We start from the raw sequence: 54667 nt of genomic DNA, 5'->3' as shown, positions 1-54667 counted from the left end.
GCTGGGCATCGCCCCGCACAGCCTGCGCGCGGTGACCGGCGACGAGCTGAGCGCACTGCTGCCGCTGACCGATGGCCCGATACACATCCATATTGCCGAGCAGGTACGCGAGGTCGAGGCCTGCCTGGCATGGAGTGGCCGGCGACCGGTGCAGTGGCTGTACGAGCATGCGCCGGTCGATGCGCGCTGGTGCCTGGTGCACGCCACCCACATCACCGACGACGAGCGCGCGCAGATGGTCGCCAGCAAGGCCGTGGCCGGGCTGTGCCCGATCACCGAGGCCAACCTGGGCGACGGCCTGTTCCCGATGCAGGCCTTCGCGCGCGAGGGCGGGCGCTTCGGTGTCGGCTCCGATTCCAACGTGCTGATCGATGCCACAGAAGAGCTGCGCCTGCTGGAATACGGCCAGCGGCTGGCCCTGCGGGGTCGCAACGTGTTGGCCCCGGATGCCGGCCGCAGCACCGGGCGCTTCCTGTTCGAGGGTGCGCTGCAGGGCGGTGCCCAGGCGCTCGGTGTGGCCGCCGGCCTGCAGGTGGGTGCCAGCGCAGACATGGTTGAACTGGATGCCGCGCACCCCGCGTTGCAGGCGCGACACGGTGACGCATGGCTTGACAGCTGGGTGTTCGCCGCACGTAATGGCGCGCTGCGATCGGTCTGGCGCCATGGCCGCCAGTGCGTGGCCGAGGGCCGCCACCTGCAGCGCGAGGCCATCACCACCTCCTTCGCCGCTGCCCTGCGTGGCGTGCTGGGCTGATCGCCTCCCACCATCGAGACCCCAGCACGTGAAGGCCAGCAAGTCCGCCACGCTCAACCAGCGCATCCGCAGCGACCTGGAAAGCCGCATCCTCAGCGGAGAGTGGGCGCCGGGCTTCCGTATCCCGTACGAGCACGAACTGATGGAGCAGTACGGTTGCTCGCGGATGACGGTGAACAAGGTGCTGACGGCGCTGGCCGAGAGCGGCATGATCGAGCGCCGCCGCCGGGCGGGCTCCTTCGTGGCTCGGCAGCCACCGCACCTGGAGCAGGTGGCGTTGGAGATCCCCGACATCGCGATGGAGGTCGGATCGCGCGGACATCAGTACGGCTACCGGCTGCTGCAGCGCGAACTGCGCCTGGCCGAGGCAGCCAACGCCGGCGAAGTGGAACTGGCCGGCAGCGAGCAGTTGCTGGCGATGCGCTGCCTGCATCTGGCCGATGGCCGGCCGCTGGCGCTGGAGCATCGCCTGATCAGCCCGGTCGGCGTGCCCGAGGTGCTGGAGGTGGATTTCAGCACCACCGCGCCGGGCAGCTGGCTGCTGCAGAACGTGTCGTGGACGCGCGCCCAGCATCGCATCAGCGCCTGGGGCGCCGATGCGCCCACTGCCAGGCTGCTGGACGTGAAGCCCGGTACCGCCTGCCTGGTGATCGAGCGCCTGACCTGGCGCGGCGAACAGCCGATCACCCGCGTGCGCCAGATGTTCCTGGGTGATGCCTGGGACCTGGTCGCCCGATTCGCACCCGGGGCGCGATAGCGGCGGACATCCCATTCGCCGTGGCGTTGCCGGCTCTGTCGCCTTGCGCTCTGTCGGTGCGTGTGTACGATGTGTATGGTTCCTGCATGAAAAGCAGGGACCTCATCCGGGAGCTGGAAGCGGCGGGCGGGTACTGCAACCGGATCCGCGGATCCCATCATGTATTCGTGCATCCGTACCGGCCTCACATCATCACCGTTCCTCATCCCAAAAAGGATCTGGGAAAAGGGTTGGTGCAGGCACTGCGGAAGCTTGCGGGACTGACGTAGGAGGCCCTCATGCGATATCCAGTCTTGATCGAGGCCGGTGATGAACGCACCGCGTGGAGCGTGATCGTGCCGGACCTGCCTGGCTGCTTCTCGGCTGCCGACACACTCGACGGTGCATTGACGTCTGCCGAAGAGGCGGCACTGGCATGGATCGATGCCGCGCTGGATGCAGGCCGCTCGATTCCACGCCCTTCATCGCCACAGAAGGTGGTAGCCGAGGCCGGAGCTGCAGCAGGATGGATCCTCGCTTACATCTGCATCGATCCATCGTTGCTGGATGACACCATTGAGCGCGTCAACATCAGCTTGCCGCGCCGTATCCTTGCGCGCCTGGATGCGCAGGCCAAGGCGGCCAGCGAGTCGCGCTCCAGTTACATCGCGCACCTGGCGTCACGGGGCTGACGATACGGCGACCGGGCACGCGCCCGGCGCTACACCCGGCAGCCCATCAATACGTCGCGCACTGCCGCCAGCGCACCGGCTCATCCACACCGGGGCGGGCGTTGAGCTGCACGCGCACGTTGCGCAGGGCGGGGTAGCGCAGCACTTCCTGGCACACGCGTGGCCACACCGTTTCCAGTTCACCGGTGCGGTTGATCGCCAGCGTCTGCCGGGTCAGCCAGACAGCACTGGCGATGCCGGATTGCCCCGCCAGCGCGCGCGCCAGTTCTGCCTGGTAGCGGTCCAGCGTGGCAGCGTCCGGGTTGGGATTGCTGCGCGTGTCGTCGCCATTCTGCGGCGCGGCTGCGGCGACCATGGAAGCGGGCGCATTCGCGGCGCTGTCCGGCGCGGCGGGCGTCGGCACAGGACGTGCAGCCGGCGGCGCGACAGGTGCAACGGCAGGTGCTGGGACCGAGTCCGCCTGTTCCGGGCGCAGGCCCTGCAGGCCAAGCCCGACCAGCAGGCCCAGCGTCACTGAAGCCAGTGCGGCGATGGCAATGCGGCGTAGCGCTTCATGGCGGGCGATCGCGCGCACGCGGGTCTCAACATCGGCCGGCAGGTAGGGCTGCAGCAGTGGCCACAGGCGCGGACCATCGATGACTTCCACTGCCTGCTTTTCCGCCGCGCCCAGGCCATCGCGTTCAACCCGGCCTTCGGTGATCAGCATGCCGCCCTTGGCGCCTGCCAGCCGCGCGGCAGCACCCAGTTCGTTCACAGCAGCGGTGCCGATGCGATAGGCCAGGCCGTGCTTGCACGACACCCGCCAGGTGTTCGGTCCATCGCTGAGCAGGAAATCGCTGCTCGGCTCGCGGCTTTCCTCGCTCGGATCCTGCAGTTCACGCAGGCCCCGCTGCTCGCGCAGCATGCGCTTGATCAGGGCGGAAAACTCGCGCCAGTGCATGCCCGCCAAGGCCTGCAGGCCCAGTTGCATTTCGGTACGTCGACGCTTGAACCACCACAGGTAGACGGTGGCCAGGGTGCAGGTAAGCAGGGCCGACAGCAGGGCCAGAATCCAGGGAAGCATGCAGGGCGACGACGGAAGGGGCGAAAACGGAAGCCCACAGTGTAAAGGGCCGACCGGTTGATTGCGTCAGGGTGTTCCCGACAACAACCGTGATGCAGCCCGCAGATCTGCATGCGCCAGACACGAAGAAACCCGCCAATCCTGAAGCCGTGAGGGGAGGGAGCAAACGGCAGCCGAAGCGATTGGCGGGTTCTACGCGATTGTCAACGAAAATTTATTGCGTTGCAACAAAGGCGGTTCAGGGCGTGCTGCCCGGCGACTGGTGGCTGCCCGGCGAGGGGGCATCCACGTCGGTGGAGGCGCGGTGTTCGAGCTTGGCCAGGCGTGCGCTCAGGGCATCGATGCGGGCTTCCAGCGCGGTCACCTGATCGGCGGTCGGCACGTGCAGTCGCTTGAGTACGCCCTGCACCTGGTCATCGAAGGCCTTGTTGACCTTGTCCCAGGTTCCGGATGCCTTCTCGCGGGCTTCGTCCAGCGAGTGCTCGACGTTGTCGCGCCAGCCCGGTTCCTGCTCGCCGCTGCGTTCACGGCGGCGGGCTTCCCAGGCTTCGCCTTCCTTCACCAGGCCATCGAAGAAACGGCCTCCCTCTGCCTGCGCGCGCCCGAGGGCGCCCAGACCGGCCAGCCAGACCTGCTGTGCCGAATCGCTCAGCTTGCGCGAAAAGCGCTCTGCCTGGTCGCCGAAGCCGGCATCGTCGTCGCGGCGATCGTCATTCTCGTAACGGTTCATTGCATTCCCCGTGGGAGTTGGGCCTATCCCCGAGAGTAGCGCGGCGCGCCGTTGCTGGGCCGTGATGGCCGCAGCGCAGGTTCAGCCCAGCTTTTCCTTCAACACGCGCTGGATCTCGCTTTCCACCATGCCCTTCATTGCCGACAGCAGGAAGCCCAGCTTGGCCGTGACCCGCACCGCGCCCGGCTGCAGTTCGATCGCACCGTCCACGCCACTGCCGGAGAAATTCAGCACGTCGGCGGCCCACGACGACTTCAGGCCGAAGCGTTCGCCCAGCTTGGCGGCAACCTGCTCGATCGCTTCACGTGCCTGGGTGTCGGGCAGGGCGTGGGCGTGGCGGACATCGATGGTGGACATGCGGGCTCCTGGCGCAGGGCGGGGATCAATTGAGAGGGCGAGCATTGTGCGCATCGACGGCGCCCACGCCAAGCGCTCATCGCAGGTTCTTCTTCGTGGGCGGCCAACCTGCTAGTCTGCGCCGCGTGCAGAACCTGCTAGTTCACTTCAGTCAACAACAACAGCCCGACCAGCCGCTGCGGCCCGGGGTGCAGCGCATCGTGCGCCAGGCAAACGGCAGCGTGCGCCTCGGTGATGCCGGCAACGGCGCGCTGCTGCTTGCGCAGTTCTGCATGGACGACCGCGGCCTCTGGCTGCAGGTCGGCAACGGTATCCGTGGGATCCATGTGAATGGTCGCCCGGTGCGGCGCATGGCCCTGCTGAGGGCGGGCGACGCGGTCTACGTCGATGGCGTGGAAATGGTCCTGCAGGGCGAGGTCGACACCCTGCTGCAGGCACCGGCGCCGGCAGCCAGCGTCGAAGGCAGCGGTGACGAGCAGCGCCTGCTGCGCGGTGTGGGCGGCCTGCACCACGGCCGCAGCTACCCCCTGTCGCGCACGCGGGTGATCGGCCGTGGCAGCGATGTCGACATCGAGATCGATGAACCCGCCTTCGCCGAACAGCACGCGCGGGTGGAAGTCCATGGCGAGCGGGTACTGCTGCGCGACCTGGGCAGTGCCGATGGCACCCGGGTCAACGGCGTTGCCGTACGCCACTGCTGGCTGCAGGCCGGCGACCAGGTCGTGTTCGACGGCCAGCACCGGTTCGTGCTGGAAGTGCCGCATGACCCGCGCCGGCGACCGCCACTGGCCGATGACGAAGGCAGCGACGAAGCCGAACAGGCACCGGTGGTGCCGGTCGCTCCGCGTCGGGTGCGGCGGTGGCCGTGGCTGCTGGGCAGTGCGTTGCTGCTGGCAGCCGTGCTCAGCCTGCTGCTCTGGTTCGGCGCGCGCTGAATTCGTTCCGCCGGGCATGGCCCGGCGCTACCGGCCCTCGCTCGGGTAGATGCCAACCTTGGTTGGCAGGCTCCATCCGCACCCATGACGCCTGCCGGCGTACGCCAACCAAGGTTGGCGGCTACCGGTGCTACACGCGGCAATGGATACGGATGCAACCAAATTTCCCTTGCGCCACAAGGCCGCAAGGCTGGTGCGGTGCGGCATACTAGGGGTCTTGCCCCACAGGTGTGCCATGACGCGCGCGTTCAACTTCAGTGCCGGCCCTGCAACGTTGCCGGAATCGGTCCTGCGCCAGGCGCAGGCGGAAATGCTGGACTGGCACGGTAGCGGTGCCTCCATCGTGGAAATGAGCCATCGCGGTCCGGAGTTCATGTCCGTGGCCGCCGAGGCCGAGGCCGACCTGCGTCGCCTGCTCGACATTCCCGAGGACTATGCGGTGCTGTTCCTGCCCGGTGGTGCCACCACCCAGCAGGCGTTGATCCCGCTCAACTTCGCCAGCCCCGGCCAGCGTGCCGACTACGTGGTCACCGGCCACTGGGGCAAGACCGCAGTCAAGCAGGCCAGCCCCCACGTGGACGTCAACATCGCCGCCAGCAGCGAGGCCGAAGGGTATCGCCAGCTGCCCGAGCGCGCCGGTTGGCAGCTCTCTCCCGATGCCGCCTACGTGCACATCACTGCCAACGAGACCATCCACGGCGTCGAGTTCCGTGATGTTCCCGAGACCGGCAACGTGCCGCTGGTGGCCGACTTCAGTTCGTCCATCGCCAGCGAGCCGCTGGATGTACGCCGCTACGGTGTCATCTATGCCGGTGCGCAGAAGAACCTGGGCCCGGTCGGCATCGCGGTGATGATCATCCGTCGCGACCTGCTGGAGCGTAGTGGCCAGCCACGCGCGGACATCTTCGATTACCGCTCGCACGTCGCCCGCGATTCCATGCTCAACACCCCGCCCACCTGGAACTGGTACCTGGCCGGTCTGGTGTTCAAGTGGATGCTGGCCGAAGGTGGCGTGGTCGAGTTCGCCAAGCGCAACGCCGCCAAGGCCGCGCTGGTGTACGGCGCCATCGATGCCTCCGGTGGCTTCTATCGCAACGAGGTCGCCCATTCGGCGCGCTCGAGGATGAACATCCCGTTCTTCCTGCCCAACACCGACCTCGATGCCCGTTTCGTCGCCGATGCCAAGGCCGCCGGCCTGCTGGCGCTGAAGGGTCACAAGGTGGTCGGTGGCATCCGCGCCTCGCTTTACAACGCCATGCCGCTGGCCGGGGCGGAGGCGCTGGTCGCCTTCATGGCCGATTTCCAGCAGCGTCACGGCTGAGCAATGAACGGCGCGCATCGTCGGGTGCGCGCCCCGCAACAAGGAATTCCGATGGCAAGCAAACCCAGCAAGAAGGCGTCGAAGAAGGCCGAGCCGGCCAAGGACAGCGCCACTTCCAAGCCCAAGGGCAAGTCGAAGGCAACCGCGGTGCCGACCCTGGCGCCACTGGCACTGGCCGATGTGCGTTCGAAGATCGACCAGATCGACCGTGACATCCAGAGCCTGATTGCCGAGCGCGCACAGTTCGCCCACCAGGTCGGCAAGGCCAAGGGCAAGCTCGCCGCCGCCGTCGATTACTACCGCCCCGAGCGGGAGGCGCAGGTACTGCGCATGGTGGTGGATCGCAACGAAGGCCCGCTCAGCGATGAGCTGCTGGTGCACGTCTACCGCGAAATCATGTCGGCCTGCCTGGCCCAGCAGGAGCCGTTGAAGATCGGCTACCTCGGCCCGGAAGGTACCTTCAGCCAGCAGGCCGTGCTCAAGCACTTCGGCCGCTCGGCGCTGGGCCTGCCGATGGCCAGCATCGAAGAAGTGTTCCAGGAAGTGGAAGCGGGCAACGCCGATTTCGGCGTGGTGCCGGTGGAAAACTCGGGGCAGGGCACCATCCAGATCACCCTGGACATGTTCCTCACCTCCAACCTGAAGATCTGCGGCGAAGTGGAACTGCGCGTACAGCAGTACCTGATGTCGCGCAGCGGCCGCATCGAGGACATCGAGCGCGTTTACGGCCATCCGCAGTCGTTCATGCAGACCTCGGCATGGATGCGCGCCAACCTGCCCAAGGCCGAGAAGATCCCGGTGGCCAGCAACGCCGAAGGCGCGCGCCGTGCGCGCAACGCCGACGATGCAGCGGCCATCGGCGGCGAGAGCGCCGGCCATGTGTACGGCCTGAAGAAGGTCGTCACCAAGCCGATCCAGAACGATGCCGACAACACCACCCGTTTCCTGGTGGTGGGTCGCAACATCTTCCCGACCTCCGGCCATGACCGCACCTCGGTGCTGGTGTTCATCCATGACAAGCCCGGCGCGCTGTTCGATGTGCTCAGCCCGTTCGCGCGCCATGGCATCAGCATGAACCGCATCGAGTCGCGCCCCTCGCACCACGGCAAGTGGGAATACGGCTTCTTCATCGACCTGGCCGGTCACATCGACGACGCGCCGATGCAGGCCGCACTTGCCGAACTGGAAGCGCACTCGGCGCAGATCAAGGTGCTTGGCTCCTATCCGGTAGCCGTGCCCTGATCCCTGCTGCGGCGGCTGCGGCCGCCGCCCCTGATGCACCGCCGGCGAGCCGGCGTTTACGGAACCATTCAACGATGAGCAACGCGCAGCACTGGATCGCCCGCAAGGGCCAGCCCCTGCAGGGCAGCCTGACCATTCCCGGCGACAAGTCGGTCTCGCACCGCTCGGTGATGTTCGCCGCACTGGCCGATGGCACCTCGCATATCGAAGGCTTCCTGGAAGGCGAAGACACCCGCGCCACCGCGCGCATCTTCAGCCAGCTGGGCGTGCGCATCGAAACCCCCAGTGCGTCGCAGCGCGTCGTGCACGGCGTCGGCATCGATGGCCTGCAGGCACCCAGCGCACCGCTCGACTGTGGCAATGCCGGCACCGGCATGCGCCTGCTGGCCGGCCTGCTGGCCGGTCAGGCATTCGACTGCACGCTGGTCGGCGACGAATCGCTGTCCGGCCGTCCGATGCGCCGCGTCACCGGTCCGCTGTCGCAGATGGGCGCGAAGATCGACACCGAGGAAGACGGCACGCCACCGCTGCACGTGCATGGCGGGCAGACGCTGCACGGCATCGACTTTGCCTCGCCGGTGGCCAGTGCGCAGATCAAGTCCGCCGTGCTGCTGGCCGGCCTGTACGCGCACGGCGAAACCAGCGTCACTGAGCCGCACCCGACCCGCGACTACACCGAGCGCATGCTGTCCGCGTTCGGCGTGGACATCGCGTTCTCGCCGGGCAAGGCCCGCCTGCGTGGCGGCCAGCGCCTGCGCGCGACCGATATCGTGGTGCCGGCCGACTTCTCCTCGGCCGCGTTTTTCCTGGTGGCGGCCAGCATCATTCCCGGCTCCAAACTGCGCCTGAAGCAGGTCGGCCTCAATCCGCGCCGCACCGGCCTGCTGCACGCGCTGCGCCTGATGGGCGCGGACATCACCGAACAGAACCCGGCAGAGCAGGGCGGCGAACCGGTGGCCGATCTGCTGGTGCGCTACGCGCCGCTGAAGGGTGCGCGCATTCCCGAGGAGCTGGTGCCGGACATGATCGACGAGTTCCCGGCATTGTTCGTGGCCGCTGCTGCTGCCGAAGGCCAGACCGTGGTGACCGGCGCCGCCGAACTGCGGGTGAAGGAATCCGATCGCCTGGCCGCGATGGCGACCGGCCTGCGCGCGCTGGGCATGCAGGTGGACGAAACCGAAGATGGTGCCACCCTGCACGGCGGCGTATCGCTGGGCAGTGGCACCATTGAAAGCCACGGTGATCATCGCATCGCAATGGCCTTCGCCATTGCCGGCCAGATCAGCCACGGCGAAGTGCGCATCAACGACATCGCCAATGTCGCAACGTCCTTCCCGGATTTCGACGGCCTCGCACGCAGCGCCGGCTTCAACCTGGCCTGAGGTAGTCCCGGCGCCGCCGCGCTCGCCGGGCATGGCCCGGCGCTACCCTTTGGCGCCTGTTCCCGTAGCGCCGGGCCATGCCCGGCGGAAACCCAACGCGCGCGCAAAAAAAAACGGAGGCCGAGGCCTCCGTTTTCATTTCAGGCGTCAACCGGTGATCAACGCTGTACGGTACGGAAATCCACCGGCACGCGTACCACGCTGGCCACCGCGCGGCCCTGGTGCATGGCAGGCTCGAACTTCCAGCCCTGCACCGTGTTCAGCACAGCACGGTCCAGGTCGCGGCTGCGCTCACCACTGCGCGACACGATCGCAGCGTCGGTCACGTTGCCACGCGTATCCACATTCAAGCTGGCAACCACGCTGCCCTGCACGCCACTGCGCAGCGCAGCAGCCGGATAACTGGGCTTGCTGTTGCTGGCCAGCGGACGCGCCTCACGGTTGCGTACGGCCGGGGCTGCCTTGCGCTCGCTCTGCGCGGGCACGGCCTGTCGCGCAGCCGGGGCGGGCGTGGTGGCAACCGGGGTTTCCGTGGCCGGCAGCATGCGCTCGCTTACCGGGGCAGGCGCAACGTCGTCATGGCTGGAGAATCGCAGCCAGACCAGTGCCGCGGCGAACATTGCCACGATCAGGGCCAGCCAAAGCCAAGGGGAGGCGGTGCGCGGCTCGAGCGCGCCGTCCTGCTGCAGTTGCGGCGAATGAAGGTTCTCGTGGGTGGTGGCAGTCATCGCAAACTCCTCACGTCAGTAACGACGCCCAGAGTGTTGCCCGAGGCGGCGTCGCAGCGTGTCAGGATTGCGTCAACGCGACCTGCAGGGTTCAGCTTTTCTGCGGGGAAGCGTTCAGTTACTGCGGCTTGAAGTCGAACGGCACTTCAATGCTGCCGGGTACCGGCTGGCCATTGCTGACTGCCGGGCTGAAGCGCCAGCGACGCACCGCGTCGGTCGCTGCACGGTCCAGCTCGCGGGAACCGCTGCGCTGGACCACCGTCACGTTGTTCGGGTAGCCGGTGGCGTCCACCTCTACCCGCACCACCACGCTGCCCGCCTCGCCGCGTCGCAGGGCGGCGGCGGGGTAGGCCGGTGGCGGCGACTGGCCGGCAATCGGCATCGGCTGCGCGTTGGCGGTTGCCGGTGCCGCAGTGCCCGGGGCGGCCGGAGCGGGTTCAACCGTGGCCGGTGGCGGGGGCGGGGCGGTTTCCACCAGCTTCGGCGCATCTTCTTCGTCCGGCACCGGGGCCGGCTTGGCGTCTGGCATGTCGCTGGAACCGGCCGCTGCGGCCAAGGGTTCGGGCAGCGGTTCCACCTGGGCGGTTTCCTGCGGCGTCTGCGCGGCCGGGTCGGCACGGAAGAATTCCTTGTCGCGTCCGGTCAGCCAGACCAGTACGAACAGCAGGATGCCCACGCCGAAAGCGATGCCGGCGATCTTCAGGGCGTTGCGCGGGATATGCACGGTGAACGACTTGGCAGGCGACGGACGGGGAGCAGACATGGACCAGACCAGTACGGAATGCCTCGATTCTGCCACGGCCGGAATGAACTGGGCGGCAGAATTCCGTATAACAGGCGATAATCCCGTTCCTGTTACCCACCACGACGCCTGCCATGCTTGATCCAGCCCTGCTCCGCCACCAGCCCGCCGACCTCGCCGAACGCCTGCGCACCAGCCGCGGCTTCGAGCTCGACGTGTCTGCCCTGGAGTCACTGGAGGCCGATCGCAAGCGCATCCAGGTGCGTACCCAGGAGCTGCAGAGCCTGCGCAACAGCCGTTCCAAGGCCATCGGCCAGGCCAAGGCCAAGGGCGAGGACGTTTCGGCCATCATGGCCGAGGTTGCCGCATTCGCCGATGAGCTGAAGGCCTCGGAAGTGGCCCTGGACGAGCTGCGCGAGAAGATCGACACGATCTCCATGGGCATCCCGAACATTCCCGCCGATGACGTGCCGGCCGGCGCCGACGAGAGCGAGAACGTCGAGCAGTCGCGCTGGGGTACCCCGCGCCAGTTCGATTTCAAGGTGCTCGACCACGTCGAACTGGGCGCACGCAACAAGTGGCTGGACGGCGAGACCGCCGCCAAGCTGTCCGGTTCGCGCTTCACCGTGCTGCGTGGCCCGATCGCCCGCCTGCATCGCGCCCTGGCCCAGTTCATGCTCGACCTGCACAGCGGCGAGCACGAGTACCAGGAAACCAACGTGCCGGTGATCGTCAACGCCGACAGCCTGTACGGCACCGGCCAGCTGCCCAAGTTCGAAGAGGACATGTTCATCACCCAGCTGGGTGAGCAGAAGCGTTACCTCATCTCGACCTCGGAAATCTCGCTGACCAACATCGCCCGCGACGAGATCCTCGACGCCGAGCGCCTGCCCCTGCGCATGACCGCCCACTCGCTGTGCTTCCGTTCCGAAGCCGGCAGCGGTGGCCGCGATGTGCGCGGCATGATCCGCCAGCATCAGTTCGAGAAGGTCGAGCTGGTTTCGATCTGCCGCCCGGAAGACAGCGACGCCGAGCACCAGCGCATGACCCGCTGCGCCGAAGTGGTGCTGGAGAAGCTGGGCCTGCCGTACCGCAAGGTGCTGCTGTGCACCGGCGACATGGGCTTCTCGGCCATCAAGACCTACGACCTGGAAGTCTGGCTGCCGTCGCAGGAGACCTATCGCGAGATTTCCTCGTGCTCGAACTGTGGTGACTTCCAGGCGCGCCGCATGCAGGCCCGCTGGCGCAACCCGGCCACCGGCAAGCCGGAGCTGGCGCACACCCTGAACGGCTCGGGCGTGGCCGTCGGCCGCGCGATGATCGCGGTGATGGAGAACTACCAGAACGCCGACGGCAGCATCACCGTGCCTGAAGTCCTGCGCCCGTACATGGGCGGCATCGAAACCATCGGCTGATCAGCCGGTAGCGCCGGGCCATGCCCGGCGGCCTTCTGATGGGTGCCGGCCATGTCGGCACCGCATCCACGCATGGCGTGGGTCTACCGACGCGGTGCGGCATCCACGTACCGGGGGCTTGGGCTTTGCCGTAGATCCACGCCATGCGTGGATGACGCAATCCATCAACCTGCTACGCGCAGCTTCTCCAGCGGCACCCAACCGGCCTCGCCAGCTGCCGGCACACACCACGCCCACCCATTGAGGGTGCGCACGCCGCGCAACTGCTGGCCCGGGTCTACATCCAGCTCCCGCGCGCAATAATCCTCCGTGGCAAACGCGCCACCCTGCGCATCGTGCCCGATCACCGGCGCCGGCACGAAACCCGGCTGCTGTCCTTCGGCTTCGCACAGGAACCAGTCCTCCCAACCCTCGGGCCCTTCATATCGCGCGCCAACCACCAGTGCCTGCCCACGGTGCAGGGTGATCGGGTGCGGAAATTCGCTGCGGTGCGCAGCCGTCACGATGTAGTCCATCGCCCCATGGTGGCAAAAAAAAACGGCCCCGCAAAAGCAGGGCCGCCAGGGTGGGCCGGGATGGGGGAGGGAATCCCGGCCCGCGTTCAGCGCCCAGACGAGGGAGAGAGGCGCCGAACGCTGGAACGCGTTACGCCGCTGCCACTTCTGCCGGCTCATGCGATGGCAACGATGCCAGCGCACCGGCAATGGCGTCTTCACGATGCTGCGGCGAATAGGCAATGCCCTCGGCACGCACGAACTCGATGTCGTTGATGCCCCAGAAGGCAAACGTCTGGCGCAGGAAGGGCTCCTGGAAATCCGCCGGCGAATCGGTGTAGATGCCGCCACGGCTGCTGACCACGATCACCCGCTTGCCACCGGCCAGGCCCACCGGGCCGTTCTCGGTGTACTTGAAGGTGCGCCCGGCCACGGCCACGCGGTCGATCCAGGCCTTCAGGGTGGAGGGCACGCTGAAGTTGTACATCGGCGCGCCGATCACCACGATGTCTGCGGCCAGGAACTGCTCGAGCACCTGTTCAGCATCGGCCGCTTCGGCCGGGTCTGTCCTGGCCAGCGAGCCGCTGCGCAGATGCGGTACCGGATTGGCGTCAAGATCGCGATAATCAACCTGCAGGCCGTCGATCTGCTGCTTGAACTGGGCCACCACGGCGGCGGTCAGGTGGCGGGAGACGGAGTTGTCGCCAAGCACGCTGGCGTCGATGTGCAGAAGCTTCATGGCAGTACCTATGTTCGGGAGAGGTGGCGGGCTTTGCCGCCGACGGAGAGAACAATAGGTTGTTGCATCGACGGGATAAAGGTGGTTGAATGCCACGTATTGTTCTATCAATGGAACTCGGGTATGCATGACCTGAATGATCTGTACTACTTCGCCATGGTGGTCGACCACGGCGGTTTCGCCGCCGCCGAGCGCGCACTGGGCATTCCCAAGTCGCGCCTGAGCCGCCGTATCAGCCAGCTGGAAACCGACCTGGGCGTGCGCCTGCTGCAGCGTTCCACGCGCCGCTTTGCGGTTACCGATGTCGGCACCAGCGTGCACCGCCACGCCCAGACCATGCTGGCCGAGGCGCAGGCCGCCCGCGAGGTGGTGGACCGCCTCAGCGCCGAGCCGCGCGGCCTGGTACGCGCCAGCGTGCCGGTGTCGCTGGCGCAGATGCAGCTGCCCAAGCTGCTGCCCAAGTTCCTCGAGCAGTACCCGAAGGTGCGGCTGCAGCTGAACATCAGCAACCGCCGCGTGGACATCATCAACGAAGGTTACGACGTGGCCTTGCGCGTGCGCTCGCGCTTGGATGACGACGGCAGCCTGGTGATGCGCAGCTTCGGCCAGGTGCAGGAGCTGCTGGTGGCCAGCCCGAAATACCTGGACCGCGCCGGTCGCCCGAAGGACCCGGAAGAGCTGGCCAACCACGTAACCCTCAGCATCAGCGAAGACGAAGCGCGCCAGCGCTGGGAACTGCACGGACCGGAAGGCGCGGTGCGCCGGGTGGACCTGCAGCCGCGCGTGGCCGGTTTCGACTTCCCGCTGCTGCAGAGCATGGTGAAGGACGGCTTCGGCATCACCATGCTGCCGGAAACCGTCTGCGCCGATGCCGTGCGCAACGGCGAGCTGGAAGTGGTGCTGCCGGACTGGTCGCTGCCGCAGGGCGTGTGCCATGCCGTGTTCGCCTCGCGTCGCGGCCTGCTGCCGGCGGTGCGGGTATTCATCGACTTCCTGGCCGAGCACCTGCCGCCGCAGCTGGAGGCCTCGCGCCTGGATTGCGGTGGCGCCTGCGAGAAGGCCAAGGAGCGCATCAAGGCCAGCGCGCTGGGTGCGCTGGCGGTGGATGCGGGCTGAGGCTCACCCACGACGGAACAACGGTCTTGGGCAAATCGCCCGGCCGTGCGAGAATGCGTGCCCGGCCAGCAGGCTGGGCCGATACGGAGAGATGGCCGAGCGGTTTAAGGCACCGGTCTTGAAAACCGGCGAAGGGTCAAACCTTCCGTGGGTTCGAATCCCACTCTCTCCGCCAATATTCATATAAGTTATTGATTTTATTTAACTTATTTCGAGTATCTGGGTCTGCCGGCGGGACACAGATCGGGACACATCTCCCGAATGCGCATCCCCCATCACCTGATTCGGACCACCTCAGGCACCTACGCCTTTCGTCAGCGCGTGCCCAGCGATTTGCAGGTCGTCATCGGCCGTAAGCTCATCAAGCAAACGCTTCGAACCACAAACTTGGCCTCTGCCAGGCTTCGCGCGATTGTCTTGGCATCAGGCTATGCTCACGCCTACGACCTGCTGAGGGACCAGCGAGTGGACCGCTTTAGTAAAAAAGACTTGGACGCCCTCGTTGACCGCCTAAGCAGCGGTGCAGATCGGCACGATTTGACGCTTCATCGAACGCAAGCGGCAGATGGCACGATCACGGAACGCTGGCAGATCGACAGCGAAGACGATGTCCGTCTATTCCGCCAGGCGCAGACCTTCGCCACAGCCGCAGAAGTGGATGCGATCGGCATGCTCGATCCCGAGCCTAGGCCTGTTCGCGAGCCGCGTCCTCAGGTCAGCGAGACAATTTCGTTGGAGAAGGCGCGCGACGCGTGGCTGGCGAGCATCAAGCCGCGAACCTTGCCTAAGACTTATACGATCAAGACAGCCGCAGTCGAGTCGCTCGTAGCGTTCCTCGGGCCTAAGTCAAAGCTCCACACGGTCACGAGGCCCGACTTGGCACGCTGGTATCAACATCTTCGTGACAATGGCGCCTCGACGCCAACACTGACGAACAAGCAGAGTTATGTAGGTGGGAAAGCGGGCTTCTTCGACTGGGCCATGGCGTCCGGTTACTTCCCCCAAGGCGACAATCCCGCAACCGGGCATGTGAGCTATTCGCTGCGGGAGAAGCGCGCTCGGCGCAAGCTCGGCTTCAAAGCCTACGACCGTGATCAGATCCAAACGATCTTCTCGCCAAGCAACATCGAGAAGCTCTCTGAGAACGCTCGATGGGCGTCGCTCCTTGGCCTCTACACAGGCGCTCGAGCGTCGGAAGTGGGGCAGCTCTTGATTGCAGACATCGTGTTGGAAGGAAAGCTCCCTTGCATTCGAATTTCTGACGAGGGCGAGAACCAAAAAGTCAAAACGGAGGTCAGTCTTAGGACCGTTCCTCTGCATCCGGATCTTTTGGCACTGGGCTTTATGGATTGGGTTGCAACGCGCAAAGCGGCAGGACACAAGCGCTTGTTCCCCCAAGCGAAGGGTGACGCGCTCAATGGTCAGGGCAACTGGATCACGAAAGCGTTTAGCCGACATCTGGCGACCATTGGTAAGGATTGGCCGAAAGCGAAGCGCGGCTTCCACTCTCTGCGAAAGACCTTCATTCAAGAGCTGCAAACGCTCGGCGTGGCTTCCGAGCTGCGCGCTCAGATCGTCGGTCATGAGTTGGACGATGAGCATCACGCAACGTACAGCCGTGCTTTCACGGCTAAAGAAAAGCTCAACGGAATGGGGAAGCACTCACCGGGACTGGCGTCACTGAACTACGAGTTGCGTCTGCGAGCGTCAGGAAAGGCGTAGTGCTGGGCTATGGGCGTTCTGTGCTCGGAGCAACGCGGCATAACGACGTTGATGTGACTGAGGCCTTAGAGGGTTTGAAGAAAGCTGGCGAGATTGAGTCGCTTCGGACCCATGGTCTTCGTCGGACGTTTGCTACAGTGGCCGAGGAAGTGGCTGCGTGTGCGGTAGAGGAGCGGCTTATCAATCAGCGCGACAGCCGAGACGTTGCCGGAAGCTACACCATGGTGGACGATGCGCGGCTGCTGGAAAAGATGCCGTGGGTTAAGAAGGTAATGCGAGGGTCAGGATCCGGTGCTGCTCGCCATTTTGAGTTGAATGCCTAACTACACCAGTGAAGGGGGAGCTAATGGGAAGCAAGGTTGTGATCGTAAGACTCGAAGAGCCGGATGCGGGCGAAGAGCTGTCTGCTGTTGAGCTGACGTGGGCGCACGGCACCGAGCAGGGGGATGGTTGCGATTTTCAGTTTATTAGCGGCTGGGATAGTCGTCCTCTCGTGCTCGAGAAACTGTTAGATGCTGTTAACGGTAAGCTGGTTCAACCGGGTGATGCGTCCGTGGCTGACGCTTGGGATGCATTTGGTATTAAAGTTGGCCAAGTCAGTGGGAAGCAACTCAAGGTGGTGACCCATCAGTGGGCATCGGCCGACGGGAGCTACATCGTCAGGCGCGTGAGCTTTTTAGAGGGAGGAAAGTGGAACTTCCCTAAGACTCAATTCGTCGTGCTGCCCAGCGCGGGGAGCGAGATTGTAGGTATTTACGCGGATCCGGCCCTTGCTGTTGCCGAAGCCGAGAAACAGGCTGAACAACTTAATAATTCTTTGAGCCTTGAAAATAATCAGACCAACGGGATACGCAGGATCTAGGTTTAGAGGTTGTCAGGCGGAGGCTGGCCTGGCGTTCGATTGGGCACAGCCTTCGTCACATCCTGATCCTTCCACATCGTCACATAGGCCGGCTCCCAATGACGTCGATGCGAACGCCAATGCTCAATACAGAGTTCAGTGGCAAGGTCCGCCTCGCGGCGGGCGTCTCTGGCCGGTAAGCGAGAAAGCGCGGCGATGTATGCACTGTTCCAAAACTCTTCGATGTTCATAAATAGTTGAGAAGTTGAAGTTCTCCGTGTTTAAGGCAAAGCGCGCATCTGTCAAGTCATGAACGCTTGGCAGGAGTAGAGGCTCCGATGAACGAAAGCAGTGACATCCCATTCCGTTTGACCCAAGTTGCGCAGAAGCGCCTGACCGCTGAGCAGCTCGCGGAAGCGCGCCGCCGTTTGGAAGAGCGCCCCGAAGACGCCTACTTCAATGCAGTTGAAGCCGCGATCTATGTAGGTAGAAGCACCAAGACCTTGAAACGCGCAATCGATGCAGGCGTGGGACCGGCCCGGGCGAAGACCGTAGGGGCCGATTGGACGAGCGCGCTTGAGCGAGCATCAGGCGATGGAGGGGTGCCGATCCGGAGCGGGCTTGCCAAAAAGGTTACGTCAAACGTATGATGCGTTCAACGTAACTTTGCGTTGGGCGTAACTGACGTTCATCATTCCCAGATGAACGCGCTCGCCCTCTCGATCCAGACCCTTATCGCGACCCGCATGAAGGAGGTCCGCAAAGCGTCTGGCGTCTCTCAGCGGGCCCTGGGGAAAAGCGTGGGGTTGGATGAAAAGCGGGCGGGGCCCTACATAAGCCGCTATGAGAGCGGCGTCCATGCGACCGACTGGGAAACGACCTTGAAGATCGCCCAGTCCTTGGGCGTGTCCGTGGCGTATTTGGTTGCCGAGACGCCGGAACTAGCCGAGCTGATCAAAGCTGTCCAGGACTACGAACCCGAAGAGCTTCGGGCACTAGCCGAAGAAATCCGGGTTCGCCACGCTCAGATTGATCGCACAGCGCAGGATCAGCCGTAGCGGTTTGCCTGCGTAGAACCCAACTGCGCAGCGGAAGCTGGCCGAGCGGGTAGGCTGCTTTTAAGATAGGGCAACCTATCTGCGAGCTGCCAATGACTTCGGACCAGGAAGACGCGTGTCAGCCAGACCAAACGCCGGGTGCGCGGCTCACGCGTGTGATTGACCGAAGCTCGGCAACGCGGCTTGTTGAGCAGATGCAACGCAACTCAGCCATTCATGCTCTCCACGCGGCCCAGCAGCATCCATCGATTGCGGCTATGCGAGATATCGAGTCACCCGCTACCCGATTTGCGATAGAGCTGGCCAACAGCGACGTGCTGCGTATGTCCTCAGGCATACGACAGAACTTGGCCGACCGCATGGGTCAGTTGAACGAATATGCAGAGATGGCCAGGCGATCAGCCATGGCATTGCGCCAGTCCCTCATGCCTTGGCAGCCGGTTGTCAGCGAACTCGCGATAGCTGCAAGCCGAACGGCAAATGACATTCTTGCTTGGCGCGACCGGTATGCGCCCCAACGCGACGCTGCCGTCGAGGCGATGCGCCGACTCGAGTCAAGCATTGGACCTGTCAGGCGCTTGGCTGAGCAGTTCGGCGAGCAGTTGCACGTAGCAGCGCAGCTGAGCCAATCGCCGGCATTTCAGTCTTGGCTATCGGAGATGTCCAGCGTCGAGATGCAAGAGCGCATGGAGCAGCTTTTGCAGGAGGCGTCGGAGGATACGTCAGCCTCGTCACCAGACATGGCAACGCCCCCTGCTGCAATGCCGGCAACGGCAACGTCTCTGGTTTCATGGTTGGTGGGGTGTTTGGCTGCGTTGCGATCATCCGGTCTACCGCATGCAGATCGAATGGTCCTCTATGGATATGCGCTGACAATCGCTTGCTTCCTCTATACGGAAATAGGAAGCAATCAAGACCACGCTGAGCACATGGCCAAGATTGACGCGCAAAGTCAGGCGATGAACGCCAAGCTTGACGAGCAGAATCGAAGCGGGCGTCAGATGGTCGCGCTAAATCAAGCCATATTGGATCTAGAGATGGCTGATCACACCTACCAGGTCATCGTCCGTTCCGCTCCATTTCGGGCAGAGCTCTCTGAGCCAGCCACGCACTGGTTGCCTTACGGTGAGGAAGTGCAGGTCCTGCGCGCTGCCGGCAAGTGGCGTTTTGTCCAAACGGTGGACGACGAGGGCGCGTTGCGGTTCGGATGGGTCCTGAACAAGCATTTGAAGCGCCTCACCGAGCCGGACTAATCGTTCCACGTTCGGATTGTGGCCACCAGTTCTCGCATGCGTTCGGCCCAGTCAAAGCGTGGCGCCATGATGGCTGATGTGGTGTGTTCGCGAGAGGCGAGGGCAAGCTCAACCTTGTCAATGCTGGCCCGATTGAGCTTGGCCTCAACGTAAGAGTCACCCTTCTTCGACTTAGATGCGCTTGGAAAGAAGAGCTCGAACTGCGCAGGATCAACGGGATCGGCTTTCAGGCTGAGTGCCTTGCCAATCACTGAGCCAGGCAGGTAAGTCTCAATTTCTTTGCCGGCAGTCACCCACATGTATCCATTACGCAGCTTTGCCATTTCTTCTTGCGCTTTCAGAACTCGCTTTTTGAGCGAACTGCTCTTTGATGACCGATCGCTGTCGCAAACCATTGCTGCGTTGCGGTTGAGTTGGATGAGCTTGATCAACTCCGGGTTGGCTGCCGTGGGGTCACTGAGCGTGGTCCGAGAGAGCAATGATCCGCCGTAGAAGGCGCAGGCGTAGTCACGGCCTTCCAAGAGACTGCCTTCGGAGAAGGTCTCAATCCAATGGTTGAGATAGATGGCATCTGAGGGACCCTCAACCCAGATGATTCCGTTCGCTTGCAAGATGTCTGACGCGCGGGCACCTAGGTCACCGACTACCTGAGAGTGATCAAAATGCGCGGAGATGGTCTGGGTCGATGCAGCAGTCCCATCATGTGAAACGCGCACAAACTGGGCGTGATCCGAGCGACTGAACTGATCGAGCGTGGCACTGGAGTGGGTAGTCAGAAAGATCGGGCATTGGTGTTCGTCGGCGAACCCGTCGATGAACCGCAGCAGGCGTCGGAGAAGCGCAGGATGAAGGTTGTTCTCAAGCTCTTCGAACGCAAACACATAGTCACTTGCCGCTTTATTCTCAAGCGTAGGGATCACCAGGAGGTTGAGCAGAACGAGGATGACTGTCTTCAAGCCGCTGCCTGAGCTGCTCAGCGGGATCAGCCCTTTTTCCGCCTCTTCAAGGAAGATCTCCCATTCCCCGTCCTCATGCTGTTGCACAGAAATTGCAGAAAAGGACCCGTCCGGGCCGAAGATATGGTTAAGTGCCCCTCGCAGTTCATCTTGAATGCGGCGCCGCGTCACCATGATGTTGTCAGCCCGGATCAAGTGATCGCGGATGATATTTGTCGCCCCTTGTCCATCTGAGCGAAGAGCGAGCTTAGCGGCGGCAGGCTCATTCCGTATGTCGCGATCAGCCAGCATATGACGAAAGATCTTGTCGGTGAACGGACTTTTGAGTCGACTTGCTGCCTTAGCAAGCTCCATCTCCGTCGCTTCGTTAACCTGATGGGAGAGGATCCTGCCCAAGGCATCAGACATCTCTTTCGCCTGATGTGACAGGTCATTTACGGATCCGTGCGCATTCTCGATCCAGCTCACTGGTGTATCAACGAAGCGCAGGCCATGAAACGTCCAGTTGCTGTCCGTGTTTGGAACGCCGAGGGCGCCAGAGCGCTGAGAGTTGGCAAAAATTCCTTGGAGCGTCACCTCGTCGAATGTGCCTGTAAAACGATACGAGGCAGGAAGTCGCGACTTGGTGTGATCGGGCGAGCAGAGGCTCTGGATGATCTTCAACAGCTGCGACTTGCCAGTGTTGTTGCGCCCGATGATGACGTTGATCAGCTTGAACTCGTCGAAGCCGCAGAACTCTGTAGTGAAACAGCTCAGACCCTTGATCTTGACCCCGGTGATCGGCATAGCATTCCTTGCAAATGTGGACTGGGACGACGCGCCGCATGACGGGGCCCTCTCTGTGACCAGCATCTCAGTCTAGCGCGAGAGCAAACGGCGCCAGCGTCAACCACTGGTGCTCTCCATTCATATTGCGTTCACAAAAAGATACGCTCAGCGTAGGTTTGTTGGCGATTGGGGGCGTCAATTGGGGCGGGATTTAGGGTGTGGAAGACCCCTAAAACAGGAAGTCAAAACCGCACTTATGGTTTTCGCTTCGCGTAAACCGTGCGGCCTGCCAGGGTTTGGCCGATCGCTGACGCGCTCGCATTTGACGGGGTCAAATGGCCAGGCAGGCAGACCAATCGAGTCGCAGAGGAAAGTGTGAGCTAGAGCTCGCTCACGCAGTTGACCGTTTGCACTAGACGAAGAGAAGTCGCGCGTTTAGTTGGGGGCGTCATTCACAGGAGCCCTAAAAAAATGGCTATTTATCACGCAACACTCAAATCATTCTCGCGTGGCAAAGGCGAATCGTCTGTCGCCGCTGCTGCCTATCGTGCCGGGTTTGATCTCGTCGACAACGCCACTGGTCTTTACCACCGCTACTCTCATCGTCATGGCGTTGCTCACCACCAGATGCTCGCGCCAATTGGGGCGCCAAGCTGGTGCTACGACCCTCAAAAGTTCTGGGACGCCAACGAAGCAGCCGAAACACGTGCTAACGCCCGCGTTTGCCGTGAGGTCGACGTCCCCCCAAGATTGAGTAGCGAAGCGGTTTGGAGTCCAATCCTCAATAACAAGGAGATTGGACGTGAAGAAGCGCTTTTCCGAAGAGCAAATCATCGGCTTCCTACGCGAGGCTGAGGCCGGCATGCCCATCAAGGACCTCTGCCGCCAGCATGGCTTCAGCGAGGCCTCGTATTACCTGTGGCGCAGCAGGTTCGGTGGCATGAGCGTGCCCGACGCAAAGCGGCTCAAGGACCTGGAGGCGGAGAACACACGCCTGAAGAAACTGCTGGCAGAACAGGTCTTCGAGAACGACGTCATCAAGGATGCGTTGCGAAAAAGTGGTGACCGCGCCGGCGCGCAGGCTGCTGGTGCGGAGCATGGTCGAGAAGGGGCTGAGCGAGCGGCGAGCGCTCACGGTCGTACGGATGAGCGCGAGCGCACTGCGGTATGAGCCTCGGCCCGACCTCAACGTTGAGCTGCGCGAGCAGATCGCTGCGCTGGCGCACCGGCACAGACGCTACGGGGTGGGCATGATCCATCTGAAGCTGCGGCGGAAAGGACTTGTAGTGAACTACAAGCGAGTGGAGCGCTTGTATCAGGAAGCGGGCCTGCAGGTGCGTCGCAGAAAGCGTAAGAAGGTGCCGGCAGGCGAGCGCCAGTCCCTTCTGCGGCCGTCCGCCGCCAATGAGGTGTGGTCGATGGACTTCGTGTTCGACCGTACCGCCGAAGGCCGGGTGATCAAGTGCCTGACCATCGTCGACGACGCCACCCACGAGGCTGTGGCCATCGAAGTGGAGCGGGCAATATCCGGGCAAGGCGTGTCCAGGGTACTGGACAGACTGGCCATGCAGCGCGGCCTGCCACGAGTGATCAGGACAGACAACGGCAAGGAGTTTTGCGGTAAGGCGATGGTGGCCTGGGCTCACGAAAAGGGAGTTGCCCTGCGTCTGATCGAACCGGGCAAACCGAACCAAAATGCTTACGTCGAGTCCTTCAACGGACGGCTGCGCGACGAATGCCTCAACGAGCACTGGTTCCCGACATTGCTTCATGCCCGCACCAGCATCGAAAGCTGGCGGCGCGACTACAACGAAGAAAGACCCAAGCGAGCGCTTGGCGGGCTAACCCCCGCCCAGTACGCCGCGCAGTTGGCGGCGAAGAACGATAACATCAGCACCGGACTCTAAACCCGCCCACTACTCAAACCGGGGGGACGTCGAGGTCGAGGTCGCTTTGCCCCACAGCCTGTCAGACGCGCAACGCAAGGCCCTTGCGCTGGATCTGGGGCAGCTCATGGTGGACCGCTATCAAGTGGCAGTCTTGGTTGCCATTCACGCCCCCTCCAAAGAAGGCGATCAGCGTAATCACCATGTGCACTTGTTGATGTCGGCGCGACAGGTCGGCTCTAAAGGACTCGGCGAGCGCGCCGGCATGGCGTTTGACTCGCGCCAGGGCGGCGGCGCCAAGGCTATTCGGGAACTTCGAAAAGCCATTGAAGGGGTCATCAACGCGCACTTAGAGCGCGCAGGTGGCACGGATCGAGTAGACCACCGATCCCTAAGGGCTCAAGCGCGGGAAGCGGCATTGAAGCAAGATTTCGCGCGAGCCAAAGAGTTCAGCCGTCCTCCAACGAAGCATATGGGCAAGACCCGGACCGAGATGATGCGCCAGGTCAGTAAGTTGGGTGTGGAACACGCGCTTGCAGCAGGGAGCTTCGTGGAGCGGATTATTAGCCGGCGCTTGCAAACAACCACCTTGACGCATGGCGTTCCCGAAGGACACTCCCACCAGGCCGCGTTGGCGGACCGTGCGCGCGAACAGGCGGCCCTACCGGAGGGGACGCCAGGCAGAGGAAACACCGCAGGCATAGCGAGACCGACTGGTGCACGGATTATGCCCACTGCCGTTCCAGTGGGGATTACGCGACGCATCAGCCGGGTTATGCGTTTGGCACGGGCGACTGGGCAAGACGCGGAGGTTCTTAACGCCGAAGCAGAGCTTGTCGAACAATGGTTGGAGAGCCAGCGCCAAGCTGCGCAAGACTCGCTTGATATGCTTAGAAGCGTGGGCGGCATCCAGATCGAACCACAGTTTCAAAAAGCCTACACCACACTCATGTGTCGACGAGTCGACGCCTATGCGACCAGTTCGTTCTTGTATGAGGACACTGAACGTTTGGCGCTGGCGGTGATGAGCTACGCGCATGCGGTCGTGAGGCCTCAGCGTGCCCGCATGGCCTACCTATCGGCTCGGGCTAAGCTGTCCGAGTATGACGCTACGCCCACATCTCGCGAAGCTGCTCGTGCCAAGCAGCGCTACTTCCGTGCCAAGGCGCACATTTCCAAGCGCGCAGGGGCGCTTCAAGCGGAAGCGATCAATCAGGCTCGCGAGCAGATGGTGGAAGCGGGCAACCACCTTGAGCGAAGATTTGGCATAAAGGGACCCCGTGCAAGGAGCTCAGGCATCAACCTAGGCGAGGGTGACGCCCGGAACGGCGTTCCTTCCAATGGCCAGCTTGATCTTCGCCCACGCCCTGCTCGACCCAAGGCTTAAATGGGGGACGCAGGCGACTGTCTGAACGCACCATACTGAACGCGCAGACTTGTGCTGAGTGACTAGCGGCGCTCGACAATGGGAACCAAGAGCGATCATCCCGCTGCCCATGGATATAAGACTCGGTGGGGCTAATGTTGCTTGGCGGGTGCCCAGATCGTAGACTTGAAGGACACTCACCAGGACACAGTCCGATTTGAGTTCTGTAGGCATATCAACGGCTTAAGAGTCGGCACGTTTAGTCCCACTCTCTCCGCCAGAATTTTTGAAAAGCCCCTGTTTACGCAGGGGCTTTTTGGGATGGTGGTGAAGCTGCGGGCAGGGCGCCTGCCCTGGCACGATCTCGATGACACTTCCGCATCAGATCACACCATTCACGTACGGCAGAGTGGGAGTGTCCCTGAACGAACACCCCTAGGCCTGCGATGCGCCTAACCTTGGGGGCGTGGATCAGGTACTTGGTCGCCTGCAAATCCCTTGTAAAGCAGAGACGCCCTGCTATCGGCAGCCGCCAGCTCAGCTGAGCTGAGTCGCATCCTCGCGATTTCGATCGCTGCCTTTTGATCGCCCATGATGTAGGCCAAACGAAGGTAGGCTGCTCCATCCACTGCGTTTGGCACTCTCGATTCACGATATGACTCTGAGATCGCATATAGCGCGTAGAAGTTGCCCGAGAGTACCTGATTTCGGAGCATGACCTGGCCGTCCATGAAGTTCTTCTCCAAGGCGATTCGCTTTCCCAATACGGTGGATGCAGTGGTGTCACCCGCTGACGCCTTTTGTTGCAGTACGTCCAGCGACTCTGACTGTAGGTGCTCGAGTTCAGCTTGTGAAGGGTACTTGTGGCGGATCAGCCACTCAGCTTCTTCTTGAGATTTTGCTTGCAGGGGGCCAGCTTCATTGCAGTCTCCGGTGCACATGCGCTCTGCAATTGCAGCCGCGTTGGAACCCGATGGGCTACCGGTGATTGAGCGTCGCGGCGTGCTGGCCTGCGGGGGGAGAGCCGCTTCGGCGGACGATGACGCGGGTCTTTCTGCCGCCGGTGATTCTGCGCTCTGGTTTGAGGTCGGTTGTTCCGAGCAGGCAGTGGCGGTGACCGCCAGGATGGCCGTAAGCAAGATCGATCTCATGTGCATCACTGTACCCCACACATATTGTTCTGAACCTGGGTCCACCACTTGGAGCATGAAGCATCCTCCGTCACCGCGCGCCATTTCTCACCGATCGAGTTTCGTGTGTCAATGAGGTCGATGATCCCATATGGGACATAGTTTTCGAGAGGGATGCCCAATGCACGTTGATGCTCAATGAACCAGAACATGAAGTTCTGATTGTCGTTGGCCTCGGCATCAAAGGCCTTCAGCATCTGGATGCAATACTGCTCAGGCTTGGTCAGCGCTGCCCCTACCCGATACTCACTTGATGCGGTGAGCTGCATGTCACATGTCAAACCAAGGTGAATACGCAATCGAGAGTTGGTATCCACTAAGCTTGCGCCTGAGGCGAAATTGTCCACCTGGTCCTGTAGGGCGGCCTGGAGGAACCAGATGGCTCCGGAGTCCATCTGAATCGGCATTCCTTCCCAGTAGGCATTGCCGTTGACGAACGAATGAGCCATTCGCATGGAGGATTGTTGGCCAGCAGGTATTCGATCATCTCCATGTAGTGGATTTGTTGGCATGGGAATAGGATTAGGGCAGGCGGCAGGCCGGGTAGCAATCAAGAGGGTGCAGGATTGTTGTGGATCGCTGCCAGCCCCACCACCGCCCCCACCGTTTGAGCCGCCCGGGTCGTATCCCAGGTCAGGGGGGCGAGCTGGCGGCTCCATCGGGGGAGTATATGGAGGAACATAGGGAGGCGGGGGGACATTCACCGGGGGAAGATTAGTCGTCCCTCTATCCGTCGAAGTGTCTGCGAGGCCGGGCTGAACGGCGAAGAAGCATCCTGCGATCACCAAGGTCAATCTGATGCTAAGCCGTACTGCGGCCCCTAGGTCACAGGGGCGCGCTGTGGTGTGATTTGAGTGGTGCGCGTGTCGCATTATCTCGGTCGTCCTTGTATTTGCATCGTTTGAACGGAGATCTCTTCGCCCCAGGTGCTGTCCTTGCGGATCCTTTGGACAAGAGAGAGAAGCGTTTCGCTATAGAGCCTGGTGTATTTACAGTCCTCGTGTTTGGAAATTATTTTTGTGCAGAGCCCTCGGCTTGTCGTGCCGTTCATTGCGCATATCCCAGCTGGAGAAAGCTCTCCGAAGGCTGTCACGCAGTCCAGAGCTCGAGTGTCGCAGCCTGCTGCTGCAGCATCGAGATAGGCTTTTCCGATGCTGGATCCTGTCTGGCGCCACTGCATATAGTGGTTCTCATCAAATGACGTGCCACCGCTCCGAGGTCCTTCCTGCCACGATCTGATCAGGCCAATCTTGTCGAACATCAGCCGCCATGCAATGTAGAGCGGGTATGGGCTTTTCTTCCTGGATGACATCTTGATCAGCAGGGATCGCACCGCTCTGCCATTGCCGTCATGCAGCGGATGAATCGACAAAAATTGGAATGCAGCAGCTTCGTCCACCTGCCCATTTCGGTTGTCGAGATGATCTGCGAGGAACGACATCAGATCCTCCATCTGATGCGGAACTCTTGCTATGGAAGGGCAGACCAGGCCGGCTTCCAATGGCGATGCGGCACCAACCCAGGAGCGATCCGATCGAAGTTGGAACGACGAGATCCCGGCGCAGTGGGTGATCTGCTCAAGGAAACGCCTCCAATCCTGGACATCGCTGTTTGCCAACGGGCGTAGACTGTGGGTGAAGCTGTCCCCGAAGCTGGGAGCAAGCGATTGGCTTTCTATTGGGTGAAGCCTGTGGACACGATTTAGCCGTGCTGTGATGAGCAGGATTGGCCGCAACGCTGCCTCATCCATTCTCCAGTCAGTAAGTGGGACTGAGGAAAATGTGTGTCCAGACAGCGGTTGAGGGCTGGAGACAACGATTGCATGGTCTTCCCAGATCCGGGGATCGGCTGCCTCCTTGATCAGCGGTAGTGGTGTAAACAGGCAGCCTGGATAGAGCTGAGTTGCTGGTAGCATCTTTCATGCATCTCTGATGATGGCCTCAGTAGCGGGACGCACCGCCCGCCACTGGCGGGCAGACCGTTTGTATCGTCGTGATACGCAAGTGTGGGGTCCTGATTCCGGCCAAAGCGGGGTACCTTGGCGCGGCCATCATTGGCGCAATGCGTTGGCTCCAGAAAGTAGGGAAAACCCGCGTTGATCTGTGCTCGCGCCAGATGAGACAAGGGATGGCGAACTGCCCATCGAATGACGGAATTCACCGGTACAACATTTCCTAAATGGCACGCGGCCCCGGCCCCAGCAACTGGCCAAACGCGATAAACCGCGTGGCCTCAGGAAGTGTTCTTGATGCCCCCCCCTGTAGGTGTCGCCCCTCAGTCGCGCAGACACGGCAGCACCGGAATCGGTGTGCGCCCGAACCCAGATAGTTCACGGTCCGACGGCGGCACCTCGGCATGTACGTGCAGGATCAGAACGCCGTCGGCTTCGAGTTCGCGAAACTGCGTGGTTGGCAGGGATCGGGGTGGCGCTAGAGATGGTCTGAACAATCAGCACTGAGTTCCGAATTCCCTAGCCCATCCGACCAGCTGTTAGCACCGATGTAGAACTGACCCACCCGGGCGGCCATGGTGGCCTTTTCGAGGCTGCCGATGCTGACTCAGGAGCAGGCAGTGGAGATACGGGTGACGTGCCGACGGGGCGGGAGTGTGCGAGGGATTCTGATCTGGCTCCCCATGAGCGGACGCCAAGAAGCGATACTTTGATCGCACTTGGAGGTCCTTTTATGTCCCGTATCACCCGCCGTAGCTACACCGATGAGTTCAAGCACCAGGCTGTGGCGCTGGCCGAGTCACTCGGCCCAGCCGCAGCGGCGCGACAACTGGAGATGTCGGTCAAAACGCTGGCCAATTGGGTCGACGCTGTTCGGGCCGGCCGGTCGCTGACCTCGGAGGCCCGTAGACCGGCCACCGACCTGGAAAGCGAGATCAGCCGCCTGCGGGCCGAGAACGCCAACCTGAGGATGGAGCGGGAAATCCTAAAAAAGCGGCGGCGTTCTTTGCCAAAGAGTCCAAGTGAGGTACGCCTTCGTCGCCAGCCATAGGACTCGCTACCCGACCCGGTTACTGTGCCGTGTTCTCGGAGTATCCGTCTCTGGATTCCATGACTATCTGCGCCGACAGTCCGGCGCAGCCACCGACCCCGATGCAGCACTCCGTGCCGGCTTCGGGCTATCCATGCGGCCAGCAAGCGCAGCTATGGACGACATCGGCTGGTCAGGGCCCTGCGCGACCGGAATCATCACATCGGCCATAAGCGCGTGGCGCGGCTGATGGCCGAGGAGCGCATCCAGGGTAAGACCAAGGGGCGCTGGCGGCGCAACGCTTCGGCCGGAAGTTCGACCCTCGCCCCGAATCTGCTGGATCGAAAATTCGCTCCTGGTGCCGGGCCGACGGCGTGGGTCGGAGACATCACCTATGTCGCCACCCGTCAGGGCTGGCTGCATCTGGCGGTGGTCATCAGCGTCCAGACCCGCCAGGTGCTGGGCTACAGCACTTCCGACCGGATGACCGAGGACCTGGTGGTGAAAGCCTTTGCCAACGCTTGGGCCCTGCATCCACAACGGCCTGGCCTGATCTTCCATTCGGATCGGGGCGGGCAATACTGGGGCAATGAGTTTCGCCGGCTCCTGCAATCCCACGGGGTGGTCCAAAGCATGAGCCGGCCTGGCAATTGCTGGGACAACGCAGTAGCCGAGAGCTTTTTTGCCACGCTCAAGGCCGAAGAGGCCGCTGATCCTTACTCAAGCCGGGAGCAGGCCAGCCAGTCCATCGCCACCTACATCCACGGCTTCTACAATCCCGCCCGGCTACACTCGGCACTGGGCTATCAATCGCCCAATGCCTACGCCCGGCAGCTCAGGGCTGCCGCCTGAAACGGCTTCATGGCGTCCGTTTTCAGGGAGCCAGATCATTCACCCCCGTTCTCAGGGAGCCAGATCATTGGGGCTACTCGCCCGTCCTGCCGCGACGTTGGCACCGCCGACGCCATGGGCGGCCATGTCTAAGCCGGTTGGACCCACTGGCAAAGGGGCTTCGCTCGCCCCGGCGATGGATTGAAGCTCAGGCCCTGTTTGGCAGTAGACTGCCCGCGGGAATCGACCACCGTAGGGAAAGGTATGAGCATTGGAATTGTCAGGGCGCTGGTTTTGGGACTATCCACGGCCATATTGGCAGCATGTGCCTCGTCATCCATTTTGGTTGGTAACGCTAGACCGCCCATTGCTGAGGAGCAGGTTAGGGTTTACTCGGAACCACCGGTAGGCTACGAGGCTGTTGCACTCCTAGAAGCTTCGGACTTGGGCGCTAACGGCTTTTCTGCCCAGAGCCGCATGAACAAAGTTGTGAATCGACTAAAGGGAGAAGCCGCCGCGCTGGGCGCTAACGGCATCCTCCTACAAGGCATGGATAACCAGTACATCGGCTCCGTTAACAGCGGGTACGCCACGGCGAACACCTATGGCAATTCTGCCTACGCGACCGGCGTGGGCTATTCGGCTGCCCAGTTCAGCAAAGTTGGCCGAGCGATTGCGATCTTCGTGCCTGCCAATGTTGCCGCGTCGCCGACACCGTTGCCTGCACACGAACTGCAGGCGCCATCACCCCCCGCAGTCACGCCTGTCCCGCCGCGACCAGCTGCTGCGACCAGACCTGATGCCTCGCCAGGCCAGCCAGCGAGCGATTCCAGCTGGCGAAAATGGGGTAAGAATGGCGAGTGACAGCCTAGCCGGCCAATGACCAAACCAGTTAGGGTGGCCGGGGCACAAAACACGGCACAACCCCGGTTTGTGAACGCCACGTGGCTCAAACGGTCAGGCAAGACTCAACTGCCTCCCACACTCTTCGCCAGAATTTTTGAAAAGCCCCTGGAGGCTGGGGCTTTATCGACTGGGCTGCATACTGCCGGGCCGGGGTGTGATCTAGCGCCGCAACGCGCTTAGCGGGTGTTCCGCCCTGCCGTAGCGCAGGCATTGGCCGGGGGCCAGAACAGGCTCGGTCGATCCGGCGCGTAGGAAGTTGTGCTGTCATATTGGCACGCCGCTTGTACCCACCTCGATCGCCGCAACGCGTGCGATCAGACGTACGTTCGCGCGTGGTCCGCGCGTGTCAGGCACACCGAAAGACGGCACGCCATCGCGATCTTGTATCGTCGGCTGCTGGTAAACGCCTGGAAGTGATCAGCACCTCGTCTTCATGGGTAGCAGAAGGCCCAGCAAGGTCAAACGCAGTCCATCGTCGCAGCATCCTCGCAACGGTACACCATCGTGCTCCTGGATCGTGGCGCGCTGATAGGTCCCGTGTGGCTGTGAACCCTCGGCCATCATTGGCAGCAGCAGGATCACAAAGGCCACCGTCTGTCGCATCAACGGGTCACCTCGAAGACGCATCTGCTACGTGCCGTCTTCGCGCACGGGTGGCGGTCCAGCCGAGAGTGCGGTCGCGCAGTCCGATATGACGGGTTTCATGCTTTTGCCGGCCACGTCCACCATATGGAAGCAGGCACTGAACACACGCGCCTGTGCTTCATCCTTCTTGCCCGGCGTGCCGGGTGTGCGCCCCCATATCTCCACCTGGTAGCGCTTGCCCGGCCGCAGCGCGGGGGCGGAGGCCGTGCCCTCGCCGTAGGTGAGGCATTGGCTGGGGGGCAGCGCGGGTTCGGTTGTGCCCTCGCGCAGAAAATCGTGTTCCCATAGCGGGGTGCCACCGGTGCCCACTTCCATCACGGACACGCCGGTGACAAGGGGAGCGTTGACGCGCGTTTCATGGGTATCGGGCACGCCGAAGCAGGGCACGCCATCACGGCCCTGTATCGTCGCCTGCTGGTAGCGACCGGCTGGCGACGAGCAGCTGGCCATCATCGGCAGGAGCAGCCCCAGCAAGGTCAGCGGCAGTCTCGTCATGGCGTCGTCCTCTAAAGAGGTATCCGCTACTTGCCGGATGGCTGCGCAGATGGTGGTGCGGAAGAGGGCGCCGTTGCGCAGTCCGAAACGACAGGCTTCACCGCGCCTTTGCCGGCGACGTCCTCAACATGGAAGCAGGCGTTGAAGACGCGCTTCTGCGCCTCGCCCTCCCTGCCTGGCGCGCCGGGTGTGTAGCCCGAGAGAACCACTTGGTAATACTTGCCCACCCCCAGTGCCGGGGCGGCTGTCTTGCCCGCGCCATACGTCAAGCACTGGTCTGGAGGCATCGCAGGTTCGGGAGCCCCTTCGCGCAGGAAAATGCGCTGCCATACAGGCTGATTTCCTTTACCCACTTCCGTTACTGTCACGCCGGCGATGAGCGGGGGAGCGTCACGCGTTTCACGCGTGTCGGGCACACCAAAACAGAGTGCGCCTTCTCTCTCCTGGATCGTTGCGCGCTGATAGGTTCCTCGCGGCTGCGAACAACTGGCCATCATCGGCAGCAGCAGACCCAGCAGGCCAAACAGGGCTACTGGCAATCGCACGCGTATCATCGGGTCGTCCTCGGCAGGTTGTCCTTGCTGCTGCGGTCAGCAAGGAACTGGGAGAGGGCGCGTTCCAGCTGCGCGCCGATGTCAGCTGTCGCCCGATAACGGGCATTGTTCATGCGCCACTGGGAGTCACGGAAGGTGACCAGGAAGTAATCTGCCAACATATTGCCCTGTGCCTCCATGTTGTACTCATGGAACAGGCGCGTTTCATCGAGCAGATAGTCGTAGCTCATGTTCGGCCGGGGCGCCCGCACCAGTTTGACGTTGTAGCCGAGCTGATACTGCCAGACGTGGGTCATCTCGTGGATGAAGAACTGCTGGAAATCGACGTCGTCGGCGGAGTAATCCTCACGATAGATTCCCTTGGGGAAATACATCTGCCCGTTGGGCGTGACGGCGGTGTCCTTGTCCTGGAAACCGAAGAACATCCAGTAGCCGTGGTTGTGGACCTTCACCGTGCTGTAGTCGACTGCATCGCCGAACACCAGGCGTGCCATCTCGATCTCGCCCGCAGTCATGGCGCGTTCGTGGCCAGGCGCACTCACCGGTACCACGGAGGTGCCCATGCCCTCGGCGGTGGTCACCACGCCGTCCACATCGAACACTTCTGCTTCGTCGGTGCTGGCCGGTGCCGTGCGCGCACAGCAGCCGGCCGGCTGTGTCGGCGGGCGCAGTTCGGCACGCACGATGGCCTGGCTCTGCGCGGTCGATACCCGCGCCGTCTCGCCCTGCGCATCGGTGGTGCCGGAAAGGGTCTGGCCGTCGGCCAGATGCAGCGTGTACGGCACCTCCGCCAACGGTGCGCCCTGCACACCGAGGAAACGGACGGCCTGGTCGTACGCGGCGGGCAGTTTGCGGGCGAGCTGTGCGGCCGCGCTTGCCACCATTGCTGCCTTGCCAGCGCCGCCCCCGCCACCGCCTCCACCCGTGACGTGTACCACGGCCTGCTGGCTGGACAACACCCGGCAGCCGCAGGCCAGCGCGCTGCCATGCAGCGCCACCGGCTGGCCATCCACCATCAAGGTGGCATCGCCTTCGACAATCGGAAAGACGCCTTTATGCAGGGTAGGGCAGGTCGCTTTGTCGCTGACCCGCGCGACGCCGATGCCGCCGATGTCGGTTTCAGTTGAGGCCGTAATCACCCGGCCACCGCTTGAGGTCGGGTCCCCCATCACAATCCAGTTCCGTCCCATGGTTCGCTTCCGTTGCAGACCAAGGGCCATGATGCGCCGGTTCAGGTCGATTTTGCTGAATAGGCGGTCGTGCCGGTCGCGAACCGCTGCGTGTGACGCGACCGGCAGGCGTGCTGAGGGTCTTGGCTGCGATCGGCAGCAGCGCAGGGGGCACAGGCCAGCAGCGCCGAGTGAAGGTGGTCACAGCTTGGAGTTTCAATTGCGGCGCCCTGTCGCGAGCTGCGCGGAATGCCGCATCTGCCTCTTTTCGCCACGAATTGAAGGGCAAACGATGACCTCGCCAAGGCACCCGCCCTGGCCGGGATTGGCGTCCCGAACATACGTTGTCCGTCGAGTCGTGGTTGCAGCTCTTATTGCAATCACGACAATGCACCGCCTGCCAGTCCATGGCGGACGGTGCGTGGGGATCTTTCGATCCGCCGGCATTGGACAATGTATCCGGCACGCCAACCCGCACCGTCCGCCACCTTGCGTCTGCAGGTGGCCTCATCTGTGAGGTTGCTGCCATGCCCGACCTGCTTCCCGACTATCCCCGCCTGCATGCACTGCTCGGCGATGCCGTGCGCGATCTTCCCAATGCGCTGGCTGAAAAGATGGAGGACGCGCTCTGCGAGGCCGCAGAGTCCATTCCGCGCTCTGCGTTCCTCACCTTCCTGGATCGCCACGGCAAACAGCTTCGTGCCGACGGCGAGCCGTGGGCCGAGACCCGGTTAACGCCCGGGCGTGCCTTCGATCTGGCGCTGGCCACGCGCAGCGCATCCGGTATCACCGCCCTCAGCGCACTGCTGCATGCCGCGCATGTGGCAAGGGAGAATGACGATCCGGGCAGCTATCCGCCGGCGGCGCTGGTCGATGGCCTGTTCGATGCGTGCGAGGCGCTGTCGTTGCAGGTCGGCCGCTGCCTTGTTCCATGATTCGATTGCGTGATGACTGGGGCAGCGTGGACGGCGGTGTCAACACGAAGGATTGCGAGAGGCGTCGCATGCCCCACAGCTGTTGTCGCGCTCATGCCATCAGCAACGGATGCTGACAGTTCACCACTGGGGGCCTTGCAATGGCCGCTGCTGTTGCAGTCCAGTCGCCGCTAGCCCAGTCGCTGCAGCAGCTGAAGCGGTGAACCTTGAGAGCGGCAGGCGATAGCACAGCGGAAGCGGCGGGAGATCGATGCCTCGGCATGCGCGGACCCTGCCGATGCGGGTGACCTGAGGACAAAACCCGGGATACAACGATGCCCCTTCTGGAAAGGGGCATCGTAGAGGATTACGGCGCTGCTTTCGCCTGCCGTGGATCGGCAATGATCCGTGACGGCGATCCATACAGCACCAGGACCCGCATGCCGGTACTGAACACCGGATCGGGTCCCTGCACGACAGTCATCAGATTGCCGTTCTCCGTCTGCACCACGTACTCAAGGCCCTTGGCCTGCGAAAGCGCGCGTTCGGAAGCCGCACCGGCGATGGCACCCACCACCAGGCCACCGATGGCACCGATGGCCGCAGCCTGATCGCTGCCACCGATGGTGGAGCCGGCCACGCCGCCGGCGGCAGCCCCAGCAACGGCGCCACCTCCCTGTGAACCGTCAATACTGACCGCACGCACGCTGATGACCGTACCGCTGACGGTACGGTTGACCTGTCCCACCGCGCCGATGGAATAGCTGTCGGTGCGCACGTTGGGCGCGCAGGCCGTCAGCATCGCGGCAACCGATGCGGACAGCAGCACGCGCTTCACGGCGCTTCCTGCTTGTTCGGGAACATCGGCTTGGACACATCCACAGTTTCCAGGGCCTGCAGGAACTGGGCGATGTTGTTCTGTGCCGACCGGCTGATCGACTCACGGGCGCGGATCACACCGGCGAAAGCGTAGTTGAACGGAACTTCACCGGAGGCGCTGACATCCTGGGTATAGACGATGCCACCGGTTGCGCGGTCAATCAGTTCGTAGCGGGCGATCGTCTTGGTGGTCATCGAAGCACCGAAGTTCGGGATGTCGATGGCCAGGATCTTCACCGACAGGCTCAACTTGATTGGCGCGTCGTCACGGAACACGGCCATCTTGTTCAGCGCTTCGGTCAGCGCGTTCTGCCACATCTGCGGCACTTCGTGCTGGGCCTGTGCGGGAATCTTGCCCTTGGCCTCATCCGGACGTGCCAGCGTGACCGTCAGTGATTTCAGCTCGCCGTCAATCTTCTTGCTGCTGACCCCGACGTTCGGGACCGAGAAATTGAGCGGCGGATTGGTGGTGCAACCCACCAGCGACACAGCGATGATCGCTGCGAACAGGAACTTCTTCATCCATTTTCCCCTGTGATTGCGTTGGAACATCCATGGTGAATCGTGTGCTGGTCCGCAACGCTGATGCTGTGCTGCAATCGCGGCTGATGGCCGCCTGCGAGCGTGGCTGACTGCGCGCAAGAATAACGCAATTGCAGTGGATTGCAGTCCTGCTGCCTCGCATCAGGAACGTCGTGCCGGCAGGTGAGGCCGGTGGGCACGGGACTGCCCGGCTCAGAAGCTGTAGGCCGCCTGCACGTAAACCCGGCGCGGCTCGCCCGGGAAATGGCCATTGCGCTCGATGAACCCGCTGGCGGCATACACCTTGTCAAACACGTTCTTGACGTTGGCCTGGAACTGCCACTGCTTCCACGTGGTCTTCCAGCTCATGTCGAACACGGTGTAGGCCTTCACGTTCTGCCCGTCCAGGCTGATGCGCTCGCCGACATGGTCGGCACCGAAACCGATGGCCGAGTTCAGTGCAGGCAGGTCGTAACGCGTCCACAGGCCGAGCGTGTTGCGCGGTGCATTGGCGAAGCGGTCTCCGGAGGCATTGGTGATGCCGTTCGGGCCGGCATCCTTCACCCGTGCGTCGTTGTACGCGTAGGTGAGGTTCACCACCCAGCGATCGGTCACGTCGGCCAGCAGATCCAGTTCCATGCCGGTGCTGCGCACCAGGCCCAGAGCGGCGAGTTGGTTCACGCCTGCGATCACTTCGCCGGTGGCCTGCACGATGTTGCTGCGATCGATGCGGTAGGCCGCCATGTTCAGGGTCACACGCTCGGCCAGCAGCGACTTCATGCCCACCTCCCACTGCCTGCTGCGTTCGGCGTCGAACGGGCCGCCGGCAGCACGGTCCTGGTTGGCCGCGCTCTGTGGCACGAATCCACTGGCCACGTTCGCGTACAGGTTCAACCCGTCGCGCACGGTGAAAGTGCTGCCCAGCCGCCAGCTGAGGTCGTGACCATCCACGCTGCTGCCGCCGAGGCGATCCTCGTCCTTGAAGCCATCCCAGCGCAGGCCGGCCAGCACATGCCAGCGCGTGCCCAGCGCAAGTTCGTCCTGCAGGTAGCCGCCGTAGCGTGTGCTGCGCGTCGAGGTGCTGCGCCAGGGCAGGGTAGCCAGAGCGTAGTCGTGCCAGGTGCTGGCGCCATACACTGGATTGAACAGGTCGATGCCACGCACCGGGCCCGCGCCGCGCGCGAGATCGGCGCTGTTGGCGGTCTGTGCGGTGAAGTCGGCGTCGAGCTGGTACACGTCAGCGCCGAACAGCACTTTATGCTCGATGCGGCCGGTACTGACCCGCCACACGGCATTCCCGTTGACGGTAAACGCCTCGTTGTCGCGGATCTGGTTGCGCAGCTGGCGCGTCATCCACTCGGCCACGCCATCGCGATCGCGGTCGATCAGCCCCATCGGCTCGTGATACATCTGATGCTCGTTGTTGGTAAACCAGCGCGCGGCGAAATCCACATCCAGATTCGAGGCCGGCGTGAAGCGATACTGCGCCAGCGCGACCTTGGCGCGCATGTCGAGGAAGTCGCTGGCCTCGTTGTGGTTCCAGCGGCGGTCGGTCAGGAACGTACCTGCGTCATTCACCGGTACACCACGCAGGCGGTTGCCGCCCAGGTTCTGGGTGATGTCGGTGAACTGCAGGGTCAGCTCGCCGCTATCGCCCACATCGAAGGCCAACGATGCATCGCCGATCACGCTTTCGCTGTCGGTGTTCCAGCGCACGCCCTGCTCGGCGTCGCCGTACAGACCGACGCGGTAGCGCACGCGGCCGGCCGCATCCAGGGGGCCGGTGGCCTCGACCGAGCCGGCGCGGAAATCCTCGTTGCCCAGCTGGACTTCGATGCGGCGCTCAGCCGTGGCCCGGGGTTTGCGGGTCACATAATTGATGACGCCGCCGGCATCACCACCGCCATACAGTGCGCCGGCCGGCCCCTTCAGCACCTCCACCCGCTCGATGTTGAACAGCTGGGGCACCGCGAAGCCCGCATACGGATCGCCGCGCAGGCCGTCATAGAGCACGTTTTCCTGGCGGAACCCACGCAGGGTCACGCCCGCATAGCTGAAGAAACTGATGCCGCTGATGCTGCGGTACAGGTCGGTCACCTGGCGTGCGGCCTGGTCGTCGATCAGTTCGCGCGGCAGCACCTGGATGGACTGCGGTACCAGTTCCAGCGGCGTATCGGTGCGGGTGCCGACGGCGGCGTCATCCACACGGTACAGCGTCTGTGCGCGGCCACGCACCTCCACCTTGTCCAGCTCCTGTACGCGGCTGGGCGGGGCGTCGGCGGCGTATCCCGGGGCAGCCAGGGCCAGTGTCGTCGCCAGGCACAGAATGCCATGGCAGGGCAGAACGTGGGGCATGGGGGTATCCGATTTGATTGCAAATGAGAAAGATTAGCATTTGCAATGGTCGGCGCCCATCCCTCGATTGCGTTATGGACGGGCGGACGGATCCGTGCAGGGCGTGTCGGCCAGTGCCACCCGCACGCCGGTTGCGCCGCGCACGATCGGCGGCAGCATCGCCTGCTGCGGATCGCTGCCGCGGGACGGGACGCGCAGCGCCCGTTCGTAGGCGGCCACCAGCGACGCCATCAGCATCGAGGCGCCCAGCCGCGCCAGGGCATCATCCGCGGGCTGCCCCGCCTGAGGTCAGGCGCAACCCGCGCAGGGCTGCGCCGCCGTCTTTCAGAGACCCTTTTTCTTGCCGCTCAGGTCCAGCGGCTGGTCACTGCCTTTGCGCTCGCTCGACCAGACTTCGACGCCCTTGCTGCAGCTGCTTTCGCGGGCGGCAACCTCAGGTGGCAGGTCCTTCACATGCGGCGACTCCTGGCAGGCAGCGTGCATGGCCGAATCATCATAGGTGGCGCAGGCGCTGATCGAGGCGAGTGCAAGGACACAGAGGGCGAAGCGGAGCAGGGGTTGCAGGATGCGCATGGGGTATCTCGAGAGGGCCGGTCTGGCCATCGAATTCAATCCGTGACCTGGCGCACGCGCAATCGGACTGGCGCCACTTGTTATTGAGTAACAATTGTGGAGGCACTTGAGGATTGCCGGGCTGTCATCAGCCAATACAGATCAGGAACACCGTCGAAAGCGCGAGCATCAACACGAACACGCGCCGGCTCAAGGCCAGGCAGGTCAGGCAGGCCGCCAGGGCCCACGCTGCCAGCAGACCGCATCCCAGCAACCACAGCGCCACCGTCATCATCGAGCCTGCCGCAGCGGCGGACAGCGCAAAGGCCTTGAACAGCGCCACGACCAGCACGCTGCCCAGCGCGCCGGCCCGCAAGGCAATCGCATCATGGCAGGTGGGGGAAAGCTGGCGGTGCATGAGGGCTGTATCGCGCTTGGGAGCTGGCGTGCGCAACTCTGCAACAACGCAGATCTACGCCGCGTGTTCGTCGCACCGCCAGCGCGCAGATGCCTTGATGAGCTCACCACGGCACGTGCGGGCTGCAGGTCAGCGCGCCGGTTGGGAGGCCAACATGTCGCGCCCACGTGGGGTCAGGTCGATATCCGCATCTTCCGCCTGCACCGCCAGGCCTTCCTTCACGGCCCACGTCGCCGCATCGCTTCCTACAGGGCGCGCATCGGCAATCGCGCGCAGGATGGTGAGCTGTTCTTCAGTCAACGGCATGGTACGTCCTCATACGCCGAGCAGGGGCGGCAGTTGCCAGTCCGAAAGGCGCGCATTGCTGATGGCCTGGTGGCAGCCACAGGCATCACAACGGAACAGCGTACCGCCCGGCAGGTGCAACAGGTTTGCATCCTGGGCGCAGGTGATCTCCGCACAATGACGGCATGACACGGTGAGCGAAATAATGCGCTCCACGTCGCCGGAAATAGTGAACGCGGCCTCGAAGGCGTGGATGGCGAAGTGGCCGGTGTCCGGCATGGTGTTCTCGGTTGCAGGCAGGTGTCTCCATCCTCGTTTTCCCACTGTGATGAGGCTGTCAGGCCGGCGCGGTGGCGAAGTCAACGAGGTGCGGTGCTACGCTCCAGGCCTGCGCATGCGGCTGGGATGGCATGCAGGTTGGCGTTTCCCTCACCGCTGGCAACGGAGTAGCCCGCAATGGACATCGAGCTGGACGGCAACCGAATCCACAGCGAGCGGGCATTCCACGAGACGCTGGCGTTCGCGCTGGGTGTCGAGCGCGGTTATGGGAACAATCTCGACGCCCTATGGGATCTGCTGAGTGCCAGCGTCGAGCGCCCGCTGCAGCTGACCTGGAGCGGCCATCAGGTTTCCAGGGAGGCGCTGGGGGCGCGCTTCCAGCAGATCGTCGATGTGCTTGAACGGGCGCAGCGCCAGGATGAGGCCATGGCACTGGGCGAACGCTTCAGCTATTGCCTGCGGTAGGTTCGGCGTGCAGCCGGTGCCAGCGCGGTGCTGCCTGTTGCCTCAAGAGCAACACCGTCGCCTGGGCGACGGCTGACGAACCGTGCGCAGTTCAGCGGCTGCCAGCGATGGCAACCCTGCGCTTCTCCAGCATCACCGACAGGCACCACAGCAGCAGGCCGCCGACCGCCGTCGCCGCACCTACGTAGCCGGTGCTGGCCGGGCTGAAGCCGGCGCTGATCGCCATGCCGCCCAGCCAAGGGCCGAGCGCATTGGCGGTGTTGAACGCCGCGTGGTTTGAGGCAGCGGCCAAGGTCTGCGCTTCACCCGCCACGTCCATCAGGCGCGTCTGCAACACGGCAGCCAGGGCGCCCATCGTACCCACGGTGATGATCATCGGGCCGATGGTCCACACCGATTGGGCAGCCAGCGGGTACAGCAGCAGCATCACGATCGACCACCCCAGCACCACCGCAGCGGCCTTGAAGTGGAACTTGTCGACCAGCCAGCCGCCTGCGATGTTGCCGATGATCGCGCCGATGCCGAACACGCCCACCGCCAGCGGCATCCACGACTCGGCCACGCCGGTCACCTGCACCAGGGTCGGTGCCAGGTAGGTGAACACGCAGAACATGCCGGCAAAGCCCACCGCGCCGATCGACAGCGCCAGCCACACCTGGGTGGTGTTGAACGCGCGCAGTTCGCGCATCGGCGAGGTCCGCACCTCGTCCGGATCGGGCAGCAGGAAGCGCGCGATCATCGCCACCGTGGCGATGGCCAGCACGCTGACCAGGGCGAAGGCGGTGCGCCAGCTCAGCTGCTGGCCCAGCCAGGTGGTCAGCGGATTACCGATCAGGATCGCCACCGACAGCCCCAACAGCACGCGCGACATCGCCTGGCCGCGCTGGCCGGCCGGGCTGATCGCAGCTGCCACCAGCATCGCCACGCCGAAGTAGGCGCCATGCGGCAGGCCAGCGACGAAGCGCGCCACCAGCATCGTGCCGTAGTTCGGTGCCAATGCACTGGCCAGATTGCCGACCGCATAGAAGCCCATCAGCGCCAGCAGCAGCCTGCGGCGCGGGAAGCTGGCGCCGACGAAGGCCAGAATCGGTGCGCCCACCACCACGCCGATGGCGTAAGCGCTGATCAGGTGGCCGACCTGTGTTTCGCTGATGGAAAGGCCACGGCTGATCTCCAGCATCAGGCCCATGCTGGCGAACTCGCTGGTGCCGATCGCAAAACCGCCCAATGAGAGGGCGAGGATGATCAGGCTGCGCTGGCGGGGCGTCAGCCGAGCGGCCAGGGGGGAATTGGGGCTCATGCGGGGGCAAAGGGGCGGGGAAGCGTCCCATTCTACTGTTGCATTGCAGCAGGGATCAGCGCCCGCTGCCAAGAATCAGCGTTTGGCAAACCGCGACGACCGCTCTCCAGGTCCGTTCAGGTCCGCGAATGCATGGTGCGCCAGATCATGAATGCCTCCGGTTCCATCTGTGCTTCCAGTTCGGCGAATACAAGATCGCGTGCCTTGATCAAGGCAGCTTGGTGGGCGGGCAGGTCGCAGTCGGTGCTGCTCCGGCCGGTGGTCGCACGTACCAACTGTTCCAGTGTGCGGGCGGCTTCCATCATCTGCTGCAGGCGCTGTTGCGGTGAGGCGGGAGACCCCGTCTTCTGTGGCGACCGGCGTTCGCCCAGCTCTGCCAGCGCGGCGCTGTATTTTTCCTGCAGACGCCCGGCCAATTCGGGATCAAGCAGCCGCAGACGCTGTGGATCGGCGTTGTCGGCGATATCGGCCAGTTTGACTTTCAGCGCCAGTGGATGCTGGCGGATGTTTGCGTAGTAGTGCGCAGCATCCGGCGCGCTCTGGCGGCTGAGCAGGGTGACCGCATCGTGGATCGGCTGCGGGAAATCCCGTACCCGGTCGGCGAACTGCGGGCAGTCTTCGACCACATCATGCAGCCAGGCTGCAGCCTTGGCTGCGTCATCGTCGTGGATCGCCGCTGCAACCCGCGCCACATGCTCGATATAGGGTCGGCCAGCTTTGTCCCGTTGACTGGCGTGGGCTTCGGTGGCCAATGCGCGTGCCTGTGCAACCCAGTCCATGTATGTGTCCAGCAGTGGGAGGCTTGATTATCGCCCAGCTTCATTGCCGGGCGTTGACCTGGCGCAGGCCGCTGGCTAACGTAGCGCCGTCCGTGGCCTGCTGGTGCCTGCCGAATGTGGTCCTGCACATGGCCTGGATGCGCTGCATTGAGCGAGGTGCCCTTTGATCTACACCATTCGCAGTGAAATGCCATGCGACATCTCCGGCGTGCACGCGCTGACCCGCGCAGCCTTCGCCGCGGCGAGGCATGGCAGCCACACCGAGCATCACATCGTCGACGCATTGCGTGAGCGTGGCGAGCTGAGCATCTCGCTGGTGGCAGAGGATGCGGGCCAGCTGATCGGTCATGTCGCGTTGTCTCCGGTCGACGTACAGGACGGCAGCGAGGGCTGGTTCGGGCTGGGCCCGGTTTCGGTGCTGCCGGAACGGCAGGGGCGTGGCGTGGGAACCGCCTTGGTGCAGGCCGCGATCGAGGCGTTGCGCGCGCAGGGGGCGCGCGGATGCGTACTGTTGGGCGAGCCGGGCTTTTACGGGCGTTTTGGCTTTCGTGCCGTGCCGGACCTGCTGTTGCCGGGCGTGCCGGCGGAGTATTTCCAGGCCTTGTGCCTGCAGCCACCGATGGCGCAGGGCGAGGTGCGGTACTCGTCGGCGTTCGAGGCGGTTGGCTGATCGGAGTAAGGCCGGCGCGCTGGACGCTGGTCAGCCTTGATGGCGCAGATGGATGAGTGGATACGGACGGCCCTGCGAGTCCATTGGTGAGTGGCCTGTTTCGGCGAAACCCATGCGCCGATAGAAGCCCACGGCCTGCGCATTCTGCGCGTTGACGTCGGTGGTCAGTTGCGGATGCAGGGCCAGCGCATGCAGCAGCAACTGGCGGCCGATGCCGGTTCCGCGCACGTCCGGATCGATGAACAACGCTTCCATGTGCGAGCCCTCGATCAGCATGAAGCCCTGTGGCTGGTCCTGGTCGCCAACAGCCACGACCATCGAAGCCTGCGGCAGGAAACCGGCAACCTCAGTATCGATTGCCTGGCGGTCTTCGGTACTGAGGAAGTCATGGGTGGCATCGACGGCCCGACGCCAGAGATCGACGAGAGCCTCGCCATCAGAGGCGCGGGAGGGGCGCAGGGTGGTCATGGAATCGGCCAAGGTGCTTCGGAATACCTGGATTGTACCGGTGTGACACCCGCAGACAGAAAGCCCCGCCGAAGCGGGGCTTTGGGCATCACTGTTGCGGCGCATTACTGCACGCTGCTGCCGGACACTGCCGGAAAGCCGATGACTTCGCCATTGCCGGTGCAGGCCAGCGTGATCTTCCGTCCCTGCTCCAGGCTGGCAGCCACGGCCCGGCAACGCTGCTGCAGCGTTGGCCCGGCGCAGCACGGCGCATCCAGGCGGCGGAACCAGCAAAAGGCCTGCGCTACACTACGCGCGCGCTCATTCCTTGAATCCGAGAAACGCCATGACTGATACCTTGGGCGTGCCGGTGCACGACGTCGACGAGAGCTGGATGCGCCACGCATTGGCATTGGCCGAACGTGCGCAACGCGAGTTTGACGAGATTCCGGTCGGCGCGGTGCTGGTGGGAGCCGACGGCCAGCTGCTGGGCGAGGGCTGGAACCTCAACATCGCCTCGCACGACCCCAGCGCGCATGCCGAGATCGTGGCCATGCGCGAGGGTGGGCGGATGCTGGCCAATCACCGCCTGATCGGCAGCACCCTGTATGTCACCCTGGAGCCGTGCGCGATGTGCGCGATGGCGATCGTGCACGCACGCGTGGCGCGCCTGGTCTATGGCGCCAGCGACCCCAAGACCGGCGCCTGCGGCAGCGTGTTCGATCTGGTCGGTGATGCCCGCCACAATCATCGGGTCGAGGTCCATGCCGGTGTGCTGGCCAAGGAAGCGGGCAACCGCCTGACCAACTACTTCAGGGCCAAGCGTGGCAAGCCGCCGCTGCTGCTGGAGGACCACGCTGACGAGGGCTGAGTGGCGAAAGGGTATGATGGCCGCCACTTTCCATTACCGGCCGGCCTCGTGCCTGCCCAGCAACGAGGCGACACGATGGCAGAGAACGGCGCGGCCAACGAACGGCTGATCTGGATCGACCTGGAAATGACCGGGTTGGATACCGACAACGATTCGATCATCGAGATCGCCACCGTGGTCACCGATGCCCAGCTCAACGTGCTGGCCGAGGGCCCGGAGTTCGCCATCCACCATCCGCTGGAAACGCTGGAAGCGATGGACGAGTGGAACCGCAACCAGCATCGTCGTTCGGGCCTGTGGCAGCGCGTCATCGACAGCACCACCACGCTTGGCCAGGCCGAAGCGCAGACCGTGGCCTTCCTGGCGCAGTGGATTCCAGCCGGCGTGTCACCGATGTCGGGCAATTCGATCTGCCAGGACCGCCGCTTCCTGCACCGGCAGATGCCGCGGCTGGAGAAATACTTCCATTACCGCAACCTGGACGTGTCCACGGTGAAGGAACTGGCCAAGCGCTGGGCGCCAAGCGTGGCTGCGGGCGTGGGCAAGACCAGCAGCCACACCGCACTGAGCGATGTGCACGATTCGATCAACGAACTGCGCCATTACCGCCAGTTCATGGGCGCGCTGTCGGGGCTGCCGACCCCGTGAGGGGCACTGCCGGCCGCTGGCCGGCAATCGCCTGATCCCCAGCGGCGGTGCAGGGTTGTCGTGCAGCGGCCGGCACCACCCTGCGTTCAACTCCATGGCGCTAAGATCGGCCGCATGAACGAGCCCATCCTGCTGCCCCGCGATATCGCCCACGACGCTGGTGACTGGTCTGACCTGCAGCGGGCGGTCGCGCTGCTGGAAGCCCCCACGATCACCGCGCGCATGGCCAACCTGGTCGGGACGCCGCTGGAGTTCGCGGTGAAGGCACTTCCCACCTCGGTGTCCAACCGCATCCACGGTGCGGTGCAGGCGGCGTTGTCCAGATCCGTGCAGGCCGCGCTTTGGAGCATGGGCAACACCCCGGGCAAGGGCGCCTCGACGCGTTGGCACAAGCTGGCGGCGGCGACGTCCGGTGCGGTGGGTGGGGCGTTCGGTTTCGCTGCGCTGTTCATCGAGCTGCCGGTGTCGACCACGATCATGATGCGCGCGGTAGCCGACGTCGCCCGCAGTGAAGGCTTCGATCTATCGCAGTCCAGCACCCGCCAGGCCTGCCTGGAGGTGTTCGCACTGGGCGGCAATTCGCCGCGCGACGATGCCAGCGAGACCGGCTACTACCTCGCCCGTGGCTTCACCACCGATGTCATGCGCCACCTCTCGGCCGAACTGGCCGGGCGCGTGGTGACCGGGCGTGACCTGACCCTGGGCGTGGCGCCGAAGGAAGCCGGCAAGCTGCTGGCCAAGCTGGTGGAAAAGGTCGCCGCCCGCTTCGGCGTAGTGGTCACCGAGAAGTTTGCCGCGCAGGCGGTGCCTATCGTCGGTGCGGCAGCCGGCGCGACGCTCAACACCATGTTCACCGATTACTACCAGGACATGGCCCGTGGCCATTTCATCGTGCGCCGGCTGGAGCTGAAGTACGGCGAAGAGGTCGTGCGCACCTGCTATGACCGTATCGCCCACGGCGGGGCGTTGATCGAGCCGACGTTGTAATCCACGCCACGCGTGGATGCGGCATCGTTGCCTCGGCGGCACAACTGTTTTGCGCGGACGCGCCTGTTGCGCACGCAGCGCGATCCCCATCCTTGCCGGCAATCCCCCGCAAGAGAGTGCCGCCATGTTGTTCACCCCCCACCGCCTGGGCGCGCTGACGCTGCCCAACCGTATCGTGATGCCGCCGATGACCCGCTCGCGTGCGGCGGCCGGCAATGTTGCCACCGCGCAGATGGCCGAGTACTACGCCCAGCGCGCTGGTGCCGGGCTGATCGTCAGCGAGGGCACCCAGATCAGTCCGCAGGGCCAGGGCTATGCTTGGACCCCGGGCATCCACAGCGACGAACAGGTTCAGGGCTGGCGCAGGGTCACCGATGCCGTGCACGCAGCCGGTGGGCGCATCTACGCCCAGCTCTGGCATGTTGGCCGTGTCTCCCATGTGGCCCTGCAACCGGACGGCGCGGCGCCGGTCTCTTCTTCGGCACTGCTGGCCGAAGGTGTGAAGGTCTTCGTTGACCCGACCGGCGCCGGTCCGGAATCCGGCGTGGGCGAAATGATCCAGCACTCGATGCCGCGCGCACTGGGCGAGGACGAGATTCCGGGCATCGTGGCCGACTATGCACAGGCCACGCGCAATGCCTTGGCTGCCGGCTTCGATGGCGTCGAACTGCACGGCGCGAACGGCTACCTGATCAACCAGTTCATCGACTCGCAGGCCAACCAGCGTACCGACGGCTATGGTGGCGCGCTGCGCAATCGCCTGCGCTTCCTGCGCGAGGTGGTGCAGGCGGTGGTTGATGTCGCTGGCGGCGAGCGGGTCGGCGTGCGTCTGGCGCCGCTGACCACGCTGCAGGGGGCGGTGGATGACACGCCGCAGGCGACCTATCTGGCTGCCGCGCACCTGCTGGGCGAGCTGGGTGTGGGGTACCTGCACATCGCCGAGGCCGACTGGGACGATGCCCCGTTGATGCCGGTCGCGTTCAAGCAGGCGCTGCGGATGATCTATCCGGGCACGTTGATCTACGCCGGCAAGTACACCGCCGAGCGTGCCGCGCAGGCGCTTGTGGAGGGCTGGGCTGACCTGATCGGCTTTGGTCGGCCGTTCATCGCCAATCCCGATCTGCCCGAGCGCCTGCGCAGCGGCGCGGTGTTGAATTCGCCCGATCGCGCGACGTACTTCGGTGGTGGCGCGGTGGGATTCACCGACTATCCGGTGCTGGAAGAAAGCGTCGCGGTTTGATCCCGGAGGCTGCCGGCCAGCGGCCGGCACTACCCGGGTGCGCGGGGTGGGGTAGTGCCGGCCGTTGGCCGGCATCCCCGGGGACGGATCAGGGCTTGTCACGCACCAGTGCGTCGGCCTCGACCACGCCACCGTCCTTGCCATGCACGTACAGGTGCATGTCCTGCTGCGGATACGGGATGTTGATGCCGGCCTTGTCGTAGCCCAGCTTGATCTGTTCGAGCAGGGTGACCTTGGTGCCGAAGTGATCGGCCGACTTCACGTAGCAGCGGATGCCCAGATTGATCGCGTGCGCACCCAGCTCGTACACCACCACGTCCGGCGCCGGCGTCTGCAGCACGCGCGGGTCGGCCTTCATCAGGGCCAGTGCGGTATCACGCGCCAGCTGGATGTTGTCTTCGTAACCGATGCCCACCACCAGCTCGACGCGGCGGGTGGGCTCTGCGGTGAGGTTGATGATCGGTGCGGCGGTGATCAGCGTGTTCGGAATGGTGGTGTGCTGGTTGTCCGCGCCGGTGATCACGGTCTGGAAAATGCGTACCTCGCGAACCGTGCCGGTCTGCCCGGCGATGGTCACCACATCACCCACGCGGAACGGACGCAGGGTCACCAGCATCACGCCCGAAGCAATGTTCGACAGCGAATCCTTCAGCGCCAGGCCAACGGCGAGGCCGGCGGTACCGAGCACGGCCAGCAGCGGAGTGATCTGCACGCCCAGCGTACCGATGGCCAGGATCACCACGATCACCAGCGAGGCCGCGTAGACCACGTTGCGCAGGAAGCTGCCCAGCATCGGGTCCACGCCCATGCGCGAGGTGGCGCGCGGCATGGCATTGGACAGCCGTCGTGCCAGCCACATGCCGACCAGCAGCACCACGATCGCGGCCAGCAACGGCACGCCGTAGGTCTCCAGCAGGCGTTCCCAGTCGAGTGAGCGGAACCAGGAGGTCGTGGCGGGGGAGGGTGGGGCAGCGGCGATCATGCGGACTCCTTTGCAACGGGAACAGGTGCGACGGGAACATGGCGTACGCGGACGCCAGAAACAGCAAGCCCCGCAGAGGCGGGGCTTGCGTGCAGCTTCAGTATGGGCAGGCGTCGATGAAAGCGACGTCAGCCGTCACACGTCAACCCTTGGCCTTCAACTTGGCCAGGCGCAGCCAGGTATCGACCACGGTGTCCGGATTCAACGACACCGACTCGATGCCTTCCTGCATCAGCCATTCGGCCAGATCCGGATGATCGGACGGGCCCTGGCCGCAGATGCCGACGTACTTGCCCTTGGCCCGTGCCGACTTGATCGCCATCGACAGCAGCTTCTTCACCGCCGGATTCCGCTCATCGAACAGGTGCGCCACGATCGACGAATCGCGGTCCAGGCCGAGGGTCAGCTGGGTCAGGTCGTTGGAACCGATCGAGAAGCCGTCGAAGATCTCCAGGAACTCATCGGCGAGCAGTGCGTTGGACGGCACTTCGCACATCATGATGATCTTCAGGCCGTTCTCGCCCTGCTTCAGGCCGTTCTGGGCCAGCACCTCGACCACCTTGCGGCCTTCTTCCAGGGTGCGCACGAACGGGATCATGACCCACAGGTTGTCCAGGCCCATCTCGTTGCGCACGCGCAGCACGGCCTTGCACTCCAGCGCGAAGGCGGCCGAGAAGCTCGGATCGACGTAACGGCTGGCGCCGCGGAAGCCGATCATCGGGTTCTCTTCGTGCGGCTCGTAGTTGCTGCCGCCGATCAGGTTGGCGTACTCGTTGGACTTGAAGTCCGACAGGCGCACGATCACCGGGTTCGGCGCGACCGAGGCGGTCAGGGTGGCGATGCCTTCAGCCAGACGGTCCACGTAGAAGCCGACCGGGTCGGAATAACCGGCGATCTTCTCGTCGATCTTCTTCTTCGTCGCCGCATCCTGGCGGTCGTATTCCAGCAGCGCGTTGGGGTGGATGCCGATGTGGCTGGCGATGATCATTTCCAGACGCGCCAGGCCGATGCCCGCGTTCGGCAGCTGGCCGAAATCGAAGGCGCGTTCCGGGTTGGCCACGTTCATCATGATCTTCAACGGTGCCGGCGGCATGTTGCCCAGATCGGTGGTGGTGCGTTCGAAGCCGAGCTTGCCTTCGTAGATGAAGCCGGTATCGCCTTCAGCGCAGCTGACGGTGACCAGCTGGCCATCCTCGATGACCTTGGTGGCGTTGCCCGAACCGACCACGGCCGGCACGCCCAGCTCGCGCGCGATGATCGCCGCGTGGCAGGTACGGCCGCCGCGGTTGGTGACGATTGCCGATGCACGCTTCATCACCGGCTCCCAATCGGGATCGGTCATGTCGGCGATCAGCACGTCGCCCGGCTGCACGCGGTTCATGTCTTCCAGCGTCTTCACCACGCGCGCCACGCCGGCACCGATCTTGGCGCCCACGGCGCGGCCTTCGGCCAGAACGTTGCCGCCCTTTTCGGTCAGCGCGAAACGCTCGATCTGGGTGGCATGGCTGCGCGACTTCACGGTCTCCGGGCGCGCCTGCACGATGAACAGCTTGCCGCTGACACCGTCCTTGGCCCACTCGATGTCCATCGGGCGGCCGTAGTGCTTTTCGATGGTCAGCGCCTGGCGCGACAGTTCGGCTACGTCTTCATCGTTGATCGAGAAGGTGCTGCGCAGTTCGGCCGGGGTGTCCTCGATCCTGACGCGCTCGCCGGGGACATCCGAGTACACCATGCGGATCGCCTTGCTGCCGAGCGAGCGGCGCAGGATCGCCGGCTTGCCGGCCTGCAGGGTGGGCTTGTAGACGTAGAACTCGTCGGGGTTGACCGCGCCCTGCACGACCATTTCGCCCAGGCCGAACGAGGAGGTGACGAACACCACGTCGCGGAAGCCGGATTCGGTGTCCAGGGTGAACAGCACGCCGGACGCGCCCACGCCCGAACGCACCATCAGCTGCACGCCCGCCGACAGGAACACGTCTTCGTGCTTGAAGCCGTGGTGCACGCGGTAGGCGATGGCACGGTCGTTGTACAGCGAGGCGAACACTTCCTTGACCTTGTGCACGACATCGTCGGCACCGGTGACGTTGAGGAAGGTTTCCTGCTGGCCGGCGAAGGAGGCGTCGGGCAGATCTTCGGCGGTGGCCGAGGAACGCACGGCCACGGCCACGTCGCCGCCGCCGTTGTCGGCGCTCAGCTTGGCGTAGGCGCTGCGGATGTCCTGGTCCAGCTGCGGCTGCAGCGGTGCATCGATCACCCAGCCGCGGATTTCCTTGCCGGCTGCGGTCAGCGCATTGACGTCCTCGACGTCCAGCGTGGCCAGCTTGTCGAAGATGCGCTTGGACAGGTCGTTGTGCGCGATGAAGTCCTTGAAGGCTTCAGACGTGGTCGCATAACCTCCAGGAACGGAGACGCCCAGACCGGCCAGATTGCCGATCATCTCGCCCAGCGAGGAATTCTTGCCGCCCACGCGGGCCAGGTCGGCCAGACGCAGTTCGTGCAACCACAGGATGTTCTCGTTCAAGCGCGATGCTCCGTTTGGCCATCGCCCGAGGCGGGCTGAATGGCCGCGTCCGTAGGAAGAAGTCGATATGATGCCGGGCAGACCACCGTCGGCACAAGCTTGTGTTGGCGGCCCTTTTAGGCTTCGTAGGGGGTAAATGCGCGCATGTCGACCATCCGTCCGGTGTTCTACGTTTCCGATGGAACCGGTATCACCGCTGAAACCATTGGGCATAGCCTGTTGACCCAGTTCTCCGGGTTCAGCTTCATTACCGACCGGATGTCATTTGTCGATGACCCCGAAAAAGCCCGCGAAGCCTGTGCCCGGATCCAGGCGGCGGGGGAGCGCTACCAGGTCCGGCCGATCGTGGTGAACTCCTGTGTGGACCAGAGCCTGAGCCTGATCCTGGCCGAAAGCGGGGCGCTGATGCTGGATGTGTTCGCCCCGTTCATCGAGCCGCTGGAGCGCGAACTGTCCAGCTCGCGCCTGAACCGGGTCGGCCAGGCCCACGGCATGGTCGACTTCGATACCTACCACCGGCGCATCAACGCGATGAACTTCGCGCTGACCCACGATGATGGCATCGCGGTGAATTACGACGACGCCGACGTGATCCTGGTGGCGGTGTCGCGGGCGGGCAAGACGCCTACCTGCATCTACCTGGCCCTGCATTACGGGGTGCGCGCGGCCAACTACCCGTTGACCGACGAGGATCTGGAGAGCGACCGCCTGCCGCCCCGGCTGCGCAACTACCGGCGCAAGCTGTTCGGCCTGACCATCGACCCGGACCGCCTGCAGCAGATCCGCCAGGAGCGCCGGCCCAATTCGCGCTACGCCAACCTGGACACCTGCAAGCGCGAGGTGGCCGCAGCGGAGGTCATGTTCCAGATGGAACGCATCCCGACCCTCAGCACCACCCACACCTCGATCGAGGAGATCTCCAGCAAGGTGCTCGGCACGCTGGGGCTGCAGCGCGAACTGTATTGACGGGGCGCCACGACCAACGGTCGTGGCCCACCTGCGCGGTGGGTATCGAGCGTTGGTCGATACGGGGCCCCTTTGGCCGGGACCGATCTGTCCCCACGTTGAAGGGCCAACGTGTAGGATCAACCCATGGCCCGAGCATTGCCCCGTACCGAGCGCATTCCCCGCCTGAGCCGGCTGAGCTGGCTCATGGGGCTCTACGCAGAGAACTATCGTCACCTGGTGCGCCTGTTCGCGCCGGCCGAGCTGGTGGCGGGAAGCTACGTCTCTTCGGTGGGTGATGGCCTGGACGTGCGCCTGGACGTGATCGAATGCCACCGCTACACGGTGGAGCTGCGCCTGACCTATGATCTGGCCGACCCGGTGACCGGCGAACCGGACCCATCGGCCTTCGTCCGCCTGTACCGGGACGCGCGCCAGGCCGAGACCACCCACTGCTACGTCGGCCGCCGCTGGCAGGACACGATGGGCCTGTACCCACCGCCGGCCGAGCTGATCAGCCATCGCATGCGGATGAACACCTTCCTCGGCAAATGGCTGGAATACCTGGCCGAACGCGGCCATGGCGTGGCTACCCTGCGCCGTGATCCCGACGGCATCACTGCCGGTGCCGGCGACCGTCGCCTGTCGCTGGTGCGTTGATCGGCCATAATCCACGGCTGACCCGCCGCCGGATTCGCACATGCCGTATACCCCGATCGTCGCCACCCTGGGCTATGTGCTCTCGCCCGATCGCCGCCAGGTGCTGATGATCCACCGCAATACCCGGCCGGGCGACCACCACCTGGGCAAGTACAACGGCCTGGGCGGCAAGGTCGAGCCGACCGAGGACGTTGCCGCCGGCATGCGCCGCGAAATCGCCGAGGAAGCCGGCATCGACTGCACGGCCATGCGCCTGCGCGGCACCATCAGCTGGCCGGGTTTCGGCAAGCATGGTGAGGACTGGTTCGGTTTCGTGTTCGTCATCGACAGCTTCGAGGGTGCCCCGCACGGCGGCAATCACGAAGGCACCCTGGAGTGGGTGGACGTGGACAAGCTCGACCAGCTGCCGATGTGGGAGGGCGACCGCAACTTCCTGCCGCTGGTGTTCGATGCCGATCCGCGCCCGTTCCACGGAGTGATGCCTTACCGGGATGGGCGCATGCAGAGCTGGTCCTTCAGCCGGCTGTGAGGCATTCCGGAGGCCGCTGCGCTCGCCGGGCATGGCCCGGCGCTACCCATCCGGCGCAGCCTCGGTAGCGCCGGGCCATGCCCGGCGGGGAGAGCTTCAGCGCCGCTGCGCCAGCAGCAGATGGAAGTGCTTTTCCCGCTGGTGGCCGTCATTGCCGGCCTTGCATTCGCGATGCGAGCGCCACGCCGTGACGGTGAAACCGGACACCCGCAGCGCCAGCTCCACCGCATCCAGCTCATGCAGCTCAAAGTCCTCGGCAAAGGGCAGGGTGCGCATGAATCCGGCATCGCCGAAGGCCAGGCATAGCCGGCCGCCGCGATGCAGCACGCGCGCCAGTTCATCCAGTACCGGAGCCAGGTGCGGCCAGAAGTACAGGGTGTTGACCGCCAGCGCAGCGTCGACGCAGGCATCAGCCAAGGGCAGGGCATGGGCATCGCCCTCGCACAACGCGGCTCGCCCGGCCAGTCCTCTGGCGGCAAGCTGCCGGTTGCCGGCGTCGACCATGGAAGCGGACAGCTCAACGCCCAGGTAGCGACTGCCGCTGGCCTGCAGCAGCAATGGCGCGAAGGCGGCGTTACCTGGGCCGATCTCCAGCACCTGTTCTCCGGCAGCGACGGCCAGCAATGCGATCGCTGCCTGGTTGAGGGCGCCGTTGCTGCGGTTCATCGATTCGCCCACGGCCAGCGCGGCCTCGCCATGGGGCTGCCGCAACTGCGCGGCCAGGGTGCGTGCATCCAGCATCAACATCGTCCGTCGGTAAGGAGTCGGACGTGGCGGCGGCGGGTCCGCCGCAGACCATAGCGCCAGCCGATGGGCTTGGGAAGTAGGGGGACCCCGGCTTCAGGTGATGAGGAAATGTCCAGCGTCGCAGTCAGTGAGAACCAGTTGTCCACAGGGGGTGTGGATTACGCGTGGGCAACTTTGTGGATAAGCCCTGACAGGCGCCACCCCCCTAGGCTGTCAAGATGGGTGGCGAAAAATTCGCCGCCGGTGAGGATCGGTGAGTGACGGGTGAAGGCCGTGGGCAGGCCACGCTGTTGCCGGTAGCGGCGCTCGCGGTACCCTGTGGGCCTTGATGCCCCGTGAGACTTCATGAAACGTCACTTCTCGATGCTGCGCGAGTTCCATCTGGCGGACTGGTTCACCCTGGCCAACGCTTTCTGCGGCACCGGCGCGGTGTTTGCCGCGATGCGTTTCCTGCAGGATGGCGAGCGCGGCTACCTGCTGTTCGGCATGGCGCTGATCCCGCTGGCTTTCATTTTCGACGCGCTGGACGGCCGCATCGCGCGCTGGCGCAAATCCAGTTCGACCCTGGGCCGCGAGCTCGACTCGCTGTCGGACGTCATCTCCTTCGGGGTCGCACCCGCAGCGCTGGCCTATGCCTGTGGCATGCAGGGGGGCTGGGACTGGCTGGTGTTGAGCTACTTCGTCTGCTGCGGCGTCAGCCGCCTGGCCCGATACAACGTGACCGCCGAGGCGATGAGCGGTGACGAAGGCAAGGTGAAGTACTTCGAGGGAACACCGATTCCCACCAGCCTGGCGTTGGTGATCGTGCTGGCGATCGCCGCCGGCACCGATGCCATCGGCCGCGACCTGTGGCTGGGCCAGTGGCAGATCGGTCCCTGGCAGCTGCATCCGCTGGTGCTGCTGTTCGCGCTGTCCGGGTCGCTGATGATCAGCAAGACCCTGCGCATTCCCAAGCCATGACCCAGCCCTGCGGAGGAGCGCGATGACCAGCTCGGCCAACGACCCCGGCAGCAGCGATTTCGAGACCCTGGCCCGCCAGTACTTCGGCGCCTGGGGGGATGCCCTGCGCCATGCCGCCGTGTCGGGAACGCCCGCTGGTGATGACCCGGGCAACTGGAAGCGCCTGTTCGACTGGTGGGGTCAACTGCTGCCCGGGACCAGTGCTGCCGCGCCGGAAGAGGCGGTGCGGCGCTTCCGCGAACAGGCTGGCAGCTGGTACGGCACCATGCAGGAAGTCGCTGCACGCTTTGCCGGCCGCGATGCCAGCAGTGCCGAGGTCGCCCAGGCCTGGCGTGAAGCGGTGAAGGGGCAGGGCGACGGCATGCTGCAGTGGATGCTGCAGGGGGCCCGCGGCAGCACCCATGTGGACGCTGCGCCGCCCGAGTTCACGGCATGGTTCCAGCAGTTGCAGACGCTGGCTGGCCCTTGGCTGCAGAGCCCGGCGTTCGGGCCCGGCCGCGAGCACCACGCGCGGTGGCAGGCCCTGCTGCGCGCGCAGGAGGAGTACCAGCAGCATTCGCAGGCCTATGTCGAGCAGATCAAGCAGGCACTGGAAGAGGCGTTCGACCTGTTCGAGCGGCGCCTGGCCGAACACGAGCAGCCCGG

The 54667-nt window shown here is 64.0% G+C and carries 61 protein-coding genes, 1 tRNA gene and 1 pseudogene (2 of these 63 only partly in view); 35 read left to right on the top strand and 28 right to left on the bottom strand.

Translation table 11 applies throughout. From position 1 onward, the window contains the following. The 4 genes from LMF57_RS12485 to LMF57_RS12470 form a co-directional block, all read left to right on the top strand. Positions 1-754 carry the 3' portion of a formimidoylglutamate deiminase gene (locus tag LMF57_RS12485; RefSeq protein WP_229289975.1) on the top strand. 617 nt of this gene lie to the left of the window's left edge, so only the last 754 of its 1371 coding nucleotides appear in the window; its start codon lies beyond the left edge, outside the window; the stop codon is at positions 752-754. A gap of 28 nt (positions 755-782) precedes the next feature. Continuing rightward, a complete protein-coding gene (gene hutC, locus LMF57_RS12480) occupies positions 783-1511 on the top strand; it encodes a histidine utilization repressor (RefSeq protein ID WP_093819095.1) in 729 nt (242 codons plus the stop codon). A gap of 86 nt (positions 1512-1597) precedes the next feature. Continuing rightward, positions 1598-1780 carry a type II toxin-antitoxin system HicA family toxin gene (locus LMF57_RS12475; RefSeq protein WP_229289974.1) on the top strand — a complete coding sequence of 61 codons (183 nt, stop codon included), beginning with the start codon at positions 1598-1600 and terminating at the stop codon, positions 1778-1780. A gap of 9 nt (positions 1781-1789) precedes the next feature. Then, entirely contained in the window at positions 1790-2182 is a 393-nt protein-coding gene (locus tag LMF57_RS12470) for a type II toxin-antitoxin system HicB family antitoxin (protein WP_229289973.1), read from the top strand. A gap of 46 nt (positions 2183-2228) precedes the next feature. Here the strand turns inward: LMF57_RS12470 and LMF57_RS12465 are convergent, their stop codons facing one another. The 3 genes from LMF57_RS12465 to LMF57_RS12455 all read right to left on the bottom strand — a co-directional run bounded on the left by LMF57_RS12465 (position 2229) and on the right by LMF57_RS12455 (position 4332). After that, positions 2229-3245 carry a restriction endonuclease gene (locus tag LMF57_RS12465; protein ID WP_229289972.1) on the bottom strand — a complete coding sequence of 339 codons (1017 nt, stop codon included), beginning with the start codon at positions 3243-3245 and terminating at the stop codon, positions 2229-2231. A 238-nt stretch (positions 3246-3483) separates the two neighbouring features. Next, the gene (locus LMF57_RS12460; RefSeq protein WP_117310738.1) at positions 3484-3975 is read right to left on the bottom strand and encodes a phasin family protein; all 492 of its coding nucleotides are present in this window, start codon (positions 3973-3975) and stop codon (positions 3484-3486) included. Positions 3976-4056: 81 nt separating this feature from the next. Beyond that, positions 4057-4332 carry a polyhydroxyalkanoic acid system family protein gene (locus LMF57_RS12455; RefSeq protein WP_117310737.1) on the bottom strand — a complete coding sequence of 92 codons (276 nt, stop codon included), beginning with the start codon at positions 4330-4332 and terminating at the stop codon, positions 4057-4059. A 125-nt stretch (positions 4333-4457) separates the two neighbouring features. Here LMF57_RS12455 and LMF57_RS12450 point away from each other — a divergent pair, with 125 nt between their 5' ends. The 4 genes from LMF57_RS12450 (at position 4458) to aroA (ending at position 9212) form a co-directional block, all read left to right on the top strand. Then, complete coding sequence (locus tag LMF57_RS12450; RefSeq protein ID WP_100460401.1) at positions 4458-5267, top strand: FHA domain-containing protein; 810 nt, start codon at positions 4458-4460, stop codon at positions 5265-5267. A gap of 235 nt (positions 5268-5502) precedes the next feature. Next, on the top strand, positions 5503-6588 hold the full coding sequence (gene serC / locus LMF57_RS12445) for a 3-phosphoserine/phosphohydroxythreonine transaminase (RefSeq protein WP_229289971.1): 1086 nt from the start codon (positions 5503-5505) through the stop codon (positions 6586-6588). Between the two features lie 51 nt (positions 6589-6639). Next, positions 6640-7830: a prephenate dehydratase gene (gene pheA, locus LMF57_RS12440; protein ID WP_025878757.1), complete on the top strand. Its 1191-nt coding sequence runs from the start codon at positions 6640-6642 to the stop codon at positions 7828-7830. 74 nt (positions 7831-7904) lie between these two features. Further along, complete coding sequence (gene aroA / locus LMF57_RS12435; RefSeq protein WP_229289970.1) at positions 7905-9212, top strand: 3-phosphoshikimate 1-carboxyvinyltransferase; 1308 nt, start codon at positions 7905-7907, stop codon at positions 9210-9212. A 158-nt stretch (positions 9213-9370) separates the two neighbouring features. Here aroA and LMF57_RS12430 read toward each other — a convergent pair whose 3' ends face one another. Further along, positions 9371-9940, bottom strand: a complete 570-nt coding sequence (locus LMF57_RS12430; RefSeq protein WP_229289969.1) for an energy transducer TonB — start codon at positions 9938-9940, stop codon at positions 9371-9373. A gap of 118 nt (positions 9941-10058) precedes the next feature. Continuing rightward, on the bottom strand, positions 10059-10703 hold the full coding sequence (locus LMF57_RS12425) for an energy transducer TonB (RefSeq protein ID WP_208082753.1): 645 nt from the start codon (positions 10701-10703) through the stop codon (positions 10059-10061). Positions 10704-10816: 113 nt separating this feature from the next. On the opposite strand from LMF57_RS12425, the gene serS reads away from it, so the two are divergent. Beyond that, positions 10817-12097 (top strand): serine--tRNA ligase, encoded by a 1281-nt coding sequence (gene serS / locus LMF57_RS12420; protein WP_117310733.1) that lies wholly within the window; start codon positions 10817-10819, stop codon positions 12095-12097. Between the two features lie 164 nt (positions 12098-12261). Here serS and LMF57_RS12415 read toward each other — a convergent pair whose 3' ends face one another. Continuing rightward, entirely contained in the window at positions 12262-12612 is a 351-nt protein-coding gene (locus LMF57_RS12415; protein WP_117310732.1) for a ligand-binding protein SH3, read from the bottom strand. Between the two features lie 130 nt (positions 12613-12742). Next, positions 12743-13330, bottom strand: coding sequence for an NAD(P)H-dependent oxidoreductase (locus tag LMF57_RS12410; protein WP_117310731.1), 588 nt, complete (start codon positions 13328-13330; stop codon positions 12743-12745). Between the two features lie 123 nt (positions 13331-13453). On the opposite strand from LMF57_RS12410, the gene LMF57_RS12405 reads away from it, so the two are divergent. The 8 genes from LMF57_RS12405 (at position 13454) to LMF57_RS12370 (ending at position 19320) form a co-directional block, all read left to right on the top strand. Next, complete coding sequence (locus tag LMF57_RS12405; protein WP_025878750.1) at positions 13454-14446, top strand: LysR family transcriptional regulator; 993 nt, start codon at positions 13454-13456, stop codon at positions 14444-14446. An 85-nt stretch (positions 14447-14531) separates the two neighbouring features. Then, a tRNA-Ser gene (locus tag LMF57_RS12400) sits at positions 14532-14621 on the top strand. Between the two features lie 86 nt (positions 14622-14707). Beyond that, positions 14708-16168: a site-specific integrase gene (locus LMF57_RS12395; RefSeq protein WP_229289968.1), complete on the top strand. Its 1461-nt coding sequence runs from the start codon at positions 14708-14710 to the stop codon at positions 16166-16168. Further along, positions 16168-16491 (top strand): hypothetical protein, encoded by a 324-nt coding sequence (locus tag LMF57_RS12390; protein ID WP_229289967.1) that lies wholly within the window; start codon positions 16168-16170, stop codon positions 16489-16491. Before LMF57_RS12395 ends, LMF57_RS12390 begins: the two co-directional genes overlap by 1 nt. 23 nt (positions 16492-16514) lie before the next feature. After that, positions 16515-17030 carry a hypothetical protein gene (locus tag LMF57_RS12385; protein ID WP_229289966.1) on the top strand — a complete coding sequence of 172 codons (516 nt, stop codon included), beginning with the start codon at positions 16515-16517 and terminating at the stop codon, positions 17028-17030. A gap of 317 nt (positions 17031-17347) precedes the next feature. Further along, positions 17348-17659, top strand: a complete 312-nt coding sequence (locus tag LMF57_RS12380; protein ID WP_229289965.1) for a hypothetical protein — start codon at positions 17348-17350, stop codon at positions 17657-17659. Positions 17660-17710: 51 nt separating this feature from the next. Beyond that, on the top strand, positions 17711-18067 hold the full coding sequence (locus LMF57_RS12375; RefSeq protein ID WP_229289964.1) for a helix-turn-helix transcriptional regulator: 357 nt from the start codon (positions 17711-17713) through the stop codon (positions 18065-18067). A 257-nt stretch (positions 18068-18324) separates the two neighbouring features. Beyond that, positions 18325-19320, top strand: coding sequence for an SH3 domain-containing protein (locus LMF57_RS12370; protein WP_229289963.1), 996 nt, complete (start codon positions 18325-18327; stop codon positions 19318-19320). Here the strand turns inward: LMF57_RS12370 and LMF57_RS12365 are convergent. After that, positions 19317-21062 carry an ATP-binding protein gene (locus tag LMF57_RS12365; protein WP_229289962.1) on the bottom strand — a complete coding sequence of 582 codons (1746 nt, stop codon included), beginning with the start codon at positions 21060-21062 and terminating at the stop codon, positions 19317-19319. The two genes, LMF57_RS12370 and LMF57_RS12365, sit on opposite strands and share 4 nt — an antisense overlap. 453 nt (positions 21063-21515) lie before the next feature. Between LMF57_RS12365 and LMF57_RS12360 the strand changes: the two are divergent. From LMF57_RS12360 to LMF57_RS12350, 3 genes and pseudogenes are all read left to right on the top strand, one after another. After that, positions 21516-21785: pseudogene (locus LMF57_RS12360) on the top strand (MobA/MobL family protein); the annotation flags it as partial. A gap of 61 nt (positions 21786-21846) precedes the next feature. Then, a protein-coding gene (locus LMF57_RS12355; RefSeq protein WP_229289961.1) for an IS3 family transposase occupies positions 21847-22951 on the top strand; the annotation gives its coding sequence in 2 pieces (ribosomal slippage) (positions 21847-22103 and positions 22102-22951; 1107 coding nt in all). Positions 22952-22997: 46 nt separating this feature from the next. Beyond that, positions 22998-24317, top strand: a complete 1320-nt coding sequence (locus tag LMF57_RS12350) for a MobA/MobL family protein (protein WP_229289960.1) — start codon at positions 22998-23000, stop codon at positions 24315-24317. A gap of 431 nt (positions 24318-24748) precedes the next feature. On the opposite strand, the gene LMF57_RS12345 is transcribed toward LMF57_RS12350, so the two are convergent. From LMF57_RS12345 to LMF57_RS12335, 3 genes are all read right to left on the bottom strand, one after another. After that, entirely contained in the window at positions 24749-25447 is a 699-nt protein-coding gene (locus LMF57_RS12345; protein ID WP_208082751.1) for a hypothetical protein, read from the bottom strand. A 5-nt stretch (positions 25448-25452) separates the two neighbouring features. After that, positions 25453-25935 carry a hypothetical protein gene (locus LMF57_RS12340; RefSeq protein WP_208082750.1) on the bottom strand — a complete coding sequence of 161 codons (483 nt, stop codon included), beginning with the start codon at positions 25933-25935 and terminating at the stop codon, positions 25453-25455. A gap of 422 nt (positions 25936-26357) precedes the next feature. Next, positions 26358-26927 carry a Fic family protein gene (locus tag LMF57_RS12335; protein ID WP_229289959.1) on the bottom strand — a complete coding sequence of 190 codons (570 nt, stop codon included), beginning with the start codon at positions 26925-26927 and terminating at the stop codon, positions 26358-26360. Between the two features lie 1243 nt (positions 26928-28170). Here LMF57_RS12335 and LMF57_RS12330 point away from each other — a divergent pair. The 3 genes from LMF57_RS12330 (at position 28171) to LMF57_RS12320 (ending at position 30162) form a co-directional block, all read left to right on the top strand. Then, the gene (locus LMF57_RS12330) at positions 28171-28488 is read left to right on the top strand and encodes a transposase (RefSeq protein ID WP_229289958.1); all 318 of its coding nucleotides are present in this window, start codon (positions 28171-28173) and stop codon (positions 28486-28488) included. Positions 28489-28617: 129 nt separating this feature from the next. Then, positions 28618-29319: an IS3 family transposase gene (locus LMF57_RS12325; protein ID WP_324255969.1), complete on the top strand. Its 702-nt coding sequence runs from the start codon at positions 28618-28620 to the stop codon at positions 29317-29319. 456 nt (positions 29320-29775) lie between these two features. Next, the gene (locus tag LMF57_RS12320; protein ID WP_208082748.1) at positions 29776-30162 is read left to right on the top strand and encodes a hypothetical protein; all 387 of its coding nucleotides are present in this window, start codon (positions 29776-29778) and stop codon (positions 30160-30162) included. Positions 30163-30834: 672 nt separating this feature from the next. Here LMF57_RS12320 and LMF57_RS12315 read toward each other — a convergent pair. The 3 genes from LMF57_RS12315 to LMF57_RS12305 are packed head-to-tail and all read right to left on the bottom strand — an operon-like array spanning position 30835 to position 33067. Further along, complete coding sequence (locus tag LMF57_RS12315) at positions 30835-31344, bottom strand: hypothetical protein (RefSeq protein WP_208082747.1); 510 nt, start codon at positions 31342-31344, stop codon at positions 30835-30837. A gap of 26 nt (positions 31345-31370) precedes the next feature. Continuing rightward, positions 31371-31898, bottom strand: coding sequence for a hypothetical protein (locus tag LMF57_RS12310; RefSeq protein WP_208082746.1), 528 nt, complete (start codon positions 31896-31898; stop codon positions 31371-31373). Continuing rightward, positions 31895-33067, bottom strand: a complete 1173-nt coding sequence (locus LMF57_RS12305) for a PAAR domain-containing protein (protein ID WP_229289957.1) — start codon at positions 33065-33067, stop codon at positions 31895-31897. The genes LMF57_RS12310 and LMF57_RS12305 overlap by 4 nt, the downstream gene beginning before the upstream one ends. Before the next feature lie 527 nt (positions 33068-33594). Here LMF57_RS12305 and LMF57_RS12300 point away from each other — a divergent pair. Then, entirely contained in the window at positions 33595-34002 is a 408-nt protein-coding gene (locus LMF57_RS12300) for a hypothetical protein (RefSeq protein WP_229289956.1), read from the top strand. 346 nt (positions 34003-34348) lie between these two features. On the opposite strand, the gene LMF57_RS12295 is transcribed toward LMF57_RS12300, so the two are convergent. The 8 genes from LMF57_RS12295 to LMF57_RS12260 all read right to left on the bottom strand — a co-directional run bounded on the left by LMF57_RS12295 (position 34349) and on the right by LMF57_RS12260 (position 39271). Continuing rightward, a complete protein-coding gene (locus tag LMF57_RS12295) occupies positions 34349-34819 on the bottom strand; it encodes a hypothetical protein (RefSeq protein WP_117310726.1) in 471 nt (156 codons plus the stop codon). Next, positions 34816-35382 carry a UDP-N-acetylglucosamine acyltransferase gene (locus LMF57_RS12290; RefSeq protein WP_117310725.1) on the bottom strand — a complete coding sequence of 189 codons (567 nt, stop codon included), beginning with the start codon at positions 35380-35382 and terminating at the stop codon, positions 34816-34818. Before LMF57_RS12290 ends, LMF57_RS12295 begins: the two co-directional genes overlap by 4 nt. A 213-nt stretch (positions 35383-35595) precedes the next feature. Beyond that, positions 35596-37737: a TonB-dependent siderophore receptor gene (locus LMF57_RS12285; protein ID WP_229289955.1), complete on the bottom strand. Its 2142-nt coding sequence runs from the start codon at positions 37735-37737 to the stop codon at positions 35596-35598. Between the two features lie 72 nt (positions 37738-37809). Beyond that, a complete protein-coding gene (locus tag LMF57_RS12280; protein ID WP_229289954.1) occupies positions 37810-37974 on the bottom strand; it encodes a hypothetical protein in 165 nt (54 codons plus the stop codon). 87 nt (positions 37975-38061) lie between these two features. After that, positions 38062-38310 (bottom strand): hypothetical protein, encoded by a 249-nt coding sequence (locus LMF57_RS12275; RefSeq protein WP_229289953.1) that lies wholly within the window; start codon positions 38308-38310, stop codon positions 38062-38064. A gap of 127 nt (positions 38311-38437) precedes the next feature. Next, entirely contained in the window at positions 38438-38707 is a 270-nt protein-coding gene (locus LMF57_RS12270) for a hypothetical protein (protein WP_117310722.1), read from the bottom strand. A 129-nt stretch (positions 38708-38836) separates the two neighbouring features. Beyond that, a complete protein-coding gene (locus LMF57_RS12265) occupies positions 38837-39013 on the bottom strand; it encodes a hypothetical protein (protein ID WP_229289952.1) in 177 nt (58 codons plus the stop codon). Between the two features lie 9 nt (positions 39014-39022). Beyond that, positions 39023-39271, bottom strand: a complete 249-nt coding sequence (locus LMF57_RS12260) for a hypothetical protein (RefSeq protein WP_117310721.1) — start codon at positions 39269-39271, stop codon at positions 39023-39025. A gap of 177 nt (positions 39272-39448) precedes the next feature. Between LMF57_RS12260 and LMF57_RS12255 the strand changes: the two genes are divergently transcribed. Continuing rightward, a complete protein-coding gene (locus LMF57_RS12255; protein WP_117310720.1) occupies positions 39449-39736 on the top strand; it encodes a barstar family protein in 288 nt (95 codons plus the stop codon). Positions 39737-39827: 91 nt separating this feature from the next. Here the strand turns inward: LMF57_RS12255 and LMF57_RS12250 are convergent, their stop codons facing one another. Then, positions 39828-41036: an MFS transporter gene (locus LMF57_RS12250; protein ID WP_229289951.1), complete on the bottom strand. Its 1209-nt coding sequence runs from the start codon at positions 41034-41036 to the stop codon at positions 39828-39830. A gap of 116 nt (positions 41037-41152) precedes the next feature. Continuing rightward, the gene (locus tag LMF57_RS12245; RefSeq protein WP_208082741.1) at positions 41153-41815 is read right to left on the bottom strand and encodes an HD domain-containing protein; all 663 of its coding nucleotides are present in this window, start codon (positions 41813-41815) and stop codon (positions 41153-41155) included. A gap of 163 nt (positions 41816-41978) precedes the next feature. On the opposite strand from LMF57_RS12245, the gene LMF57_RS12240 reads away from it, so the two are divergent. Then, positions 41979-42485, top strand: coding sequence for an N-acetyltransferase (locus LMF57_RS12240; protein WP_229289950.1), 507 nt, complete (start codon positions 41979-41981; stop codon positions 42483-42485). Positions 42486-42515: 30 nt separating this feature from the next. Here LMF57_RS12240 and LMF57_RS12235 read toward each other — a convergent pair whose 3' ends face one another. Then, positions 42516-42953, bottom strand: coding sequence for an acetyltransferase (locus LMF57_RS12235; protein ID WP_117310716.1), 438 nt, complete (start codon positions 42951-42953; stop codon positions 42516-42518). A 325-nt stretch (positions 42954-43278) separates the two neighbouring features. On the opposite strand from LMF57_RS12235, the gene tadA reads away from it, so the two are divergent. The 4 genes from tadA to LMF57_RS12215 all read left to right on the top strand — a co-directional run bounded on the left by tadA (position 43279) and on the right by LMF57_RS12215 (position 46678). After that, positions 43279-43803 (top strand): tRNA adenosine(34) deaminase TadA, encoded by a 525-nt coding sequence (tadA, locus tag LMF57_RS12230; protein WP_229289949.1) that lies wholly within the window; start codon positions 43279-43281, stop codon positions 43801-43803. A 75-nt stretch (positions 43804-43878) separates the two neighbouring features. Further along, on the top strand, positions 43879-44451 hold the full coding sequence (orn, locus tag LMF57_RS12225; protein WP_117310715.1) for an oligoribonuclease: 573 nt from the start codon (positions 43879-43881) through the stop codon (positions 44449-44451). A gap of 114 nt (positions 44452-44565) precedes the next feature. Then, positions 44566-45438 carry an EcsC family protein gene (locus tag LMF57_RS12220; protein WP_208082738.1) on the top strand — a complete coding sequence of 291 codons (873 nt, stop codon included), beginning with the start codon at positions 44566-44568 and terminating at the stop codon, positions 45436-45438. Positions 45439-45562: 124 nt separating this feature from the next. Beyond that, positions 45563-46678, top strand: a complete 1116-nt coding sequence (locus LMF57_RS12215) for an alkene reductase (RefSeq protein ID WP_208082737.1) — start codon at positions 45563-45565, stop codon at positions 46676-46678. Between the two features lie 88 nt (positions 46679-46766). Here LMF57_RS12215 and LMF57_RS12210 read toward each other — a convergent pair whose 3' ends face one another. Continuing rightward, entirely contained in the window at positions 46767-47660 is an 894-nt protein-coding gene (locus tag LMF57_RS12210) for a mechanosensitive ion channel domain-containing protein (RefSeq protein ID WP_229289948.1), read from the bottom strand. Between the two features lie 142 nt (positions 47661-47802). Continuing rightward, positions 47803-50181, bottom strand: coding sequence for a phosphoenolpyruvate synthase (ppsA, locus tag LMF57_RS12205; protein ID WP_093819147.1), 2379 nt, complete (start codon positions 50179-50181; stop codon positions 47803-47805). A gap of 144 nt (positions 50182-50325) precedes the next feature. Between ppsA and LMF57_RS12200 the strand changes: the two genes are divergently transcribed. The 3 genes from LMF57_RS12200 to LMF57_RS12190 all read left to right on the top strand — a co-directional run bounded on the left by LMF57_RS12200 (position 50326) and on the right by LMF57_RS12190 (position 52315). Continuing rightward, positions 50326-51147 carry a pyruvate, water dikinase regulatory protein gene (locus LMF57_RS12200; protein WP_025879262.1) on the top strand — a complete coding sequence of 274 codons (822 nt, stop codon included), beginning with the start codon at positions 50326-50328 and terminating at the stop codon, positions 51145-51147. Positions 51148-51273: 126 nt separating this feature from the next. Further along, positions 51274-51786 (top strand): DUF1249 domain-containing protein, encoded by a 513-nt coding sequence (locus tag LMF57_RS12195; protein ID WP_117310713.1) that lies wholly within the window; start codon positions 51274-51276, stop codon positions 51784-51786. Positions 51787-51826: 40 nt separating this feature from the next. Then, positions 51827-52315: an 8-oxo-dGTP diphosphatase gene (locus tag LMF57_RS12190; protein ID WP_093819148.1), complete on the top strand. Its 489-nt coding sequence runs from the start codon at positions 51827-51829 to the stop codon at positions 52313-52315. 96 nt (positions 52316-52411) lie between these two features. Here the strand turns inward: LMF57_RS12190 and LMF57_RS12185 are convergent, their stop codons facing one another. After that, positions 52412-53062 (bottom strand): class I SAM-dependent methyltransferase, encoded by a 651-nt coding sequence (locus LMF57_RS12185; RefSeq protein WP_229289947.1) that lies wholly within the window; start codon positions 53060-53062, stop codon positions 52412-52414. 345 nt (positions 53063-53407) lie between these two features. Here LMF57_RS12185 and LMF57_RS12180 point away from each other — a divergent pair, with 345 nt between their 5' ends. Both LMF57_RS12180 and phaE read left to right on the top strand, forming a co-directional pair. Further along, positions 53408-54022, top strand: a complete 615-nt coding sequence (locus LMF57_RS12180) for a phosphatidylcholine/phosphatidylserine synthase (RefSeq protein ID WP_049467510.1) — start codon at positions 53408-53410, stop codon at positions 54020-54022. Positions 54023-54044: 22 nt separating this feature from the next. Next, positions 54045-54667 carry the 5' portion of a class III poly(R)-hydroxyalkanoic acid synthase subunit PhaE gene (gene phaE / locus LMF57_RS12175; RefSeq protein WP_229289946.1) on the top strand. Its footprint extends 436 nt past the window's final position, so 623 of the gene's 1059 nt are visible here — the first part of the coding sequence; the start codon lies at positions 54045-54047; the stop codon falls past the right edge of the window.

The organism is Stenotrophomonas sp. SI-NJAU-1, assembly GCF_020883215.1.
GTDB lineage: Bacteria > Pseudomonadota > Gammaproteobacteria > Xanthomonadales > Xanthomonadaceae > Stenotrophomonas > Stenotrophomonas indicatrix.
The sequence above is the reverse complement of the archived record's forward strand: the minus strand, read 5'-3'. Positions and strand labels throughout refer to the sequence as shown.

Excerpts from the sequence above, each read along its gene's own strand:
- LMF57_RS12275 (WP_229289953.1), bottom strand. The coding sequence starts at position 38,310 with ATGCGCATCCTGCAACCCCTGCTCCGCTTCGCCCTCTGTGTCCTTGCA.
- LMF57_RS12410 (WP_117310731.1), bottom strand. The coding sequence starts at position 13,330 with ATGAAGCTTCTGCACATCGACGCCAGCGTGCTTGGCGACAACTCCGTC.
- LMF57_RS12375 (WP_229289964.1), top strand. The coding sequence starts at position 17,711 with ATGAACGCGCTCGCCCTCTCGATCCAGACCCTTATCGCGACCCGCATG.
- LMF57_RS12385 (WP_229289966.1), top strand. The coding sequence starts at position 16,515 with ATGGGAAGCAAGGTTGTGATCGTAAGACTCGAAGAGCCGGATGCGGGC.
- LMF57_RS12330 (WP_229289958.1), top strand. The coding sequence starts at position 28,171 with ATGTCCCGTATCACCCGCCGTAGCTACACCGATGAGTTCAAGCACCAG.
- LMF57_RS12300 (WP_229289956.1), top strand. The coding sequence starts at position 33,595 with ATGCCCGACCTGCTTCCCGACTATCCCCGCCTGCATGCACTGCTCGGC.
- LMF57_RS12455 (WP_117310737.1), bottom strand. The coding sequence starts at position 4,332 with ATGTCCACCATCGATGTCCGCCACGCCCACGCCCTGCCCGACACCCAG.
- LMF57_RS12290 (WP_117310725.1), bottom strand. The coding sequence starts at position 35,382 with ATGAAGAAGTTCCTGTTCGCAGCGATCATCGCTGTGTCGCTGGTGGGT.
- LMF57_RS12475 (WP_229289974.1), top strand. The coding sequence starts at position 1,598 with ATGAAAAGCAGGGACCTCATCCGGGAGCTGGAAGCGGCGGGCGGGTAC.
- orn (WP_117310715.1), top strand. The coding sequence starts at position 43,879 with ATGGCAGAGAACGGCGCGGCCAACGAACGGCTGATCTGGATCGACCTG.
- LMF57_RS12365 (WP_229289962.1), bottom strand. The coding sequence starts at position 21,062 with ATGCCGATCACCGGGGTCAAGATCAAGGGTCTGAGCTGTTTCACTACA.
- serS (WP_117310733.1), top strand. The coding sequence starts at position 10,817 with ATGCTTGATCCAGCCCTGCTCCGCCACCAGCCCGCCGACCTCGCCGAA.
- LMF57_RS12305 (WP_229289957.1), bottom strand. The coding sequence starts at position 33,067 with ATGGGGGACCCGACCTCAAGCGGTGGCCGGGTGATTACGGCCTCAACT.
- LMF57_RS12430 (WP_229289969.1), bottom strand. The coding sequence starts at position 9,940 with ATGACTGCCACCACCCACGAGAACCTTCATTCGCCGCAACTGCAGCAG.
- tadA (WP_229289949.1), top strand. The coding sequence starts at position 43,279 with ATGACTGATACCTTGGGCGTGCCGGTGCACGACGTCGACGAGAGCTGG.
- LMF57_RS12460 (WP_117310738.1), bottom strand. The coding sequence starts at position 3,975 with ATGAACCGTTACGAGAATGACGATCGCCGCGACGACGATGCCGGCTTC.
- LMF57_RS12180 (WP_049467510.1), top strand. The coding sequence starts at position 53,408 with ATGAAACGTCACTTCTCGATGCTGCGCGAGTTCCATCTGGCGGACTGG.
- LMF57_RS12250 (WP_229289951.1), bottom strand. The coding sequence starts at position 41,036 with ATGAGCCCCAATTCCCCCCTGGCCGCTCGGCTGACGCCCCGCCAGCGC.
- LMF57_RS12245 (WP_208082741.1), bottom strand. The coding sequence starts at position 41,815 with ATGGACTGGGTTGCACAGGCACGCGCATTGGCCACCGAAGCCCACGCC.
- LMF57_RS12405 (WP_025878750.1), top strand. The coding sequence starts at position 13,454 with ATGCATGACCTGAATGATCTGTACTACTTCGCCATGGTGGTCGACCAC.
- LMF57_RS12315 (WP_208082747.1), bottom strand. The coding sequence starts at position 31,344 with ATGACGAGACTGCCGCTGACCTTGCTGGGGCTGCTCCTGCCGATGATG.
- serC (WP_229289971.1), top strand. The coding sequence starts at position 5,503 with ATGACGCGCGCGTTCAACTTCAGTGCCGGCCCTGCAACGTTGCCGGAA.
- LMF57_RS12195 (WP_117310713.1), top strand. The coding sequence starts at position 51,274 with ATGGCCCGAGCATTGCCCCGTACCGAGCGCATTCCCCGCCTGAGCCGG.
- LMF57_RS12280 (WP_229289954.1), bottom strand. The coding sequence starts at position 37,974 with ATGCTGATGGCGTCGCTGGTGGCCGCCTACGAACGGGCGCTGCGCGTC.
- LMF57_RS12335 (WP_229289959.1), bottom strand. The coding sequence starts at position 26,927 with ATGTCGTTCCTCGCAGATCATCTCGACAACCGAAATGGGCAGGTGGAC.
- LMF57_RS12340 (WP_208082750.1), bottom strand. The coding sequence starts at position 25,935 with ATGGCTCATTCGTTCGTCAACGGCAATGCCTACTGGGAAGGAATGCCG.
- LMF57_RS12215 (WP_208082737.1), top strand. The coding sequence starts at position 45,563 with ATGTTGTTCACCCCCCACCGCCTGGGCGCGCTGACGCTGCCCAACCGT.
- LMF57_RS12260 (WP_117310721.1), bottom strand. The coding sequence starts at position 39,271 with ATGCCGGACACCGGCCACTTCGCCATCCACGCCTTCGAGGCCGCGTTC.
- LMF57_RS12265 (WP_229289952.1), bottom strand. The coding sequence starts at position 39,013 with ATGCCGTTGACTGAAGAACAGCTCACCATCCTGCGCGCGATTGCCGAT.
- LMF57_RS12320 (WP_208082748.1), top strand. The coding sequence starts at position 29,776 with ATGAACAAAGTTGTGAATCGACTAAAGGGAGAAGCCGCCGCGCTGGGC.
- LMF57_RS12415 (WP_117310732.1), bottom strand. The coding sequence starts at position 12,612 with ATGGACTACATCGTGACGGCTGCGCACCGCAGCGAATTTCCGCACCCG.
- LMF57_RS12235 (WP_117310716.1), bottom strand. The coding sequence starts at position 42,953 with ATGACCACCCTGCGCCCCTCCCGCGCCTCTGATGGCGAGGCTCTCGTC.
- LMF57_RS12345 (WP_208082751.1), bottom strand. The coding sequence starts at position 25,447 with ATGAGATCGATCTTGCTTACGGCCATCCTGGCGGTCACCGCCACTGCC.
- LMF57_RS12200 (WP_025879262.1), top strand. The coding sequence starts at position 50,326 with ATGTCGACCATCCGTCCGGTGTTCTACGTTTCCGATGGAACCGGTATC.
- LMF57_RS12470 (WP_229289973.1), top strand. The coding sequence starts at position 1,790 with ATGCGATATCCAGTCTTGATCGAGGCCGGTGATGAACGCACCGCGTGG.
- LMF57_RS12190 (WP_093819148.1), top strand. The coding sequence starts at position 51,827 with ATGCCGTATACCCCGATCGTCGCCACCCTGGGCTATGTGCTCTCGCCC.
- LMF57_RS12465 (WP_229289972.1), bottom strand. The coding sequence starts at position 3,245 with ATGCTTCCCTGGATTCTGGCCCTGCTGTCGGCCCTGCTTACCTGCACC.
- LMF57_RS12310 (WP_208082746.1), bottom strand. The coding sequence starts at position 31,898 with ATGATACGCGTGCGATTGCCAGTAGCCCTGTTTGGCCTGCTGGGTCTG.
- LMF57_RS12425 (WP_208082753.1), bottom strand. The coding sequence starts at position 10,703 with ATGTCTGCTCCCCGTCCGTCGCCTGCCAAGTCGTTCACCGTGCATATC.
- LMF57_RS12285 (WP_229289955.1), bottom strand. The coding sequence starts at position 37,737 with ATGCCCCACGTTCTGCCCTGCCATGGCATTCTGTGCCTGGCGACGACA.
- aroA (WP_229289970.1), top strand. The coding sequence starts at position 7,905 with ATGAGCAACGCGCAGCACTGGATCGCCCGCAAGGGCCAGCCCCTGCAG.
- LMF57_RS12370 (WP_229289963.1), top strand. The coding sequence starts at position 18,325 with ATGCGAGATATCGAGTCACCCGCTACCCGATTTGCGATAGAGCTGGCC.
- pheA (WP_025878757.1), top strand. The coding sequence starts at position 6,640 with ATGGCAAGCAAACCCAGCAAGAAGGCGTCGAAGAAGGCCGAGCCGGCC.
- LMF57_RS12185 (WP_229289947.1), bottom strand. The coding sequence starts at position 53,062 with ATGTTGATGCTGGATGCACGCACCCTGGCCGCGCAGTTGCGGCAGCCC.
- LMF57_RS12255 (WP_117310720.1), top strand. The coding sequence starts at position 39,449 with ATGGACATCGAGCTGGACGGCAACCGAATCCACAGCGAGCGGGCATTC.
- LMF57_RS12220 (WP_208082738.1), top strand. The coding sequence starts at position 44,566 with ATGAACGAGCCCATCCTGCTGCCCCGCGATATCGCCCACGACGCTGGT.
- LMF57_RS12210 (WP_229289948.1), bottom strand. The coding sequence starts at position 47,660 with ATGATCGCCGCTGCCCCACCCTCCCCCGCCACGACCTCCTGGTTCCGC.
- LMF57_RS12395 (WP_229289968.1), top strand. The coding sequence starts at position 14,708 with ATGCGCATCCCCCATCACCTGATTCGGACCACCTCAGGCACCTACGCC.
- LMF57_RS12270 (WP_117310722.1), bottom strand. The coding sequence starts at position 38,707 with ATGCACCGCCAGCTTTCCCCCACCTGCCATGATGCGATTGCCTTGCGG.
- LMF57_RS12380 (WP_229289965.1), top strand. The coding sequence starts at position 17,348 with ATGAACGAAAGCAGTGACATCCCATTCCGTTTGACCCAAGTTGCGCAG.